We start from the raw sequence: 55854 nt of genomic DNA on the forward strand, positions 1-55854 counted from the left end.
CCGGCGCTTGAGGACGAGGCCGTCCAGGCCGACAAGCGGGGGTCTGGGGGCGGCAGCCCCCAGGGATGGGACGGGTAGGGGCGGCGGGGGCGAGGAAAACCCCGCATCGCGTCCTCCCGCTGGCCGCACGCGCCCTCCGCAAGGAGACTGAACCCGTGCGCCCAGTCACCGCGACGGCCGCTGCCGTCACCGCAGCCCTGGCGGCCGGCGCCGTGAGCGTCGCCGCCGGCCGTTACGCCAGCGACGCCGCGCTCAAGGCGCCGCCGGGCAGACCCCTGCCCACCGAACCCCGCCTCACCGTGCACTCCACCGCGGCCGGCCGAGTCACCCTCACCCGAGCCCTCGCCTCCCAGCGCCCCGGCACCTACGGCCTCGCAGGCGACGGCTCCCACGCGGTCGTCGGCCCCGTCCTCGACCACGCGAACCACTCCGCGGACACCGTCGTACGCCGCCTCGAACGCGTCACCCACGGCACCCTGGAACCCCGCGACAAGGTCTGGCTCACCCCGAACCTGCACGTGGGCGACCCCGGCACCGCCCTCGGCCTCGACCACCTCGACATCGGTATCCCCGGCGAACTGGGCGCCCTGCCCGCGTGGTTCGTACCCGGCGCGCAGCACCTGGGTGATCACCGTGCACGGCCTCGGCACGACCCGCGAGCACCCGCTGAACGTCCTGCCGTTCCTGCACCGCCACCGCTTCCCGGTCCTCGACCTCGCCTACCGGGGCGACCCGGGCGCTCCCCGCCCTCAGGACGGCCTCGGCCACCTCGGCGAGACCGAGTGGCGCGACCTGGACGCCGCGCTCCGGCACGCCGTACGCCACGGCGCCGAACGCGTCGTCCTGTACGGCTGGTCCACCGGCGCCACCATGGCCCTGCGGGCCGCCGCCCACTCCACCCTGCGCGACCGGATCTCCGGGCTGGTCCTGGACTCGCCGGTGCTCAGCTGGGAGACCACCCTGCGCGCCCTCGCGACCGCCCGCCGCACCCCGGGCGCCCTGCTGCCCCTGGCGGTGCGCGCCGCCCAGGGCCGTACGGGCCTGCACGGCGACCGCATCGACGCCGCCGCCGACCCGGCCGGGCTCAGCATCCCCGTCCTGATCCTGCACGGCCCCGCCGACACGATCGCCCCCTGGGCCCCCGCCCGCCGCCTGGCGGCCCGCAGGCCCGACCTGATCACCCTGCACCAGGTCGCGGACGCCCCGCACGGCGCGATGTGGAACGCGGACCCGGCGACATACGAGGAAGCCCTGCGCCGCTTCCTGACCCCGCTGATGTAGGAGCACCCGGCCGTCCGCACCGGGGCGGCACCGAAGAAGTGACCGGTGCCAGGTGTCCGGTTCCTGGCGCCCGGCCCCGTGCGCTCGTCGCCGCGCCGCGACCGGTCTGCCGTAGCGGATTCCCTGCGGTACTTCCCGCGCCCGCCCCGCCGACGCGGACGCCCCCTTGCCTACCTACCCACCCACCCCCGCCTGCGCGCCCGCAGGCGCCCACACCGATGCGCCACCCCGCGAAACACCTGGTCCACCCCCCTCACCTCCCCGGCCACCACACCGCGAACCCCCTTCCGTTTAAAGCCGGACCACTGGCTTGAACACCCCCTGGACCCCCGCCCGAACCCCTACCGGAACCCCCGCCCGAACCTCCTCCCTTGGCCACCCCTGTGGCCCGCCGTGACATTCCGTTTGGGTTTTCGGACCGTCAACCGGAAGACTGCACCCGTGACGTCCCGTATCCCGCGCGACTCCAGGCTTCGACTCGTCCGCCCGCGACCCCTGGCCGCCGCCCCACGAGCGATGAACCAGCGGCGCTCGCGCCGCCCCGCACCTCGTCCGCCCGAGGGCACCCCGGCACCGTCGGAACTGGCCCGAATGGCTCGCTCCGGACTGGCCGGCGCGGCCCGTGTCGCCCGCTGGGCCGACCCCGCCCTGCGCCCCGGCCACGACGGCGGACCCTCCGACGGCAGGGGCACCCTCTCCGACGCCACCGCGGAACGGGCCGCCGCCGAACTGGGGCTGACCCCGGACCAGGTCCGCCACGACTGGGACACCGCCCGGCTCGCCGGCCTGGTCGAGGTGCACGGCGACACCGCCCGCCCCGGCTGGCGCCTGCGCGCCTGGAACCGCGACGACAGCGCCGTACTGCGCGGCTGGGTCGCCCTCTTCGACGCCTGGTCGATCGCCCACCCGGAGGCAGCGGACCACGAACCCGCCGCCGTCGCCGAGGTCGTCTCCGCGATGCCCCAGGTGCTCTCCTTCCTCCAGCTGTCCGCGGGGCCCGTCCCCATGGAGCAGCTCCTGGACCTCCTGGAGCAGCGCGTCACGGAACTGCGCACCGAACGCTGCGAGATCCCGTACGGCCCCCAGCCCGAGCCGCGGCAGCAGGAGGCGACCCCCGTCGCCGACACCCCGCTCGCCCCCCTCCTCGACTGGGCCCTGCACGCCCTGGCCTCCGTCGGCGCACTCACCTACGGCGACGGCCAGGCCACGCTCACCCCGCTCGGCAGCTGGGCGGTGTGGGTCAAGCTGGAGCAGATCTGCGTCGCCGCGCAGAGCCCCGCCGGGAACATCGAGCAGAACGCCGAGGACATGCTGCGCGGCTGCTCCCAGCTGCGCCCCAACGCGGCCCGCGCCGAGTACCGCGCCTGGCTCGCCGCCCGCCCGGTCGGCAGCGCCGTCGCCGAACTCCTCGACGCCGCCCGGGGCGAGGACGCCCTGCTGCGCGGCCTCGCCTTCGAGGCGCTCCGCGTGGTCGGCGGCCCCGCCGAGCCCGACGTGCGCGCCGTGTCGGAGAAGAACCCGCTGCGGCCGTACGCCCTGCTGTGGCTGGCCGAGCACGACGGGATCGACCCCGAGGACGCCCACGAGGTGCTCACCCGCGAGGAGGCCACCTGGATGTGGGTCGACACCGCCGCGGCGGTCGCCGACCACGGCGAGGCCCCGCTCCTCGTACGCCACCTGGAGTCCGCGGTACAGCCCACGATCCCCGCCCTCCTCGACGAGGTACGCGCGGTCGGCCACCCCCGCACGGTCCAGGTCCTGGTGGCCCTGGCCGCAGCCCACCCCGACCCGGCCCTGGCCAAGGCAGTCCGCCGAGCCGCCTTCCAGGTACACACCGGAGGCAACTGACCCCCCCCGCCACCCCCGAGCCGCCCCCACCGGGCTCGCCCCGGTACCCCCCCCCGGGCGAGCCCGGTGGGTGACGACCCGCCCGACTGCCTCCCCGACGGAGCCACGCCCCCAGCCCGCACAACCCCCCTCAGACCTGCATCTCAGGCGAGTAAGTCCCAAAGCTCCAGATGTTGCCCTCGACGTCTCGCGCCATGTAGTCCCGCGAGCCGTAGTCCTGGTCCGTCGGGGGCATCAGGATCTCCGCGCCGTGGTCCACCGCCTGCTGGTGATGTGCGTCTACGTCGTCCACGACGACGTAGACCCCGCACGGTCCCGCACCCGCATCCCCCGCACCCCCCATCGCCTTGTCGAAGACGCTGCCGGTGCCCCTCGAACCGAGCATCACCGCGCCGTTGCCCTGCACCAGCTCGGCGTGCAGCACCGAGCCGTCCTCTCCCTCGTACACCGACGCCTCGGTGAAGCCGAAGGCCTCCGTGAGCTGCTTGATCGCCGCCTTCGCGTCCGCGTACACCAGCGTCGGATAGATGCTCGGACGCCCGCCGCTCGTCCCTGCCATGTCCATCACTCCCCGGGTCCCGTTGTCGGAAAAATGGCCCGCGCCCAGTCTGGCACCGACCACTGACAACGCCCTGGTGAGCAGCCCGCGGGCCGCCCGCTGCCCCTCGCGTCCGGCCATCCGGGCCCACACATGTGTCGTTCCGAACACCTGATCGCAGGAAAAGTGCTTGCACGACCCCGTTAGACTTGCCCCATGGCCTGTCTCCTCGCGCATTAGACGGCGGGAACGCCCTCAGCCGTCCACCCCCGCCAAACAACCCTGCCCTGGAGTCTGTCCGTGATCTCCGCCTCCGGTATCGAGCTGCGTGCCGGTGCCCGAATCCTCATCGAGTCCGCGACCTTCCGTATCGCCAAGGGCGACCGCATCGGCCTGGTCGGCCGCAACGGCGCCGGCAAGACGACCCTCACCAAGGTCCTCGCGGGCGAGGGCCAGCCCGCCGCCGGCCAGGTCGCCCGCTCCGGCGAGGTCGGTTACCTCCCCCAGGACCCCCGCACCGGCGACCTGGACGTGCTCGCCAGCGACCGCATCCTCTCCGCGCGCGGGCTGGACGTACTGATCCGCAAGATGCGCGAGAACGAACAGCGCATCGCCAACGGCTCGGGCGCCACCCGCGAGAAGGCCATGCGGCAGTACGAGCGCCAGGAGACGGAGTTCCTCACCAAGGGCGGTTACTCCGCCGAGGCCGAGGCCGCCACCATCGCCGCCGCGCTCAACCTGCCCGACCGCGTCCTCGGCCAGCCCCTGCACACGCTCTCCGGCGGTCAGCGCCGCCGGATCGAGCTGGCCCGCATCCTGTTCTCGGACGCGGACACCCTGCTCCTCGACGAGCCCACGAACCACCTCGACGCGGACTCGATCGTCTGGCTGCGCGACTACCTGAAGACCTACCGCGGTGGCTTCATCGTGATCTCCCACGACGTCGACCTGGTCGAGACGGTCGTCAACAAGGTGTTCTACCTGGACGCCAACCGCGCCCAGATCGACGTCTACAACATGGGCTGGAAGCTCTACCAGCAGCAGCGCGAGGCCGACGAGAAGCGCCGCAAGCGCGAGCGCCAGAACGCCGAGAAGAAGGCCGCCGCGCTGAACGCGCAGGCCGACAAGATGCGCGCCAAGGCCACCAAGACGGTCGCCGCGCAGAACATGGCCAAGCGCGCCGACCGCCTGCTCGCCGGGCTCGACGCGATCCGGGTCTCCGACAAGGTCGCCAAGCTGCGCTTCCCGGAGCCCGCGCTCTGCGGCAAGACCCCGCTCATGGCGGAGGGCCTGTCGAAGTCGTACGGCTCCCTGGAGATCTTCACCGACGTCGACCTGGCCATCGACAAGGGGTCCCGGGTCGTCATCCTCGGCCTCAACGGCGCCGGGAAGACCACCCTCCTGCGGCTCCTCGGCGGCGCCGAGAAGCCCGACACCGGCGAGGTCATCGAGGGCCACGGCCTCAAGCTCGGCTACTACGCCCAGGAGCACGAGACCCTCGACCCCGAGCGCACGGTCCTGGAGAACATGCGCTCCGCCAACCCCGACCTCGACCTGGTCGAGGTCCGCAAGACGCTAGGCAGCTTCCTGTTCTCCGGCGACGACGTCGACAAGCCTGCCGCAGTCCTCTCCGGCGGCGAGAAGACCCGTCTCGCCCTCGCGACCCTCGTGGTCTCCTCGGCGAACGTCCTCCTGCTCGACGAGCCGACGAACAACCTCGACCCGGCCAGCCGCGAGGAGATCCTCGGCGCGCTGCGCACGTACAAGGGCGCCGTCGTCCTCGTCACCCACGACGAGGGAGCCGTCGAGGCGCTCCAGCCGGAGCGGATCATCCTGCTCCCGGACGGCGTCGAGGACCTCTGGGGAGCCGACTACGCGGACCTGGTGTCCCTCGCCTGAGCATGATCCGGCTGCCGTACGGCGGCCACGATCACGTGATCGAATCGCTGATCCACTCCCTATGGATCATTCGGCCGATCCGTGATCCATCATCTGTGTGAGATCTCCTCATACCGAGGTGTGTCCTACATCCATTTCATGGCCGGGCCCTTCATGGACAAGGGCCCGGCCGTCGCACGTTCCTGACCAGGCAATTCGCGAAACAACTCGTTCGGCCGTACGGACAACCCGCTACGGAATTGCAGATTCCGCTTGTGGGGATGCACTCCTGTCGTCAAATCCATGTCTCACGGACCTTGCCGAATGGGTGGCCATGAGCGGCTTGAGGGGTGATCATGAGAGGACCAGAGCGCACTTCCCACGAGGAGGCACGGGTGGCCGAGACTCTGAAGAAGGGCAGCCGGGTAACCGGCGCCGCGCGCGACAAGCTCGCGGCAGACCTGAAGAAGAAGTACGACTCCGGTGCGAGCATTCGAGCGCTGGCCGAAGAAACCGGTCGCTCGTATGGCTTCGTACACCGGATGCTCAGCGAGTCGGGCGTCACGCTCCGTGGCCGGGGCGGGGCGACACGGGGCAAGAAGGCCGCTTCGGCCTGACCCCCGACGACTCGTCGGCTTCGATGGTGGCCACCCGGTCGGTCGGCTGACCGGCCGGGTGGTTACTGTGCAGTCACTTAGCTTGTAGTTCGCTTTGCTGACCGCACTCATCGGAGGCGCCCCATGGCTTCGCCCGAAAAGGACCCCCTCGGTCCTGTACTCGACAAGGACGGCGTCCGGCTCACCGTCGACGACTCGATCGCCACGGTGACGCTGACCAATCCGGCCAAGCGCAACGCCCAAAGTCCTGCTCTGTGGCGGGCGTTGGCAGAGGCCGGACGGTCACTGCCGGGCACCGTGCGGGTCGTCGTGCTGCGCGCCGAGGGCAAGTCGTTCTCGGCCGGACTCGACCGACAGGCGTTCACGCCCGAGGGGTTCGACGGCGAGCCGTCGTTCATCGACCTCGCGCGCAGCGACGACGCCACGCTCGACGGCACCATCGCCGAGTACCAGGAGGGCTTCACCTGGTGGCGGCGGAGCGACCTCGTGTCCATCGCCGTCGTCCAGGGGCATGCCGTCGGCGCGGGCTTCCAGCTCGCGCTCGCCTGTGACCTGCGCGTTGTCGCCGACGACGTGCAGTTCGCCATGCGCGAGACCAGCCTGGGCCTGGTCCCCGACCTGACGGGCACGCATCCGCTCGTCGGCCTCGTCGGCTACGCCCGCGCGCTGGAGATCTGCGCGACCGGCCGCTTCGTCGCGGCCGAGGAGGCCGTCAACACCGGCCTCGCCAACCTCGCCGTACCGGCCGAGCGCCTCGACGACGCCGTACGCGACCTGTCGGCGGCGCTCCTCGCCGCGCCCCGCGACGCCCTCGTCGAGACGAAGGCGCTGCTGCGCGGCGTCCAGGGCCGCACCTACGACGAACAGCGCACCGCCGAGCGGGCCGCCCAGGCCCGTCGGCTGCGGGACCTCGCGGGCGTCGGCGACTGACCCGCCCGCGCTCGAACGGCAGTGCGGTACGCGCGGTGGGCGTACCGCACTACCGTCGGCACCGTGACGGTCGCCCAGAACCCCGCCCTCCGCTCCCTCGTCTGCCTCCGCTGCGGCACCCACCACCCCGTGGCGGACCTCCCGAGCGGCTGCCCCGCCTGCCTCGCGAACGGCACGCCCGCGAACGTGGCCTGCGCGTACGACACCGACGGCACCTCCGGCGGCGTACGACTGCCGTACACCGTGCCCTTCACGCTCGGTGAGGGCCGTACGCCCCTGCTGCGCGCCGACCTCGACCTGGACGTCGATCTGCGGCTCAAGTGGGAGGGCGCCAACCCGACCGGCTCGCACAAGGACCGCTTCAGCGCGCTCGTCGTCGCCCGCGCCCTGCACGCCGGCTACCGCGCGGTCGCGGCGGCCTCCTCCGGGAACGCGGGCGTGTCCCTCGCCGCCTACTGCGGACGTGCCGGCCTCGGCTGCGAGATCGCCGTCACGGACGGCATCCCGGACCGCGTCGCCACGCTGATGCGCGACCTCGGCGCCCATGTCGTCACCTTCCCCGACCCGGCGGCACGCTGGCGCCACCTCGCCGCGCACACCAGGTCGCCGACCGTGCTGCCGGTCACCAACTTCCGGCTGCCGCCGGTCGGCAGCAGCGCGTTCGGCATCGAGGGCTACAAGTCGCTCGCCACCGAGATCCTCACCGATCTGGCGGGGGAGCGGCCGGACTGGGTCGTCGTCCCGGCCTCGCGCGGCGATCTGGCCTGGGGCATGTATCTGGGCTTCCGGGAGGTGTGCGGGGCGGGCGCGGTGCCCCGGCTGTGCCTGGTGGAGCCGTACCCCCGGGTGTCCGCCGTCCTCGAAGGCGCCGATCCGCACGGCGACTTCCCCGGCACCACCGCCGTGATGCCCTCCCTCGGCGGCAACTCCGTGGCACTGCAGGCGGTGGCGGCGGTACGCCGGTCCGGCGGCCGGGCGCAGGTGGTGGACGACGACACGGTCACCGCCGAGACCCACCGCCTGTGGCGCACCGGCCTGCCCGTCGAACCGAGCAGCGCGGCGGCCCTGGTCGCGGTCGCCGACGCCCGGGTCTCCGGGGCGATCGAACCCGGCTCACTGGTCGTGGCGCTGGCGACGGCCCACGGCATGAAGGGAATGTGAAGACAGCGGCCCGCTTCGCCTGCCTGCCGCATCCCCGGCGCGGGTCCGTCCGACCCCCCTTACTGTGGGTCGTGGACGACGACCGAAAGGGATGTACGGCGATGACCGACATGACCCAGCGGAACCGGCCGGAGCGCCCCGAGGGCGAGGGCGACGACGACCCGACACCCACCCAGCTCCGGAAGTCGAACGTCAAGCCGAACGTCACCAGGCGCGGCGGCGGCGACCCCGCCGAGCGCGGACGCACCACGATCGCCGACGGCGTCGTGGAGAAGATCGCCGGGCTCGCCGCCCGTGACGTCCTCGGTGTGCACGCCATGGGCAGCGGCTTCTCCCGGACCTTCGGAGCGGTCCGCGACCGGGTGCCCGGCGGCGCCGCGAAGTCCGTCACCCGGGGGGTGAAGGCCGAGGTCGGCGAGGTGCAGACGGCGCTCGACCTGGAGATCGTCGTCGAGTACGGCGTCTCGATCGCCGACGTCGCCCGGGCGGTACGCGAGAACGTCATCGCGGCCGTCGAGCGGATGACCGGCCTGGAGGTCGTCGAGGTCAACATCGCGGTGACGGACGTCAAGCTGCCCGAGGAAGAGGAAGAAGAGCCCGAGCCCCGACTGCAGTGACGTTTCCGGGGCATCGGCACAAGGAATCCGGGCAGGGACCGGGAAGGCAGGCAGCATGAGCAACGCCGTGATCGGCATGATCGCCGGAATGGCGCTGGGATTCGCCGGGTACTTCGGCGGATTCGGCGCGTTTCTGCTGGTGGCGGCCCTGGGCGCCCTCGGCTTCGTCATCGGGCGGTTCCTGGAGGGCGACCTCGACCTGGGCGACTTCTTCCGCACCCGCGGCGACAGGCGGCGGTGAGACCCGGTGACAGAGGAACGGCCGGGTGAGGAGGAGCGGCCCGGGAAGCCCCGTACACCCGGCACGGCCACGACCACGGCGGCCGTGCCGCCGGGCGAGCGCGGCGCGACCCGGATCGCCGACCGTGTCGTCGCGAAGATCGCCGCTCAGGCGGCCCGCGAGGCGCTGACCGGACTGCCCCCGGACGCGGTGCCGCCGCACGCCACGGTCGTCGTCCACCACGACAGGGCCCGGGTCCGGGTGAGCCTCGAACTGCCGTACCCCTCCGATATCGGTGGCCAGTGTGCGACGGTGCGTAGTCGGGTCACTTCGCGGGTACACGCACTGGCGGGAATGGAGGTGCCGGAGGTCGCCGTCGAGATCGAACGGCTGCATCTGGCACCGCCGCACGGCGCGACACCGGGGAAGGCACAGGGGAGGACGCGATGAGCGAGCCCCAGGGCTCCAACGGCTCCGAGAGCACCCAGCGGCTGCCGGTACTGGACAGAACGGCCACGGAACCGGCGGTCCACGACCCCCTCCCCATCCTGGAGAAGGGGCAGGAGAGGAACGGCCGCTTCTGGTCGGCACGCAGGGTCCCGGCGGCGGTACTCGCGCTGCTGCTCCTCGTCGGCGCGGGTGCGTTCCTGTACGACATCACGGCCGTACGGGCCCACCGCCCCGCCATGAGCTGGCGGAAGTCCCTGGCCGCGCAGCTCGCGGAACGCCCCCTCGACGACACCTGGGTGCTGGTCGGCGCCGGGATCGCCGTCGCCCTCGGCGGCTGGCTGCTGGTCCTCGCCGTCACGCCCGGCCTGCGCGGTGTCCTGCCGATGCGGCGGACCCACGTCGACGTGCGGGCGGGCCTGCACCGGGCCGCCGCCGCGATGGTGCTGCGCGACCGGGCCGTGGAGGTGTCCGGCGTCCAGTCGGTCCGGGTCCGGCTGACCCGCACCAGGGCCGACGTCCACGCGCTGGCCCACTTCCGCGAACTCGACGACGTACGGGCCGACCTGGACGACGTGCTCGCCCACGCGATCAGGGGCCTGGGCCTGACCCGGCCGCCCGCGCTGGCGCTGCGTGTCGCCCGCCCCGGCCGGAAGAAGGGATGAGGACGGATGCGACGCATCGTCAACCGGGTACTGCTGGGGCTGACGGGCCTGGCCCTGATGATCACCGGCGGCTCGGTCCTCGCCATCGGCCTGGGCGGCGGCTGGCCGACCTGGTGGATCCACGACAGCAGTGACGACGTACTCCTGAGCGACGCGGAACGCACCCACTTCCGGGACGCCGACTGGTGGTGGCCGACGGTCCTCGCGGTCCTGGCCGCCCTGGTCCTGCTCTCCCTGTGGTGGCTGGCCGCGATCCTGCGCCGACGCCGTCTGACCGAGGTCCTGGTCGACACCGGCGACGCCGAGGGCGCCCTCCTGCGGGGCCGGGCCATGGAGAGCGCGGTGGCAGGGGAGGCGGCCCGCCTGGACGGAGTCGCCCGAGCCCAGGTGACCCTGACCGGCCACCGAACGGCCCCCGAGGCCCGGGTCCAACTCCTCCTGGACCCGCACGCGGCCCCGGAGGAGGCGATAATCCGCCTGACGGCAGAGGCCTTGGCCAACGCCCGCGACTCGGCGGGCCTCAAGTCCCTGCCGACAGAGGTCAGCCTGAGGGCCGTGAAGCATGGAGCGGAAAGGGTGAGCTGAGGCTTTTAGGGGCGCGAGGCTGTGCTGAATCTGCGGCTACCGCCGCGTGGGCGCGACCAGCCCCCACGCACCCTAAAACCCATGCCGCATCCCCCCGTCAACAGGAACCATGACCCCGGTCAGATAGCTGGCCGCAGGCGACAACAAAAACGCCGCCGTACGCCCGAACTCCTCCGGCCTCCCGTACCGCCGCAACGGAATCCGCGACTCATTGGCGACCCGAGTGGCCTCGGGGTCCGCCGACAACCCGTCCAGCTCGCGCACGCGATCCGTGTCGATCCGCGCGGGCAGCAGCCCCACCACCCGAATCCCCCGGGGCCCCACCTCGTCCGCGAGCGACTTCGCGAACCCCGCGAGCCCGGGCCGCAGCCCGTTGGAGATGGTCAGCCCGGGAATGGGCTCGTGCACCGACCCGGACAGTACGAACCCGACGACCCCGCCCGACTCCAGTTCCGCCACCGCCGCGCGAGCGAGCCGTACCGCTCCCAGGAACACGGACTGGAACGCGGCCGTCCACTGCTCGTCCGTGTTGTCGGCGACGAACCCGGGCGCGGGCCCGCCCACGCTGACGAGGATGCCGTCGAACTGCCTGAAGTGCTCACGGGCCGCCGCCACGAGCCGCTCCGCGACCTCCGGGTCGGAGTTGTCGGCGGCGACGCCCACCACCTCCGGGCCCAGCGCGGCAGCCGCCTCCGCGACCGTCTTCTCGTCCCGCCCCGTGATGACCACCTTCGCGCCGTCGGCGACGAGTTCGCGCGCGGCGGCGTTGCCCAGTCCACGGGTGGCTCCGGTGACGACGTACACCCGGTCCTTCAGTCCAAGATCCATGGTCCCTATCCTGCCCGCTCGTCCCCGTAGAGGGCGAGGGCGGTGTTGACGAGGCCGATGTGGCTGAACGCCTGGGGGAAGTTGCCGAGCTGGCGGCCGGCGACCGGGTCGTACTCCTCGGCCAGCAGCCCGACGTCATTGGTGAGGCCGATCAGCCGTTCGAACAACGCACGCGCCTCCTCCGTACGGCCGATCATGTGCAGTGCGTCCGCCAGCCAGAAGGAGCAGGCCAGGAAGACGCCCTCGTCGCCGGGCAGGCCGTCGACCATGGGACCGTCGGTGCTGTAGCGGCGGACGTAGCCGCTGTGCCCCAGCTCGTCCCGGACCGCCTCGACGGTGCCGATGATCCGGGGGTCGTCCGGGGGCAGGAAGCCGACGCGGGGCAGGAGCAGGACGGCGGCGTCGAGTTCGCGGGAGCCGTAGGACTGGGTGAACGTGTTGCGCTTCGGGTCGAACCCGCGTTCGCACACCTCCTGGTGGACCTCGGCGCGCATCGCCCGCCAGCCCTCCAGGTCGCCGTCCCTGAGCTGCGGGTTGAGTTCGAGCTGACGTACCGCCCGGTCGGCGGCGACCCAGGCCATCACCTTGGAGTGCACGAAGTGCCGGCGCGGGCCGCGCACCTCCCACAGCCCCTCGTCCGGCTGCTGCCAGGTCTTCTTCAGGAACTCCATCAGCGCGCACTGCACCCGCCACATGTGCGGCTTGGACGGCAGCCCCGAACGCCGGGCCAGCGCCAGCGAGTCGATGACCTCGCCGTACACGTCGAGCTGCAGCTGCCGTACGGCCGCGTTGCCGATCCGTACCGGCGCCGAGCCGCCGAAGCCGGGCAGCCAGTCCAGCTCGAACTCGGGCAGCCGGCGCTCACCGGCGAGCCCGTACATGATCTGCAGGTCCGCCGGATCGCCCGCGACCGCGCGAAGGAGCCAGTCGCGCCAGCTCTCGGCCTCCTCGTGATAGCCCGCCGACAGCAGGGCGTTGAGGGTGAGCGTGGAGTCGCGCAGCCAGCAGTAGCGGTAGTCCCAGTTGCGGACGCCGCCCAGTTCCTCGGGGAGAGAAGTGGTGGGGGCGGCGACGATGCCGCCGGTCGGGGCGTACGTCAGCGCCTTCAGGGTGATCAGCGAGCGCACGACGGCGTCCCGGTGCGGCCCGTCGTAGGTGCAGCGCGCCGACCAGGCCTCCCAGTCAGAGACGGCCGTGTCCAGCGCCTCGTAGGGGTCGACGAACGGCGGATGCGGCTCGTGCGAGGGGTGCCAGGTCAGCACGAACGCGACCCGCTCGCCCTCCTTGACCGTGAACTCCGAGTACGTGGTGAAGTCCCGCCCCCAGGTGCGCACCCCCTCGTCGGTGCGCAGCCACACGGCGTCCGGCCCGGCGACGGCCACCCGGTGCCCGTTCGCCCGCCGCATCCACGGCACGACCGCCCCGTAGTCGAAGCGCAGCCGGAGTGTGGAACGGACGGTCACCTCGCCGCGTACGCCCTCGACGATCCGTACGAGATCGGGGGCCACGTCGCGCTGGGGCATCAGGTCGGTGACGCGGACCGCGCCCTCCGCCGTCTCCCACTCGGTGTCGAGGACGAGGGTGCCGGGCCGGTAGCCGCGCCGGACGCACCGGTCGGCGCCCTCGGGGGCGATCCGCCAGTGCCCGTTGCGCTCGTCGCCGAGCAGCGCGGCGAAGCAGGCGGCGGAGTCGAAGCGGGGCAGACAGAGCCAGTCGACGCTGCCGTCCGTGCCGATGAGCGCGGCGGTCTGGTGGTCGCCGACGAGGGCGTAGTCCTCGATACGGGGGACGTCGGGGATGCGGTCGTTCCGGTGAGGGTGCACGACGGGCGGGTTCCCTGTACACGGCCCGCGCATTCGGGCGCGACGGCCCCGTCCCTCGCCGAGAGACCCGGATTACGCCGATTACACCGATTGCTCCTACATCGACTGCGCCGACTACGTCATACGGCGGCGGGCTCGCCGTCCGGTGACTCCTGCGCCTCGCGCGCCGCCGATGCGGCCTCGGCCGCCGCCTCCGCGCGGTCCCGGCGTTCACGGCGCACCAGGATCACCCAGCCCAGGGGGACGGCGGCGGAGAACAGCCACCACTGGATGGCGTAGGCGTAGTTCAGCGCGGCGTTCTCGTTTCCGGGCTTTCCGAGCAGCTCGGGCGTGTCGCCCTTGGGTTCGGGCGTCGTCAGCACGATGTAGCCGCCGAGCACCTCGGCACCGAGCCGCCGGGCCTCCTGCGCGCTGTTGATCAGCATGATCTGGCGGTCCGGCAGGCCCTTGAGGTCCTTGATGCCGCTCGCCGCGGTCGTCTCGCTGGGCATCAGCCGCCCGGTGACGGTGACCTCGCCCTTGGGGGGCGCCGGGATGCTGGGGAACGCGGTCTGGCTCGGGCCGTCCGCCGGGATCCAGCCCCGGTTGACCAGCAGGACCTTGCCGTCGTCGAGGACGAAGGGGGTCAGGACGTGGTACCCGACCTCGTCGTCGGAGTTCGTACGCCGCCGCACGACGACCTCGTCGGAGGTGTCGAACCGCCCCTTCGCGCTGACCGTGTGGTACCGCTCGCCGGTGGTGACGGTGTGTCCGGCCGAGGTCAACCGCTCCACGGGCACCGGGTCGGCGGACAGCGCGGCGGCGACCAGATCGTTGCGGGCGGTGCGCTCTTCGTAGCGGTGCATCTGCCAGATGCCCAGCCTGATCATCGTGGGGATGAGGACGAGGGCGACCAGCGTGAGGATCACCCACTGCCGGGACAAGAGGAAGCGGTACACCCCACTGACGGTACAACTCGGCCGCGGGGTGCGATCAGGAGGGGTACGGGCCCGCCGCCGTGACCGGCGGAGTGCTGTCGGCTTGCGAGGGCCTGTCCCTCCCCTGACGATGTGCCCTATGGCACGTTGCGAAGTGTGTGGGAACGACTACGAACTGGCGTTCACCGTCGAGACGCGGGACGGGGCACGCCACGTCTTCGATTCGTTCGCCTGCGCGATCCACCGGATGGCTCCGATCTGCGAGCACTGCCGGGTGCAGATCATCGGCCAGGGCGTGGAGGCGGAGGGCCACTGGTACTGCGGCGCCCACTGCGCGCGCGCCGAGGGCCGGGTCGGGATCGTGGACAAGGTCGGCTCCGCCGTATAGCCGTATGGCCGTATGGCCGTATGGCCGTATAGCCGGACGGCCGTCCGGACGACGGGTGTCGGCTAGTTCTTCTGCAGGGTGCGGGTGACTCCCGCGACGACGGAGGTCGTCAGCACCCAGCCGAGGACGATCAGCAGGTACGCCAGCCACTGGATGCCGTCGTCCGGCCAGTACCACGCCGTGCGCTGCCCCAGACCCCCGATGGGGATCAGGAGGTCGAGCGTGTACACGAGCGGCTGGAACGCGGCGCCCTCGCCCCGCTGGGCCGGGGCGGGGTCGTGCGTGCTGAAGGACAGCGTGCCCAGCAGGGTCAGCGCGAGCAGCCAGACGCCGGCCAGCCAGGGGCGGTAGCCGTAGCCGACGGTCACGTCGAGCAGGCGTCCCCAGCCTCGGGCGGCCGGGGGCAGGGTGCGGCGCCGGTGGCGCTGTTTCGCCAGGAGGACGCGGCGGGCGTCGTCGTCGTGACCGGCCTTGCGGTACCAGCTCGCCAACTGCTCGTAGGGCTGGGGGCTGTAGCCCGGGCTGCGGCGGATCCACGCCACGCGGTGGGCCACCGAGTCCCGCTGCCCCACCGCCTCCCGCCGCTCACCCGCCTCGTCCACCTTGACGGAGCCGTAGACGAAGCCGTCCAGCTCCACGACGTCCGGCCAGCTGTGCGCGCCGTCGTGGAGGTACGACACCTGCGCGCCCCGCAGGTCCACGGCGCCGGACGGCGGCCGGGCGAGGACGAGGTCGAAGTCGACGGCCTGCATCAGCATGGCGACCAGCGCCGGGCCCCGGCCGTCGGGCGGCCCGTTCAGGACGGCACCCTCGAAGGTCAGGCGGTCGGAGATCCGGGCACCGCGCAGCCGTACGGTCCCGTCGGCGGTGAACCCGTCCGAGAGGTCGAGCGTCGAGGCCACGGCGTTGTCCAGGGCGAGCGCCACCCCGCGCTGCCCGGGGCGGTCCAGCAGCGCGCCCCGCATGTGCAGCCCGCCGGGCAACTGCGCCCCCATGAGGCGGACCTCCCCGTGCGCGACGAAGCCGTCCACGCAGTAGACACCGCCCTCCGCGACCAGTCCGCCGGCGGACACCGCCCATTCCCCGGGCGCCGAGATCTCGGCACCGCCGAGGTTCACGGCGCCGCTCACACGGGCGTTGATGAGCGACAGGGCGGTGACCCTGCGATGGAAGGGCGAGGCGGGGCCGCTTCCCACGCGGGAGCGGCGCAGATCGAGGCGTCCCTCGACACGGACCAGGCCGGCTTCCACGCCCGGCACCCGGCTGCCCACGATCGCGATCGACTGGGTCGTCGCCCCGGAGAGGTCCACGCCCTCCTCGAACCAGCAGTCCTCGAACCAGAAGGCGTACGCGAGCTGCGCACCGGCCAGACAGAGCGGCCCGGAAACGCGCGCCCCGGCGAGCCGCAGGCCCGGAACCGCGCCCGACCGGGCGGAGTTCGCCCCCTGGAGGAGCGCCACGACCACGGCGGCCCGAACCGTCCGCCCGGGACCCCACTGCCCGCCCTCGGCGACGCGGTCGTCCTCCGGCACACCGGTACGCAGATCCACGAGGCGGCCCTCGGGGAACGCGTCCCACAACTCACGCTCTGGGTCGGTCAATTCGTCGTATGAGAACACTCGTGCAGGGTAGTGATCTTCCTCGGTTTCGATTCACGTGTTTGTCCGGAGTCGTCGGTCAGCCCTCCGCCGCGGGCTCCACGTCCCGCAGCAGCTGCCCGAAGGCCGCCTCGTCGACGACCGGTGTGCCGTACTGCCGGGCCTTGACGACCTTCGAGGTCATGGAGTCGGGGTCGTTGGTGACGAGCAGGCTGGTCAGCCGGGACAGGCTCGTCGCGACATGCAGGCCCGCCTCGACGGCCCGGTCCTCCAGCAGGTCGCGCTCGACCGAGGTGTCCCCGGAGAACGCCACCCGCATGCCCTGCTTCAGCGGCCTGCCGTCCTCGTACCGCCCCGGATTGGGGTACGGACACGCGGGCCGCTTCCGGGACGGCCGCCAACTGGTCGGCTGGTAGCCGCCGTAGCCCCCGGAGGCCTGCCGCCCGATCTGGGGCCGCGCGGCACCGGCGGTGGACGCCGACCACTCCGTGAGCGGCCGGCACTCCAGCAGCGGCAGCCGTACGCCGCTGCCGGCAGCCGCGTGCAGACTGGGCCGGAACGCCTCGGCGAGCACACGCGCGTCGTCCAGCGCGTGGTGGGCGCGCTGCTGCACGACCCCGTAGTGCGCGGCCAGCGTCTCCAGCTTGTGGTTGGGCAGCGGCAGCCCCAACTCCTTGGACAGCGCGATGGTGCACAGCCGCTGCCGCACCGGCGCCTCGCGCTCCGCGCGCGCGTACTCCCGCGCGATCATCGACCAGTCGAAGACCGCGTTGTGCGCGACGAGCACCCGGTCGGCGAGCCGGGCCGCGAACTCCTCGGCGATCTCGACGAAGAGCGGGGCGCCCTCCAGTACGTCACTCGTCAGCCCGTGGATCCAGGTGGGCCCGGGATCCCGCTCCGGATTGACGGTCGTGTACCAGTGATCCTCGACCTCACCGCGCGCGTCGAGCCGGTAGACGGCCGCGGAGATTATCCGGTCGTCCCGGGACAGACCCGTGGTCTCGACGTCAACGACCGCGTATCCCTGGGGATATGCGGTCGGCCACGGGGTGGGGGGCTGCGTGGGCGTCAGGTCTTCGAGCATGGTGTCAGAGAATACGGGCCGCGACTGACACTCCGTCGGCCACCCGGTTGGTGGAGACCACCAACAAGCAAGCGCGTACTGCCTTGAATACTTGTCAGTAACAACGTCTATGCGCCACCCGCGAGCCGTCCTAACGTGCAGACATGCCCAACCTCCCCGACGTCGTGGCCTGGTCCATACCCGCCTTCGTGCTGCTCACGGTCATCGAGATGATCAGTGTCCGAATCCACCCTGACGAGGACGCCGCCGGGTACGACACCAAGGACGCCGTGACCAGTGTCGGGATGGGGCTGGGGAGTCTTCTCTTCGACTTCCTCTGGAAGATCCCGATCCTCGCCGTCTACACGGCGGTCCACGAACTCACCCCGCTCCGCGTGCCGGTGCTGTGGTGGACCGTCCCGCTGATGCTCCTCGCGCAGGACTTCTTCTACTACTGGTCCCACCGCGGACACCACGTCATCCGCATCCTGTGGGCCTGCCACGTGGTCCACCACTCCAGCCGGAAGTTCAACCTCACCACCGCCCTGCGCCAGCCCTGGACCACGCTCACCGTCTGGCCGTTCTACGTCCCTCTCGTCGCCCTCGGCGTGCACCCGGCGGCGCTCGCCTTCTGCTCCTCCGCGAACCTCGTCTACCAGTTCTGGATCCACACCGAGCGGATCGACCGCATGCCCCGCTGGTTCGAGTACGTCTTCAACACGCCCTCCCACCACCGCGTCCACCACGCCTCCCAAGGCGGCTATCTGGACCGCAACTTCGGCGGAATCCTGATCGTCTGGGACCGGCTCTTCGGCTCGTTCGTCGCGGAGACCGAGCGACCCGTCTATGGGTTGACGAAGAACATCAATACGTTCAACCCGGTCAAGGTCGCCACTCATGAGTACGTCGCGATCGTCAAGGACATCAAGGCGGCGGGCAGTTGGCGCGAGCGCGCCGGGCGGGTGTTCCGGGGGCCCGGCTGGCAGCCCGCGCCGGTACGGCAGGAGCAGCAGTCCACGGCCGAAGAGACAGTCGTCGCGTGAGCCGACCGTCCCGCGTTCTCCTGGCCGCCTTCGCCCTCGCCGCAGCCGCAGACCTGACCTCCCTCGCGGTCGGCTCCGACACCGGCCACGCCCTCGCCAAGCCCCTCCTGATGCCCCTCCTCGCCGCCCACGCCCACCTGCGCGGCGCCCCCCGACTCCTCACCGCCGCCCTCCTCCTCGGCTGGGCGGGCGACGTCCTGCTCCTCTCCGACGCCGACCCGGCGTTCCTGACGGGCATGGCCTCCTTCGCGGCGGGCCACGTCTGCTACCTCGCCCTCTTCAGGACGTACGGCCCCGAGTCCCGCACACCGAACGGCACCCCACGCGCGCGTGCCGCCCGCCACAGCCTCGCCGCCGCCTACGCCCTGGCCCTGCTCGTCACCCTTGCCGTCCTCTGGCCGGGCCTGCCCGCCGAACTCCGCGCCCCCGTCGCCGGCTACAGCCTCCTGCTGACCGGGATGGCGTACCGGGCCACCACCCTCGGCCTCCTCGCCGGTACCGGCGGCGCACTCTTCCTGCTCTCCGACACCCTCATCGCGACCGGCGTCGCGAACCTGCCCCAGCTCCCCAACCCCGACCTCTGGATCATGCTCACCTACATCGCGGCCCAGTCGCTCCTGACGGCCGGAGTACTCGCGGCGGCGCCGAGAACCGCGACACACCCACCGGTCACGTCCAGCGGATCGGCACCGGCAGCGCGGTGAGCGGCCCGGACACCGCGACCGCCGGGCCGAGGGCGACGGCTTCCGCGCGCGGGAGACGGGGCCGTCAGTGGGTCGGCCGCGCGGCGCGGGCGGCAGTCGCGTTCCCGGTGTGAGTGGCGCCCCGCCCCGTCACGTCCAGCGGATCGGCACCGGCAGCGCGGTGAGCAGCCCGGACACCGCGACCACCAGGCCCAGCGCGGCGACCTCCGCGCGCGCGGGGGACCACGCCGCCAGTGGGTCGGCCGCCCGGCGCAGCCGCAGCCGTGCCCACAGGGCGAGTACGGCGACGGCTGCCACGACGATCACCTTGGCGAGCAGCGTGCGGCCGTACGCCGTCGACGTCAGCTGCTCCAGGACCGTGTCCGCGGGCATCCGGCGCAGGGTGCTCCAGATGCCCGTCGCGGTGATCAGGGCGAGCAGAACGGCCGCCACGCGCGCGTAGAGGCCCAGCAAGGCCACGCGTGCCTCGCTCGCCGTCCCCCAGAGGGGCAACGTCCGCAGCACGTACAGCAGTCCGCCCACCCACAGCGCCGCGCACACGAGGTGCACGAACGTCAGCGCCGAGCCGGTCAGCGGAGTCAGCTCCGGCGCCGGATGGGCCCGCAGCGCCTCCGCCACGGCCACCGCCGCCAACGGCCAGATCTGCAGGGCCGGGCGGGCCGACAGGGCGCACAGGCCCGCCACCGCGAACCCGTTGACCTCCAGCAGCGCGAGCTTGCCGTCCCGGGACTCGTACAGCCCGCCCACGTCGATCGCGGCCAGGCTGTGCGGCACGAGGTTGCCGGTCGACACGACCGAGGCGAGCCCCAGCGCGGCGACGAAACCGACCCCGGCCGCGTACGCCGCCCAGCTCCGCGCCCGCTCCTGCGGCACCCCGGGCAGCCGTGCGGCCAGCAGGCGCACGAACAGCTCGCCCACGGGGACGCACAGCGCGGCGAACAGCACCGTCCGCAGCAGCGCGATCCCGCCGACGCCGGGCGCGGCGGCCTCCCCGGTGCCGTCCAGCACGGCGGACGGGCCGAGCAGCGGTATCAGCGCGGCCAGGGCCACCAGCACGAGCACGGCGACGGCCCGTCCGGTACCCGGGCGCCCGCTGCCGGGAGTTCTCGCGGACCCGTCCTCGTCGGACGTCCCGTCAGTCGGTCGTATCAAGCCCACCCCAAGATCCTCACCAGCCGTCGGTACGTCTCCGGTCGCCCGGCGACCCACCCCGGCACCCCTCCCCAAGGGCACGCGGTGATTATCTCAATACATCCAGCGCGCCCGATCCGTTCCCCAGATCCCGGGAGGCCGCGCCCAGTCGACCGGCCCACCCGCGAAGGAGACCGGCGACAGCGCGTACCGCAGCCGCCCCAGCGGACTGTCCCGCTCGGCCAGCCACGCCTCCGGCCCGTCGTACCCGTCGAGCCCGGCAATCCCGTCGTATGACCCGTACCCGTCGTCCACGGGGTGGTCCACCGGCGCCCCCTGCCCCTTCCCCCGCCTCTGTCCTTGCCCCCGCTCCGCCCCGCTCAGCAGCCACCCCGCAGTCCGAGCCAGCGCCAGCCGTACGAACCGGCTGCCGCCCTCCCGCGCCTGCTCGCTCAGCGCCCGCAGCACCCCCGCCGCCAGCAGATACCCGGTGCCGTGATCCAGCGCCTGCGCGGGCAGCGCGCCCGGCTCCGCCACCGACCCCTCGATCGCCGCGATGCCCGTGGCGACCTGCACCAGGCTGTCGAAGCCCCGCCGCACGCCCCAGGGCCCGTACGCGCCCCACGCCGACAACTGCGCCACGACCACCCCTGGCCTGCGCTCGGCCAGCGCCTCGGGGGAGAGGCCGAAGCGGTCCAGGGCGCCGGGCCGGTACCCGGTGACGACCACGTCCGCTTCGGCCAGCAGCTCCTCGAAGGCACGCCGGTCGGCCGCCAGGTCCAGCAGCGCCGACCGCTTCCCGAAGCCCGTGTCGGCGTGCTGGTCCGGGAGTTCGGGCAGCTGCGGCGCGTCCACGCGCAGGACGTCCGCGCCGAGCAGGGCGAGGGTGCGGGTGGCTACCGGTCCCGCGATGACCCGGGTCAGGTCCAGGACCCGGATCCCGGCGGCGGGCAGCAGGGGAGCGGTGCCGGTCGGCGCGAGCACGCGCGCGGGTGCCGAGTCCAGGCGCCCGCGCTCCACCAGGGGGCGGGCCGCCACCGCGGCCCCCTGCTCGTGCGCGGCCCACTCCTTCGCCGTACGCAGTGCCACGGCGAGGCCCCCTGCCGCGTACACGCTCTCCTCGGCCTCCGCGGAGGTGCGTTCGGCGAGGGCGGCGGCTACGGACGCCGGGTCCTCGGACACGCCAAGGGCCGCGAGCAGACGGGCCCGGTGGTGCGGGTAGTTGGCGTGCGTGCGCACCCAGCCGTCCGCCGTCCGCCAGAAGCGCGACAAGGGCGCGAACGTGACCGGAGCCCGCCCGTCGACCAGCAGATGCCGTTCGCTGACGAGAGCGGTGGCGACCGCGCCGTCGTCCAGGTGAACCTCGGGCACCTCCGGCAGCCCGGCCCGCAGTGCGCCCAGTTCGGCGGCGGCCAGCGCGCAGGAGCCGACGCAGGCCCGCGCCAGCTCCCGTACCGGGAGACGGGACGCGAGCACTCCGGTGCGTACGACGGGGGAGACCCGGGCGGCGAGCGAGGGGTCACCGCCCAGCGCGGACCAGATGTATTCCGTGCTCAACACAGTCATACGGTCACTATGCCGTGTGTACTGAATCAATATATTGATCGAATCAACGCATTCAATGCGTTCAACGCAGCGGGCCGGACGGATCAATACCGTCCGGCCCACCATTGAAAAGGATCTACTGGATCTACTTCGTCACGGCGTCCAGTGCGTCCGCTACACCATGTCCATAGAACCCGTTGTAGTTCTTCGGACCCTCGCACACCGCGTCGACCTTGCCGTCACCGTTGATGTCGTACGGGTCCGTGCACGCCGTGGCGTCCGCCTCGGCGTACAGCAGCGCCTTCACCAGGCGGGCCGAGGCGTGCGGGTGCGTCGACTTGATCAACGCGGCCACGCCCGCGACATGCGGGCTCGCCATCGACGTACCGGCCATGTAGCCCCAGGTGCCGCCGGGCAGCGGGCCGAGGATCAGACCGCTGGTGGCCGGCGGGGCCGGGGTCTGGTAGCGGGTCGAGTCGCCGCCGGGGGCGGCTATGTCGATCACGCCCAGGCCGTGGTTGGAGAACGAGGACTTGATGCCCTTGGCGCCGGTCGAGGCGACCGTCACCACGCCGGGGAGCTGGGTCGGGATGTCGTAGCACTCGGACGGGTCGATGACCCGGTCCGACGGCGTCGCGTCGTTCGGGGAGACCGGGTCGGTGATCTCGTCGGCCGCGAGGTCGTAGTTCTCGTTGCCGGCCGCCGCGACATTGACGACGCCCTTGCGCTCCGCGTACTGCGACGCGCGCGTGATGGCATCGACCAGGGCCTTCTGGTCCGGGTCGTTCTTGCAGTTGAAGTACCAGGGGTCCGTGTAATAGCTGTTGTTCGTGACGTCCACGCCGTGCTCGGCCGCCCACACGAAGCCGCAGACGACGGCCTCCGTGTAGAAGTAGCCGGCCGTGGTCGACACCTTGATGCCGGACACCTTGACGCCCGGCGCGACGCCCGTGACGCCGATGCCGTTCTTCGCGGCGGCGATCTCACCGGCGACGTGCGTGCCGTGCGGGCTCTCGCCCGTGGTCGGCCGCCAGGCACCGTCCGTGGTGTCGGGCTTGCCCGTCACACAGTTGACGGAGGCCTTGCGGTCGAAGTTCGGCGCGATGTCGGGGTGCGTGTCGTCGACGCCGGTGTCGATCACGGCGACGGTCACCTTGGAGCTGCCCAGCGACTTCTCGTGCGCCTTGTCCGCCTTGATGGCGGGCAGGTCCCACTGCAGGGGCTCCAGCGGGTCCTGGGTCGCGGTGGCGTCCGCGGTGGCGCTCGCGACCTCGGCGGCGGAGAGCACCTTCGGGGTGCCCACGTCGGTGGTCGACTGCGCGGGCAGCGGCGCGTTGCGCGTGTTGCCGGCCGACTGCACGCCGTGCACCTTGCGGATGACCTTGGCGAAGTCGGGGTTCGCCGAGTGGACGACGACCACGCCGATCCGGTCGTACGACGTCACGATCGTGCCGCCGGCCCCGGCGATGGCCTTCTTCAGGTACCGGGAGGAGCCGAGCCCGGGAAACGTGTTGACCACATAGCTGAGCGAGGGCCCGTCGGCCGTGACGGCGGCGGGCGCGGCGTCGGCCGCCACGGCGTCGATGTTCGGCAGGAAGGCGAACGCCGTCGCGAGGGCCATACCGAGCGGGACTACCACGGCACGCCGGGAGCGCGGGTGAGGCGCTGTCATAAAGGTCTCCAGTTCCTTCGTTCGTGGGACGTACGGAACGTGCGGGATGTGCGGGACGTACGGGAGGACTCGGAAAAACGCGTGGGCTACTTGACCGCGCGCAGCGCGTCGACGATTCCGAACCCGAAGAATCCGTTGACCCGTTCGCCGCCCTGGCACACCGCGTCCTGCGTGCCGTCACCGTCCTGGTCGTACGACTCGGGGCAGCCCGGGTTGTTCGCCTGGGCCTTGAGCAGCCGCTGCAGCTGGGCCGGGGTCGCCCACGGGTGCTTCGACTTCAGCAGCGCGGCGACACCCGCGGCGTGCGGCGAGGCCATCGAGGTGCCCTGGAGGAAGGCGTACGCGCTGTTCGGCATGGTGGACAGGATGCGACCGTCCTTCGACGGCGTGTCCGGTATCTGGTAGCGACGGTCGCCGCCCGGCGCCGCGATGTCGATGACGCCGTTGCCGTAGGTGGAGTAGTACGACTTGACGCTGTTGACGCCCGTGGCGCTCACTGTGACGACACCCGGGAGCTGGGTCGGCACGTCGAAGCACTCGTGCGGGTCGATCGTGCGGGTGACCGGCGTCGAGTCGTCGGGGCTGGAGTCGTCGACGATCGCGTCCGAGGCCAGGTCGTGCGAGGAGTTGCCCGCCGACGCGAGGTTGAGCGTGCCCTTCTTCGTCGCGTACAGCTGTGCCCTGTTGACCGCGTCAACAATGGCCCGCTGATCGGGGTCGTCCACACAGTTGTACAGCCATGGATCAACGTAGTAGCTGTTGTTCGTGATCTCGACGCCGTGGTCGGCGGCGAACACGAAGGCGCACACCACGCTCTCCGGGTAGAAGAGCCCGTTGTCCGGGTCGCTCACCTTGATCCCGGAGACCTTCACACCGGGCGCGACCCCGGCCACCCCGACGCCGTTGCGGGCGGCGGCGATCTCACCGGCGACATGGGTGCCGTGGTAGTCGGCGGCGGTGTACGGGCGCCAGGCACCCGCGCTGGTGTCCGCGACGCCGCCGACGCAGTTCGCCGACTGGGCCGCGGAGAAGTTCGGGGCGAGGTCGGGGTGGGTGTCGTCGACGCCGGTGTCGATCACAGCGACGGTGACCTTGCGGCTGCCCGGGTTGATCTTGGCGGCCTTGTCGGCGCCGATCGCCCGCAGGTCCCACTGGTCGGCTTCGAGGGGCTCGCTCTCGGGGGTCTTCGCCGACGCGGCCTCGACCTTGGCCGCCTCCGCGGCCGTCAGATAGTCCGCCGCACCCTCGTCGGTCGTCCCGGCGGCCACCAGCGGCGTGGTCCGCGTGGCACCCGCGGACCGCACCCCGCGCGCGGCGCGGATCTCCGCCCCGAAGGAGGGGTTCGCGGAGTGGACGACGATCACACCGATCTTGGCGTACGTGATCACGACGGTCCCGCCGGCCGCGGAGATCGCCTTTGTCACGGTCCCGATCGTGTGACGGTCGGTGCTCTTGGTGTTGACGACGTACGCGAGGTTCGGACCGTCCGCGGCAGCCACCGCGGAGGCGGCCGGCTCGGCCGCCGACGCGGTCATGGGCAGGAAGCCGAGGGAGGCGGTGAGGGACAGCACGACAGGCACCGCGAGGGCGAGCCGACGTCTGGAGCGCAGATGAGCCATGGGTTCTCCACATCATCCGGAAACGAGGCCGGCCCGGACAAGGATGGTTGCCGGGCAAGCGCACAGCAGGGACGGACAACAGTTGCGTACGCGCGAAAAAGCGGGCACGGGCGTGTGGCCCGCACCGCTGGTTTTGCAGGTACATGACGGGTGGTACAGGGCGAAGCTATCCCGCATCGCCGCTGGCCAGCAATGACTTCCGGAGACCAGTTCGGAAAGAAGCGCGAGGAGTTGAACCGGGCCTCGCGTGGCGCCGTGACCTTGGACAGGGAGCGCGAGCACCATCGAGCCCCCTGTCGGATCACGCGTGGGGGCCCTACCATCGCGAGCCGACCCCCTGTGATCCAGATCACCGTGAGGTCAGAGAAGAACCATGTCCGTACCCAGCCCCGCATCGCCCCCGAACGACCACGCACCGCCGTCCACCGTCGTAACCGCACCCGCAACGCGAGGAGACTCCGTGGCCACCGACGCACCGCCCCCCTCGAAGACAGAACCCCACCTCCCCTCCACGGAGGAGTTCGTCGAGGTGCAGCAGAGCGCCGAGTTCGGCGAACTGCGCCGCGCCCACCGCTCCTTCGCCTTCCCGCTGACCATCGGCTTCATCACCTGGTACCTGCTGTACGTCCTGCTGTCGAACTACGCGGGCGGCTTCATGGGCACCAAGCTCGTCGGCCACATCAACGTCGCCTTCGTCCTCGGCATCGCCCAGTTCGTCACCACGTTCCTCATCGCCTGGTGGTACGCGCGGTACTCCGCCGCGAACCTCGACCCCAAGGGTGAGGCGATCAAGTCCCGGATGGAGGGCGGCGCATGAGCCCCGTACAGCAGAGTGTTCTCGCCGCAGGTGAGGCCAGTGAGCACCGGCCGCTGATCATCTCCCTGTTCGCGGTGTTCGTCGTCGCGACCCTCATCATCACCGTCTGGGCGGGCCGCCAGACCAAGAGCGCCTCCGACTTCTACGCCGGCGGACGCCAGTTCAGCGCCTTCCAGAACGGCCTCGCGGTCTCCGGCGACTACATGTCCGCCGCGTCCTTCCTCGGCATCGCGGGCGCCATCGCCCTCTTCGGGTACGACGGCTTCCTGTACTCCATCGGCTTCCTCGTCGCCTGGCTGGTCGCCCTGCTCCTGGTCGCCGAACCGCTGCGCAACTCCGGCCGCTACACCATGGGTGACGTCCTCGCGTACCGCATGCGCCAGCGCCCGGTCCGTACGGCCGCAGGCACCTCGACGATCGTCGTCTCGATCTTCTACCTGCTGGCCCAGATGGCGGGCGCGGGCGTACTCGTCTCGCTCCTCCTCGGCATCACCTCGGACGCGGGCAAGGTCGCCATCGTCGCCCTCGTCGGCGTCCTGATGATCGTGTACGTCTCCATCGGCGGCATGAAGGGCACCACCTGGGTCCAGATGGTGAAGGCCGTGCTGCTCATCAGCGGCACCATCCTCATTACGTTCCTGGTGCTGCTGAAGTTCAACTTCAACATCTCCGATCTGCTCGGCACCGCCGCCGAACGCAGCGGCAAGGGCGACGCGTTCCTGGAGCCCGGCCTCCAGTACGGCGCCACCGGCACCTCCAAGCTGGACTTCATCTCCCTGGGCATCGCCCTGGTCCTCGGTACCGCCGGTCTGCCGCACATCCTGATCCGCTTCTACACGGTGCCCACGGCCCAGGCCGCCCGTAAGTCCGTGATCTGGGCGATCGGCATCATCGGCGGCTTCTACCTGATGACGATCGCGCTCGGCTTCGGCGCCGCCGCGCTGATCGACCAGAAAGAGATCACCGACTCCAACCCCTCGGGCAACACGGCAGCGCCACTGCTCGCCCTGCACCTCGGCGGCGTCGACTCGGCCTGGGGCGCGGTCCTGCTCGCGACGATCTCCGCGGTCGCCTTCGCGACGATCCTCGCGGTCGTCGCCGGTCTCACGCTGGCCTCGTCGTCGTCCTTCGCGCACGACATCTACGCCAACGTCATCCGCAAGGGGAAGGCCACCGAGAAGGAGGAGATGAAGGCGGTCCGCTGGGCCACCGTCCTCATCGGTGTCGTCTCCATCGGCCTGGGCGCCCTCGCCCGCGACCTCAACGTGGCCGGCCTGGTCGCCCTGGCGTTCGCGGTGGCCGCGTCCGCCAACCTCCCGACGATCCTCTACAGCCTGTTCTGGAAGAGGTTCACCACCCAGGGCGCCCTCTGGTCGATCTACGGCGGCCTGATCGTGGCGGTCGGCCTGGTGCTGTTCTCGCCGGTCGTCTCGGGCGACCCGAAGGCGATGTTCCCGGACGTCGACTTCCACTGGTTCCCGCTGAAGAACCCCGGCATCATCTCCATCCCGTTCGGCTTCCTCATGGGCTGGCTCGGCACGGTCCTCTCCAAGGAGGAGCCCGACGCCGGCAAGTACGCCGAGCTGGAGGTCCGGTCCCTCACGGGCACTGGCGCGCACTAGACGTTCCACCGCGCACACGGAGCGGGGCCGTCGTAGGGACCTACGACGGCCCCGCTCCACGTTCTGTGGCATCGGGGCGGCTTCGTTGTCAGTGGGGTCACGTAGGCTCGCAGGTGTCGGAGAAAAACTGCTCCGCCACGCGATCCGCACGAGATCCGCTACGAGGGAGGGGGCCCACGTGCTCATCGACACGTACAACCGAGTGGCCACCGACCTGCGCGTCTCGCTGACCGACCGCTGCAACCTGCGCTGCACGTACTGCATGCCCGAGGAGGGCCTGCAGTGGCTGGCCAAGCCCGACCTCCTCACGGACGACGAGATCGTCCGCCTCATCGACATAGCCGTCCGCCTGCTGGGCATCGAGGAGGTCCGCTTCACCGGCGGCGAACCCCTGCTGCGCCCCGGCCTGGTCGGCATCGTGGAGCGGGTCGCCGCGCTGGCTCCCCGCCCGCAGATGTCCCTGACGACGAACGGCATCGGCCTGGTCCGTACGGCGGCTGCCCTGAAGGCGGCGGGCCTGGACCGCGTCAACGTCTCCCTCGACACCCTGCGCCCGGACGTCTTCAAGACGCTCACCCGCCGCGACCGCCACAAGGACGTCATCGCGGGCCTGGAAGCGGCCCGTGCGGCGGGCCTGACCCCGGTGAAGGTCAACGCGGTCCTGATGCCGGGCCTGAACGCCGACGAGGCCCCCGACCTCCTCGCCTGGGCGGTCGAGCACGACTACGAACTGCGCTTCATCGAGCAGATGCCCCTGGACGCCCAGCACGGCTGGAAGCGCGAGGGCATGGTCACGGCGGGCGACATCCTGACCTCCCTGCGCACCCGCTTCGAGCTGACGGAGGAGGGCTCCGACAAGCGGGGCTCGGCCCCCGCGGAGCGCTGGCTGGTGGACGGCGGCCCGCATGTCGTGGGTGTCATCGCCTCGGTCACCCGCCCCTTCTGCGCGGCCTGCGACCGCACCCGCCTGACGGCCGACGGCCAGATCCGCACCTGCCTCTTCGCCCGCGAGGAGACCGACCTCCGCGCGACCCTGCGCTCCGACGCCCCCGACGAGGAGATAGCCCGCATCTGGCGCGAGGCGATGTGGGGCAAGAAGGCGGGAGCGGGCCTGGACGACCCGGAGTTCGTCCAGCCGGACCGCCCGATGTCGGCGATCGGGGGCTGAGAGGCTCAGTCCTCCCGCTTCTCCGCCGCTTCCCATTCCCTGAGCGTTACGACGTCCTTCAGGAACCCTCGCACTCCGAGGAACTGGGACAAGTGCTCGCGATGTTCCTCGCAAGCCAGCCAGGTCTTCCGCCGCTCCGGCGTGTGCAGCTTCGGGTTGTTCCAGGCGAGGACCCACACCGCGTCCGCCCGGCAGGCCTTGGCGGAACAGATGGGGGAGTCAGGGTCAGGACCGAACATCCACTGACCCTAACCCGGCCGAAAACCCGGCCGGAACAACGCTCAAAAGGCGACGCCGAGCAGCCACGGGGGGAGCTGCCCGGCGTCGGTCTGTCGCTCCGACGGGGGATGCGGAGCGCGTACGAAGTATGTCATGGGTAAGCGTCCGACCGGCACTGGAACAACATGATTGATCTGAGCTTTTCTTGAGCTTGGCGAAGCCGCCCGCACCGGCTTCCGGTCAGGCCCGCTCGCGCGGTTCGCCCCGCATGTCGCCCGCCTGATCGCCCCCGACACCTTCCGCTGCCGATTCCGCGAACCCGTCCTCCGGCCGGGGCGGCGCGATCATCGGCCGCACCGGAGCCGTCACGAACGTCGACGGAAGACCCGGCGCGTTCTCCCGGCCGGCGTTGGCGATCACCACGGAGATGTACGGAAGGATCATGCCGAGCACCAACGCCACGAACGCGACGTGCCGTTCGACGTTCCAGAGCACCGCCGCGAGGATCACGGCCACCGTGCGCACGGACATGGAGATGATGTACCGGCGCTGTCTGCCGCGGACGTCGTCCGCCAGCCCCTGCCGGGCTCCGGTGATCCGGAAGACCTGGGCGCCGCCACTGCTGCTCTGCTTCCGCATCACATTCCACCGTCCACCCGAATCGGACACGCCCCGGCCCGTACCCGTGCCGAACCGGGTCGGGGAACCAGGGTCCGGACAGCTTCCACGTTACGCCGCGCCTGCGTCGCCTACGAGACCGGGGCACCTTCCACCGGGGTGACCCCCCTGCGCCGTACCGCGTACCGAGGTCCCCGACATGCGCCGTAGCGCGAACGGGCCGACACTGGCCGTAATGCTCACCAGAGCCGTACGAGGAGGCAGCCATGGGCTGGTTGTGGGCGATCATCGTGGGATTCGTGCTGGGTCTGCTGGCCAAGGCGATCATTCCGGGCAAGCAGCACAGCCCGCTCTGGCTGACGACCGTCTTCGGCATCATCGGCGCCATCGTCGGCAACGCGATCGCACGAGGTATCGGCATCGACGAGACGAGCGGCATCGACTGGGGCCGGCACGCGCTCCAGCTCGCGGCGGCCGTCGTGATCGTGTTCCTGGGAGACATGGCGTACTCGATGATGCGCGGCAAGAGACAGCAGGCCTAGCGGTACGTGTGAAGGGGGGCGGCCCGATCGAGGGCCGCCCCCCTTCACACGTACGTACGACGAACTGGAGGTCACCGGTCAGCCGGTGACCTCCACCGCCGCCAGGTTCTTCTTCCCCCGGCGCAGGACCAGCCAGCGTCCGTGCAGCAGGTCCTCCTTCGCGGGGACGGCGTCCTCGGCGGCGACCTTCGCGTTGTTCACGTAGGCACCGCCCTCCTTCACCGTGCGCCGCGCGGCCGACTTGCTGGCCACCAGGCCGACCTCGGCGAACAGGTCGACGACCGGTCCCGCCTCGGCGACCCGGATGTGCGGCACCTCGGAGAGGGCCGCCGTCAGCGTCCGCTCGTCCAGCTCACCCAGCTCGCCCTGGCCGAAGAGGGCCTTGGACGCGGCGATCACGGCGGCCGTCTGCTCGGCGCCGTGCACCAGCGTCGTCAGCTCCTCGGCGAGGGCGCGCTGCGCGGCCCGCGCCTGCGGACGCTCCGCGGTCTGCGCCTCCAGCGCCTCCAACTCCTCGCGGGACTGGAAGGACAGGATGCGCATGTACGTCGAGATGTCCCGGTCGTCCACGTTCAGCCAGAACTGGTAGAACGCGTACGGCGTCGTCATCTCCGGGTCGAGCCAGATGGCGCCGCCCTCGGTCTTGCCGAACTTGGTGCCGTCCGCCTTGACCATCAGCGGCGTCGCCAGACAGTGCGCCTGCGCCTCGGGCTCCAGCCGGTGGATGAGGTCCAGGCCGGCCGTCAGATTGCCCCACTGGTCGCTGCCGCCCTGCTGGAGCGTGCAGCCGTACCGGCGGTACAGCTCCAGGAAGTCCATGCCCTGGAGGAGCTGGTAGCTGAACTCCGTGTAGCTGATGCCCTCCTGGGACTCCAGCCGCCGGGCGACCGAGTCCTTCGTCAGCATCTTGTTGACGCGGAAGTGCTTGCCGATGTCCCGCAGGAACTCGATGGCCGACAGACCGGCCGTCCAGTCCAGGTTGTTCACCATCACCGCGGGGTTCTCGCCCTCGAAGGACAGGAACGGCTCGATCTGCGCGCGGAGCCGGTTCACCCAGTTCGCGACCGTCTCCGGGTCGTTCAGCGTGCGCTCCGCCGTGGGCCGGGGGTCACCGATCTGACCGGTGGCCCCGCCGACCAGGGCCAGCGGACGCAGCCCCGCCCGCTGGAGGCGGCGCATGGTGAGCACCTGCACCAGATGACCGACGTGCAGACTGGCCGCCGTCGGGTCGAAGCCGCAATAGAACGTGACGGGACCGTCCGCGAGAGCCTTGCGCAAGGCGTCCTCGTCGGTGGACAGGGCCCACAGGCCACGCCACTTCAGCTCGTCGACGATGTCCGTCACGGTTCTCGTATCTCCTTGAGTGGTCTTCACGCAGTTCTACGGCAGCCGAACGGCCACCGGCAACGAGGTTATACGCCCTGACTGACAGAGCTCATATTGAAGTCCGGCACCCGCAGCGCCGGCATCGCGGCCCTGGTGAACCAGTCGCTCCACTCCCTCGGCAGCGTCTTCTCCGTACGCCCCGCCTCGACGGCCCGCCCCAGCAGGTTCACCGGCGACTCGTTGAACCGGAAGTTGTTGACCTCGCCACTCACCTCGCCGTTCTCGACGAGATACACCCCGTCACGGGTCAGGCCGGTCAGCAGCAGGGTGGCCGGGTCGACCTCGCGGATGTACCAGAGGCAGGTCAGCAGCAGCCCGCGCTCGGTGTTCGCGACCATGTCCTCCAGGGACTTGTCCTCGCCCCCGTCCAGGACGACGTTCCCGATCGCGGGGGACACCGGCAGGCCGGTCAGCCCGGCGGTGTGCCGGGAGGTGATCAGGCGGTTCAGCTCGCCCTCGCGGATCCACTCCGTGGCGCTCAGCGGCAGCCCGTTGTCGAACACCGACTGGTCGTCGCCGGAGGAGTGGGCGAGCAGGAAGGGGGAGGCCTCCAGACCGGGCTCGTTCGGGTCGCTGCGCAGCGTCAGCGGCAGCTCGGTGAGCTTCTCGCCGAGCCGCGTCCCGCCGCCCGGCTTGGAGAACACCGTGCGCCCCTCGGCGGCGTCCCGCGCGGACGCCGACCACATCTGGTAGATCAGCAGGTCGGCGACTGCGGTCGGCGGCAGCAGCGTCTCGTACCGCCCGGCGGGCAGCTCGATCCGCCGCTCCGCCCAGCCCAGCCGTACGGCGAGTTCGGCGTCCAGGGCGGCCGGGTCGACGTCCTTGAAGTCCCGGGTCGACCGCCCGGCCCACGCGGACCGCGTACGGTCCGGGGACTTGGCGTTCAGCTCCAGCGTCCCGTTCGGCTGGTCATGACGCAGGCGCAGCCCCGTGGACGTACCGACATAGCTCGACACCAGCTCGTGGTTGGCGAAGCCGTACAGCTCCCGGCCACCGGCACGCGCGCGTGCGAAGGCCTCGCCGAGGGCCGGCGCGAAGTCGGCGAACACCGCGGAGGAGGTCTCCGCGGGCGCGTCCGTGAAGTCGGGGGACTGCGGCACACCCGACACCAGCGGCTGGGCGTCCTCCGCGGGGCTCGCCCCGCGCGCGGCGGCCTCCGCGGCCCGTACGAGGGGTTCCAGCTCGTCGGCGGTGACGGCGGCGCGGGAGACGACCCCCGAGGCCGTGCCCTGCTTGCCGCCGACGGTCGCGACGACGGTGAGCGTGCGCCCGCGCGTGACCCCGTTGGTGGTGAGGGCGTTGCCCGCCCAGCGCAGATTGGCGGTCGACCCCTCGTCGGCGATGACGACACACCCGTCGGCCCGCGACAGCTCCAGGGCCCGCTCGACGATCTCGTGCGGCTTGTTGATACGGGCGCTCATCGACCGGCCTCCTGCGTGGTGTTGAGGATGTTGACGCCCCGGAAGAGGGCCGACGGGCAGCCGTGGGACACGGCCGCGACCTGGCCCGGCTGGGCCTTGCCGCAGTTGAAGGCGCCGCCCAGGACGTACGTCTGCGGGCCGCCGACGGCCGCCATGGAGCCCCAGAAGTCGGTGGTCGTCGCCTGGTAGGCCACGTCCCGGAGCTGCCCGGTGATCCGGCCGTTCTCGATCTTGAAGAATCGCTGCCCGGTGAACTGGAAGTTGTACCGCTGCATGTCGATGGACCAGGACCGGTCCCCGACGACGTAGATCCCGCGGTCGACCCCGCCGATGAGATCCTCGGTCGCCAGCCCGCCCGGGTCCGGCTGCAGCGACACGTTGGCCATGCGCTGGACGGGCACATGCCCGGGCGAGTCCGCGTACGCGCACCCGTTGGACCGGTCGAACCCGGTCAGCTTCGCGATCCGGCGGTCCAGCTGGTAGCCCACCAGGGTCCCGTCCTTCACCAGGTCCCACGACTGACCGGCGACGCCCTCGTCGTCGTATCCGATGGTCGCCAGACCGTGTTCGGCGGTGCGGTCGCCGGTGACGTTCATCAGCTCGGAGCCGTACCGCAGCTTGCCGAGCTGGTCGAAGGTGGCGAAAGAGGTCCCCGCGTAGGCGGCCTCGTAGCCCAGCGCGCGGTCCAGCTCGGTGGCGTGGCCGATCGACTCGTGGATGGTCAGCCACAGGTTGGACGGGTCGACGACCAGGTCGTACAGCCCCGCCTCGACGCTCGGCGCGCGCATCTTCTCGGCGAGCAGCTCGGGGATCTGCTCCAGCTCGGACTCCCAGTCCCAGCCCCGGCCCGTGAGGTACTCCCAGCCGCGCCCGACCGGTGGTGCGATCGTCCGCATCGAGTCGAACTCGCCGCTCGACTCGTCGACGGAGACGGCCGTGAACTGCGGGTGCAGGCGGACCCGTTGCTGGGTGGTGACGGTCCCCGCGGTGTCGGCGTAGAACTTGTTCTCGTGCACCGTGAGCAGCGAGGCGTCGACGTGGTTGACGCCGTTCGCCGCCAGCAGCCGCGCGCTCCACTCGGCCAGCAGCCCGGCCTTCTCCTCGTCCGGCACGGTGAACGGGTCGATCTCGTACGACGAGATCCAGGTCCGGTCCGCGTGCACGGGCTCGTCGGCCAGTTCCACGCGCTCGTCGGACCCCGCCGCCTTGATCACCTGCGCGGACAGCTTCGCCATGGCCACCGCCTGCGAGGCGACCTTCGCGGCGGCGTCCATGCTCAGGTCCACGCCCGACGCGAACCCCCAGGTCCCGCCGTGCACCACCCGCACCGCGTACCCCAGGTCCGTGGTGTCCGACGACCCGGACGGCTTGGCGTCCCGAAGCCGCCAGGACGCGCTGCGCACCCGCTCGAACCGGAAGTCCGCGTGGTCGGCACCGAGCGCACGCGCGCGTGCGAGGGCGGCGTCGGCCAGGGCACGTAGGGGCAGCGCCAGGAATGACTGATCGACCTCATGGGCCATGAGCGGCCTCTCCTTGTCACGGTGAGTGTGATGCGTCTGTCTCGCAGTGAATCATGCACGCCGACTGTAGGGACCCGACAGCGGCAGGGGTGAGCCACTGTCGGTGCCCGAATGTCCCCGGGCGTCGGCAGACCGATAGGTTTTTGGAGAAGCAGCCTGTCAACCCTGCTGTTCGGACAGGTGTTGAACCGCTAACGAAAGGGTGATCCGTTGAGCCGCTCGGTTCTCGTCACCGGAGGCAACCGGGGCATCGGCCTCGCCATCGCCCGCGCGTTCGCCGAGGCCGGCGACAAGGTCGCCATCACATACCGTTCCGGTGAGCCGCCGGCCGCCCTGACCGAATTGGGCTGCCTCGCCGTCAAGTGCGACATCACCGACACCGAGCAGGTGGAGCAGGCCTACAAGGAGGTCGAGGCCGAGCACGGCACGGTCGAGGTCCTCGTCGCCAACGCCGGTGTCACCAAGGACCAGCTCCTGATGCGGATGTCCGAGGAGGACTTCACGTCCGTCCTCGACACCAACCTGACCGGCGCCTTCCGCGTCGTCAAGCGCGCCAACCGCGGCATGCTGCGCGCCAAGAAGGGCCGCGTCGTCCTCATCTCCTCGGTCGTCGGTCTGTACGGCGGTCCCGGCCAGGCCAACTACGCCGCCTCCAAGGCGGGTCTGGTCGGCTTCGCGCGGTCCCTCGCCCGTGAGCTGGGCTCGCGCAACATCACCTTCAACGTCGTCGCGCCCGGCTTCGTCGACACCGACATGACCAAGGTCCTCACCGACGAGCAGCGCGAGTCCATCGTGAAGCAGGTACCGCTGGGCCGGTACGCGCAGCCGGAGGAGATCGCCGCGACGGTGCGGTTCCTCGCCTCGGACGACGCCTCGTACATCACTGGAGCCGTCATCCCCGTTGACGGCGGACTGGGAATGGGTCACTGATCACCATGAGCGGAATTCTCGAGGGCAAGCGGGTCCTGATCACCGGTGTGCTGATGGAGTCGTCCATCGCCTTCCACACCGCCAAGCTGGCCCAGGAACAGGGCGCCGAGATCATCCTGACCGCGTTCCCGCGGCCCACGCTGACCGAGCGCATCGCCAGGAAGCTCCCCAAGCCCACCAAGGTGCTTGAGCTGGACGTCACCAACGAGGAGCACCTGGCCCGGCTGGCCGACCTCGTCGGCGAGGAGCTGGGCGGCCTCGACGGCGTCGTCCACTCCATCGGCTTCGCCCCGCAGGACGCCCTCGGCGGCAACTTCCTCAACACCCCGTTCGAGTCCGTGGCCACCGCCATGCATGTCTCGGCGTTCTCCCTGAAGTCGCTCACCATGGCCTGCCTGCCGCTCATGCAGAACGGCGGCTCGGTCGTCGGCCTCACCTTCGACGCCAAGTTCGCCTGGCCGCAGTACGACTGGATGGGCCCCGCCAAGGCGGCCCTGGAGGCCACCAGCCGCTACGTCGCCCGTGACCTGGGCAAGCAGAACATCCGCTGCAACCTCGTCTCCGCCGGCCCGCTGGCCTCGATGGCCGCGAAGTCCATCCCGGGCTTCTCCGACCTGGCCGCCGTGTGGGACAACCGCTCCCCGCTGGAGTGGGACCTCAAGGACCCCGAGCCGGCTGGCCGCGGTGTCGTCGCCCTGCTCAGCGACTGGTTCCCGAAGACCACCGGCGAGATCATCCACGTGGACGGCGGCCTGCACGCGATCGGCGCCTGAGCGCTCCAACCGCATCCGTTACGAGGACGACGCCCCGTTTCCCGCCCTGTGCGGGGAGCGGGGCGTCCCCCGTTCGGCCCCCTTGACCGGGCGGCGGGTACCGCGCGGCGCGCACTCTGGACGTACCGCACCGCCCGCCCCGCAGCCGCTCGGCCGAGGAGGTTCCCTTGTGCGCCTGTCCCGCAGCTTCGCCCCGCTGCTCGTCGCCGTAGCCCTCCTCACCACCCTTCCGTACGAGGCCGTTCCGCACGCGCGCGTGCAGGCACGGCAACAGGTCGAGGTACGGCAGCCGGAACGGCCCGAGCCCTTCGGCGCCACGTGCCACACCCGGATCGCCGGCTCCCAGGTGACCGCGTACTGCCACAACCCCTACGTGGCCACCGACCGTGTACGGCTGCACATCGAGTGCGACCGCTGGTGGGACCTCGACAGCGACGGAGTCCAGGTCGAGGCGGGGCCCGCGCAGACCGTACGGCTCACCGGCCGCTGCTGGAAGGAGGTCCGCTCGGTGTGGGTCAGCCACCTGAGGCGGACGCCCTGAGCCGGCAGGAGAACGGATAACCGGCCGCTTCCTTGGCCGCCGCCGTCGCGTCGCCCGCGCGGATCGCCTCCACGAGCGGGGCGTGGTCCACCAGGGAGTCGGGGGTCAGCTCCGCGCCCACGTCGTCGCGCAGCCAGTCCCGCAGCACCTCGCCCAGGTCCGCGTACATCGCCGTCATCACGTCGTTGTGGGAAGCGGCCACCACCGCCATGTGCAGGCTCGCGTCGGCCGTCACGAACGCCTCCGCGTCGCCGGACGCCCACGCCTCGTCCCGGCGCACCAGAAGCGCGTCCAGCTGCTGGAGGTCGCGTTCGGTGCGCCGCAGGGCCGCCAGTTCGGCCGCGCCCGACTCCAGCGTGGAGCGCAGCTCGGCGATGTGCCGGGGGTCCGCGTCGGCGAACCGGCGGTGCATCACACCGGCCAGCTCACTGGTCGCCACGACGTAGGTGCCCGAGCCCTGGCGGATGTCCAGCAGGCCGTTGTGGGCGAGCGCCCGGACCGCCTCGCGGACCGTGTTCCGGGCCACTCCGAGCTGCTCGACCAGCTCCGGCTCGGTCGGGATGCGGGAGCCCACGGGCCACTCGCCCGAGGTGATCTGGCTCCGCAGCGCGGCGATGACCTGCTCGGACAGGGCGGATCGACGGGGGTGGCTCAGCGGTGGCATGGCACATCCTCGCACGGGGGACTACAACCAATCATCCCATGATTCTATGATGGTGCCATGGTGAGTCAGAAGACCCGGACGACGACGTCCACGCCCATGCCCATATCCATAGGTGGAGACGGAGAAGAAGACGGAGACACGGCCACGCGCGCGTGGCTCACGCGGCTGGTCGTCGTCGCCGTGGTGCTGTCCGCCCTCAACCTCCGCCCCGCCATCATCAGCGTCGGCGCCCTCCTCGAAGAGGTGCGCGACGGAGTCGGCATGAGCGGCACCACGGCCGGAGTGCTCACCTCCGTACCCGCCGTCTGTTTCGCCCTCTTCGGGGCCCTGGCACCGCGCCTGGCCCGCCGCTTCGGCGTCGGCGCGGTCGTGTGCGGGGGGATGGCCGCCATCGCGGCGGGCCTGGCGATCCGGCCCTACACGGGCACCACCGCGGGCTTCCTGGCCGCCAGCGCGCTCGCCCTCATGGGCATAGCGGTCGGCAACGTCCTGATGCCGGTCGTCGTCAAGCGCTGGTTCCCGGACCGGGTCGGCCCCATGACCGGCCTGTACTCGATGGCCCTCGCCCTCGGGACCGGCACCGCGGCGGCGGTCACCGTACCCATGACCGAGGCGCTGGGCGGGAGTTGGCGGGCGGGACTGACGGTCTGGGCGGTGCTCGCGGCGGTCGCCGTACTGCCCTGGATTCCGCTGCTGCGGGACCGCGGAGCGCACGACGCCCGCGACCCGGAACGGGGGGCACCTCCCGCGCGCGGGACGTCCGCACCGGAACCGGGGGCCGGCGCACTGCGCGTCACCCGCAGCCGTACCGCCTGGGCGCTCGCCGTGTTCTTCGGGCTCCAGGCCACCGCCGCCTACATCACCATGGGCTGGATGGCACAGATCTTCCGGGACGCGGGAGTCCCGGCCGGCACCGCCGGACTGCTGCTCGCCGTGACCATGGCGATGGGCGTGCCGCTCGCCTTCGTCATCCCGCGCTTCGCCACCCGCCTGCCCCACCAGGGCCCGATCGTGGTCGCCCTCGGCCTCTGCGGACTCATCGGGTACGCGGGCCTGTACCTTGCGCCGGCCGGCGGCGCCTGGGCCTGGGCGGTCCTGCTAGGCATCGCCAACTGCGCCTTCCCGCTGGCCCTGACGATGGTCGGGATGCGGGCCAGGACCGGCGCGGGCGTCGCTCAACTGTCGGCCTTCGCGCAGAGCACCGGCTATCTGATCTCCGTCCCCGGCCCGCTCCTCGTCGGCGTCCTCTACCAGCACAGCGGCGGCTGGGGGCTCCCGCTCGCGCTGATGGCGGGCCTGATGGTGCCGCAGATGGTGGCGGGCGTACTGGCCGGACGGGCCCGCACGGTGGAGGACGAGGCGGCGGCGACCCGCTGACGCGGGACGGTCCGGCGGGTGCGAGACTGGCCGTATGCCAGTGCTCGATCCGAATCCCCAGAACGGCCAGAAGAAGATGCTGCTCGTCTTCGGCTCCTTCTTCGCCATCTTCGTGATCATCGCCGTCATCGCGACGATCGCCTCACCGTGAGGACCGTTGGTGGGGGTAGCCCCACCATCCCCTAGGGGGCGAGTCTCAGGGTCAAGTGGGTGGATCACCGGATGGGTTGAGGGCCGGAGGTTCCGTAACTTCGAGGTGTGGCCGCGAGCGGCGGACCACGGACGGCTCGAAGACCCACGGAGGCATCATGTCGGCCCGCACGCACTCCCGGCCCCTTCCGGCGACCACGCGTGGAGTCGACATACGGCTGCCATGGTGGGCCCTCGCGCTGCCGACGATCGCGTTCGTCGCGCTGCTCGCGCTGATGCTCAACCCGACCGACGCACAGGCGGCGACGGGCGATCCGTTGATAGCCCACTTCCTTGAGCGCGTCCGGGAGCTGGTGACCCGCTGAGCCCCGCGAATGCCCCATTCCCACCTGCGGAGCCGCCCGTCAACTCCCTGCGCCACATGGCGTGTTTCATGCGAAGCTGGATGCCATGAGCGTCGCAGAACCCCGCAAGATCGTCCTCTTCCGGCATGCGAAAGCCGACTGGCCCCAGGTGACCGATCACGAGCGCCCGCTCGCTGACCGGGGACGCAAGGACGCCGCAGTCGCCGGGCGCAGGCTGGCCGACACCGGCATCCCCTTCGACCTGGCCCTGTGCTCCACCGCCGCCCGGACCCGCGAGACCTGGAAACTCGCCGTCCACGAACTCCCACAACGGCCGAAGACCGTCTATGAGGAGCGGATCTACGAGGCGTCACCCGGCGAGCTCATCACCCTGCTCAACGAAACCCCGGACGACACCGGAAACGTGGTCCTGATCGGCCACAACCCCGGAGTACAGGCCCTCACGGACATCCTGGCCGGCGAGTCCGAGGACGACAGCCGGACAAAGGTGACAAGGGGCTTCCCGGCGGCGGCCTTCGCGGTGCTGTCCTTCACGGGCTCCTGGAAGGGCCTGGAACCGGGGACGGCGACGTTGTCGGACTACTGGGCGCCGACGGAGTAGGTCAGCGACAGGCAAGCAGGCAGGCAAGCAAGCGGCACAGGCTGTGGGCAGGCGTTCCGCGAGAGCGGACCGGGTGGACACAGCCTGTGCCCGCACCCGGCGATGACACGACAACCCCCGCCGAAGAGCAGCCGCCCCGAAGGACGCCTCACTCCTCGTCGTGGGTATCCGCAGCCTCAACTTCCTCCCGGGTAACCCCCAGCAGATACAGCACGGTGTCCAGGAACGGGAAGTTCACCGCGGTGTGCGCGGCCTCCCGCACCACCGGTTTGGCGTTGAAGGCGACGCCGAGCCCCGCCGCGTTCAGCATGTCCAGGTCGTTCGCCCCGTCACCGATCGCCACCGTCTGATCCAGCGGAACCCCCGCCTCCGCAGCGAACCGCCGCAGCAGCCGGGCCTTGCCGGCCCGGTCCACGATCTCCCCGACGACCTTGCCCGTCAGCTTCCCGTCGACGATCTCCAGCGTGTTGGCCTGGGCGAAGTCCAGCCCGAGCCGCTCCTTCAGATCATCGGTGACCTGGGTGAACCCGCCCGAGACGACCCCGACCTCGAAACCGAGCCGCTTCAGCGTCCGGATCAGCGTGCGCGCACCCGGCGTGAGCCGGACCTCGCTGCGCACCTTGTCCACCACCGACGCGTCGAGCCCCTTGAGCAGCGCCACGCGCGCGTGCAGCGACTGCTCGAAGTCCAGTTCCCCGCGCATCGCGGCGGCGGTCACCTGGGCGACCTCGTCCTCGCAGCCCGCGTGCGCGGCGAACAGCTCGATGACCTCGTCCTGGATGAGCGTGGAGTCCACATCCATGACGACCAGCCGCTGTGCCCGCCGGTGCAGCCCCGCCGCGACGACCGCGACATCGACACCGAGTGCCGCCGCGTCGGTGACCAGCGCGGTGCGCAGTGGCTCGGTCGCGACCCCGGAGACGGCGAACTCGACCGCCGTCACGGGGTACTTGGCGAGCCGGAAGATACGGTCGATGTTGCCGCCGGTCCTGGTGATCCGCGCCGCGATGGCGGCGGTCGACTCGGCGGTCAGCGGATGCCCGAGCACGGTGACGACCGAACGCCCGTGCCCGCGCGGCCGGTTGTCACCGAGGCCGGAGATGATCTCCGCCTGCATCTTCATGGACTCCGCCCAGCTGTGGACGGTGGCGCGAAGGTCGCCTTCGAGCCCGGCAGGCGGCTGTGTCACGAGCGCGCACAGCACCATGCGGCCACGCGTGACGACCTGCTCGATGTCGACCACGTCCACGGAGTAGGCGGCAAGGGTGTCGAACAGACCGGCGGTGATGCCCGGCCTGTCCTTCCCGAAGATTTTGACGAGGAGAGTGGGTACGTCAACGGTCTGCGTAGCGTTCATGGTGTTTCCACCGTATCCGGCACTCAGTGCCCACCGCGCACGCGGTCCGCCTGACGGACGGGGAACAGTACGTTTCGCGTCGGTGGCGAAGACCTTACGAGCAGGTCAGCGCCCTCCCTTGGGAGCACGTGGTGGCGGCGGAGGGGGCGGTGGCGGCGGGGGAGGGGTCCGCTTCTCCGGCGCGGACTCCGGTGTGCCGCCCTTGCGCCATCCGGGCCGTCGCGGCGGCGGCGACACCGGCTTGGCCATGGTGGGGAGCCCGTACAGGTTTTCGGGCGCCTGCTCGTCCTCATCCGGGCCGCGCCCGCCGGAGTCATCACCGTCGCCCGGCCCCTGCGCTCCGCCGGGACGACCACCCCCGGCCGCGCCGCCCCTGCCGGTCGCCGGACCTCCCGTACGCGGGGCATCGGGCACCGGCCCACCTCGGTACGGCTGCGGCCTGCCCGGAACCGGACCGCCCTCGGCCGGTCGACCACTTCCGTCCCCGGCCCGCTGCTCGCCGCCGTAGGACCGCCAGGGTTCGACAGGCCGCGCGTCCTCGGGCTCCAGACGCCCGTCCGGCAGCCGCAGATAGGGATTGGTGTCCCGGTTGGGCGGCCGATACGACGAACCGGGCGTGTACGGCCCGGTGTACGGACCTGGGCCACCGCCCTGCCCCGGGTGCCCGGTGTATGGCCCCGACCCTCCGGCCTGCTCTGGTTGACCGGCGTACGGCCCCTGCTCTCCGCCTTGTTCCGAGTGCCCGGCGTACGGACCCGGGCCACCGCCTTGCTCCGGGTAACCCGCGTTCGGCCCCGCCCCCGCGCCCTGCTCCGAGTGCCCGGCGTAAGGCTCTGGGCCCCTGCCTTGCTCCGGACGACCCGTGTACGCACCCGCCCCCGCGCCCTGCTCCGAGTGACTGCCATATGGCCCTGGACCCCCGGCCTGTTCCGGATGCCCCGTGTACATACCCGGCCCTCCGCCCTGGCCCGGGTGCCCGGTGTATGGCCCCGGCCCTCCGGCCTGCTCTGGTTGACCGGCGTACGGCCCCGGCTCTCCGCCTTGTTCCGAGTGCCCGGCGTACGGACCCGGCCCCCCGCCTTGCCCCGGATGACCCGCGTACGGCCCCGCCCCTACACCCTGCTCCAGGCCCCCGCCGTACCGCCCCGGCCCCCCAGCCTGCCCCGGACGACCGCCGTACGGCCCAGGCACCTCAGCCACCCCACCACCCGCCCCGCCAGCCCCAGTCGCCCCGCCCACCCCAGCCGACCCAGACCCCATGCCCCCGCCGCCCAAACTCCCCGAGCCCCCCGCACCCTCCAGCGCTGCCCCCATCGCCAACGGCACCGCTCGCCACCCCGCCGCCCCGCTCGCGTACGCCAGCAGTGCGCCCGCCGCCCCCGCGAGCGCACCCCACACCGCGCCCAGCAGTACAGCCGCGATCAGCTGGCCGTGCAGTTGGATACCGGCGCCGAACGCGTCGAAGCCCAGGACCGAGATCGAGGCGTCCACCGACACCTCCGCCAGCCAGGCGAGCAGGGGCAGCGCCACCGCCGTCACCGCCGCCAGCCGCAGGGCGCAGTGGGCGGCGAAGCGCAGGGCGCCCGGGTCCCGTACGGCGACGGGCACGCGCGCGTGGGCGTCGGTCGGGGCGACGCCGCGGGCCAGTGGGGTTCGGGCCGCCGCCAGGACGCCCGCGAGGAGCATCATCAGTACCGCCGCGACGCCCAGCAGCCACACCCTGCTGTCCAGTTCGGCCAGTTTGGCGAGGCTCACCGACTGGTCGGTCTGCGAACTGCTGAGGAGCCGGTCCAGGGGGTCCGGGAGGACGTTCACCAGGATTCCGGAGGCGCTGCCGTCGAAGGGGACGAACAGGCCGATCGGGACGCCCAGCCAGACCCCGTTGGGGGCGCCGAGCAGGGCCGCGCCCGCGATGCGCTTGGGATGGTCGTCGCCGATCGCCGCGTACGCCGCCGCCGCGAGGCCCGCCGCCACCGCCACCAGCAGCACTGTGACCAGGGCCGAGGCAGCCGGACGTACGACCCGGTGGACCGCGTCCCAGCCGGGCGGCAGGGGAGTGCGGCGGGAGGCGAGGAGGGCGACCGTCAGGACGCCCGTCGCCCAGACCAGGCCGCCGAGCAGAGTGGGGAGGGTGTCCACGGTGAAGCCGACCGCCGCCTTCGCGTCAATCAGGTCGCCGACCCGGTCGGGCAGCAGACCGCTGATGTCACCGAGCCCGGGGATGTCGAGGCCCCCGCCGCCTCCGCCGCCGCCCGTGCCCGGCAGGTCGTCGAGGCCGAGGGCGCCGCCGTCGATCGTGATGACGTCGTGCCCCGCCCAGGCCAGCCCGCCCAGGGTGGCCACGAAGAGGGCGATCACCGCACCCGCGCGCGTGAGGAGTTCCGACAGGGAGATCACAACCCCCGCTCCGCGCAGGGATCGTAGGAAGAACCACGACAGCAGCACCGCGCCCACCAGGCCGACGCCCAGTGGCGTGATCTCGATGGCGGTCGCCGCCTCCGCTCCTTTCAGGCCGAAGGCCGACACATCACCGGTGGGAGTGACCGAACCACCCGCCCCAAGTGCCACAACCGCCGCGGTCATCGGCCCCAGCGAGGCCGTGGAGTCCGCCTCCAGCAGATGCAGACCGAGCGCCGCCGTGCCCGCCATTCCGATCAACGCCCAGCTCACGGCAGCGATCGCGGAGAGCAGCACGTCTCCCCATGGCAGCTTCCTGCCCTGCTGGGCTGTCCCGGTGCTCATCGTCGGCCCCCCGATCCGCGCGGCGGCGTCCACCGCACGTGTCCCCCTCGCGTGGGATTACCACTCTCCGGGCCGGTTTCCACCCCGTCAACGGCGCGTCGCTGTCCGCTTCCACGCCCCGTCCGCAAGGCCCGACTTTCGGTCAGGGGGCTGAGCCTGAAATAGTTCCCCACGATGTTCGACATCCCTAGACTCCCCGTGTTGGGGCAAATTTCGGGGGACAACTCAGTGGGGCATGGAGTGCCGGAACTCGTACTGGAATTGAACGGACGGACCTGGACGCTCGATTCGTCCAGGCCCTACACCCTCGGACGCGATCCGCAGGGCGACGTCGTGCTCGATGACGCCAGGGTCTCCTGGCGGCACGCCACGATCAGCTGGGGAGGCCGGAGCTGGGCCATCGAGGACCACGGCAGCACCAACGGCACCTTCGTGCAGGGGCAGCGCATCCATCAGATGGAGATCGGGCCCGGCTCGTCCGTCCATCTCGGCAACGCCACCGACGGCCCGCGTCTCAACCTCTCCAGCAGTGCCGCCTCGGTCGCGACACCGCAGGTGGCGCAGACGGCGCAGCCCCAGCAGCAGCCCTTCGCGGCCCAGGGCGCGAGCCCCGGCTGGGCTCAGCAGCCGTCGCCGCAACAGCAGACACCGGAGCAGAGCTGGCCCCGGTCCGAGCCGCAGCAGCAGCCCGCCGCGATCCCGCAGCAGCAGGGTCCCGGGCCGGGCGCGGGGGCGCCGCCGGTGTACGGCGACCGCAGCCCGACCACCTTCCACCAGCTGCTCCTCGGCCGCGTCATGCGCATCGGCCGCGCCCTGGAGAACGACCTGGTCGTCTCCGACCTCCAGGTCTCCCGCAACCACGCCGAGTTCCACGCGACGCCCGACGGCCGCTTCGAGATCCGTGACCTGGGCTCGCACAACGGCACGTACGTCAACGGCATGCCGATCGCCAAGGGCGGCACCGCCCTGCTCGGCGCGAACGACATCGTCGGCGTCGGCCACTCCACGTTCCGCCTGGTCGGCGACCGCCTTGAGGAGTTCGTCGACACCGGCGAGATCTCCTTCTCGGCCCGCCACCTGACGGTCACGGTGGACGGCGGCAAGCAGATCCTCAAGGACGTCTCCTTCGGCGTACCCGAGAAGTCCCTGATCGCGGTCATCGGCCCGTCCGGCTCCGGCAAGTCGACGCTCCTGAAGGCGCTCACCGGCTACCGGCCCGCCAACGAGGGCGACGTCCTCTACGACAACCGGAACCTCTACAAGCAGTTCGCCGAGCTGCGCCAGCGCATCGGTCTGGTCCCGCAGGACGACATCCTGCACAAGGAACTGACCGTCAAGAAGGCCCTCAAGTACGCGGCCAAGCTGCGCTTCCCCGCCGACACCACGACGCAGGAGCGCGAGCACCGCATAGACGAGGTGCTGCGCGAGCTGAAGCTCGACATCCACAAGGAGAAGAAGGTCACCTCCCTCTCCGGCGGCCAGCGCAAGCGCGTCTCGGTGGCCCTGGAGCTGCTCACCAAGCCGTCGCTGATCTTCCTGGACGAGCCGACCTCCGGCCTCGACCCGGGCATGGACCGCGACGTCATGCAGCTGCTGCGCGGCCTCGCCGACGACGGCCGTACGGTCCTGGTCGTCACGCACTCGGTCGCCGAACTGGCGCTGTGCGACAAGCTGCTGGTCATGGCGCCGGGCGGCGCGGTCGCGTACTTCGGCCCGCCCGAGGAGGCCCTGAACTTCTTCGGCTACGACACCTGGGCCGATGTCTTCTCCGCCTTCGAGAACTACCGCGACTACGACTGGGCGGGCCGCTGGAAGGGCTCGCAGCACTACCAGATGTACGCCGCGGACATCGACGCCGTCGCCCCGCAGTCGGTGACCATGCCGTCCGCGCAGGCCATGCGCCCGCCCAAGCCGCAGGGCTGGGGCTCCCAGTTGATGACCCTGATCAGGCGGTACACGTCGGTCATCGCCTCCGACAAGGGCTTCCTGGCGCTCACGGTGATCCTGCCCGCGGTGCTCGGCGCGGTGAGCCTGCTCATCGACCCGGACAAGACCCTGCTGCCCGGCAAACTGGCCAGAAACGGCCTGAACGTCCCGAACGGCACGGCCACCACCGTCCTGCTCATCCTCGCGGTGGGCGCCTGCTTCGCCGGCGCCGCGAACTCCGTCCGCGAACTGATCAAGGAACGGGTCATCTACGAACGGGAGCGCGCGACCGGTCTCTCGCGCTCCGCCTATCTGATGTCCAAGGTGATCGTCCTCGGCGTCATCACGATCCTCCAGGGTCTGATGGTCGGCGCGATCGGCTTCGCCAGCCGCACGATCCCCGAAGAGGGCCTGATCTTCGGCAAGTTCGTCCTGCTCGAACTCTCCATCCCGATCATGGCGCTCGGCTTCACCTCGATGATGTTCGGCCTGGTCATCTCCTCGCTGGTGAAGACCTCCGAGAAGACGATGCCGCTGCTGGTCATGTTCGCGATCGTCCAGGTCGTGTTCACGGGCTGCCTGTTCATCCTGAACGGCAACATCGGCGTCAACGAGTTCTCGTACCTGATGCCGTCCCGCTGGGCGGTCGCCGCCGCCGGTGCCACGCTCGACTTCAACAAGATCAGCCCGAACGTCGACGACCCCGGCAACACGGACCCCCTCTGGGACCACACGGCCGCCGCCTGGGGCATGGACATGGCCGCCCTGATCGCCCTCGGCGTGATCTGCGGCTTCTTCGTGGCCCGCTTCCTGCGCCGCCACGAGCCCGAGGTCATGCGCAAGTGATCACGGACGTACGACGGTGAAGGGCGGCACCCCGGTGGGGGTGCCGCCCTTCGGCGTACGAGAGGTCCGCGCCGACCTCAGTACGCGCCGTTGACGTTGTCGATCGAGCCGTACTTGTCGGCCGCGTAGTTGGCGGCGGCGGTGATGTTGGCGACCGGGTCGTACTGGCTGTGGACGGTGCCCGAGACGTGGTAGGCGTCGAAGGTCGGCTTGATGATCTGCAGCAGACCGATCGACGGGGTGCCGTTGATCGCGTTGACGTCCCAGTTGTTGATCGCGTTCGGGTTGCCCGAGGACTCCCGGATGATGTTGCGGTACAGACCGTTGTACGTACCCGGTATGCCCTTGGACTTCATGATGTCCAGGGACTCCTTGATCCAGCCGTCCAGGTTGTTGCTGTACGACTTCACGGCGGCCTTCTTGAGCGCGGCGCGCTTGGCGGCCCGGCTCGCGGCCTCCTTCGCGGCGCGCTCCTTCGCCGCCTTCGCCGCGGCCTTCCTAGCGGCGGCCTTCTTGGCAGCCGCCTTCTTCGCGGCAGCCGCGTCGGCCGCCTTCTTCTTCGCCGCGGCGGCCTCGGCCTTCACGCTCGCACCGGCCAGCTGGTCGGTGACGCTCGCCTTCACGTCCTTGAGCTGGGTCTGGCTGAACACCACGGGAGCGGTGGAGACGGCCTCGGAGGTCGTCTGCGCCTCGCCCGCCGGCACCAGGGTGAAGGCGAGGGCGGCGGCGCCGAACGTGGCTGCACCGGCGAGCGCGAGCTTGCGGCTCCTGGCCGACGTACGGCGGCTCGGACTATGACCGGGAGTGGCGGTGTTCTGGGACATGGCGGTGGACCTCTTCGAATAGCGCGGAGGTCGCTCGGAGTCCGGTGGGGACAGTGGTGCTTCCGGCACAAACGCCGCGGGGGGAACCCGCGGCGCTGAGCGACGGCTGCCATTCTTAGCGGTCGCAAAATTGTGTGGCAAAGGTGTGACGTACTACGAGGGGTAGTGGACCCGTGAAGGGCAAAATGGGACAGACCGGAGCGTCTTTCCCGCTCACCGGGGAAGCGTTTGTCTCCTATGGTCGCTAGTAAGTGATGTGCGTCCTATGTGCGGGGTCACACGAGCCGCCCACGCATCTCACCATTGGTTGCGAGAGCAACGCTCAGAGTGAGGCTCCTGCCTCAGGCCTCCGCCGGAAGGAGGAGATGCACGTCCCCGAACTCGTGCCACAGGTACCGCTCGCGCAGTGCCTCCTCATACCCGCGGTCGACCGCCGCACGCCCCGCGACCGCCTCCAGCATCAGCAGATGCGACGCCTGCGGCTCGTGCAGCCCCGTCAGCAGCCCGTCGACGACCCGTACGCCCCGCTCGGGCGTCACCACGAGGTCGGTCCACCCCTCGGCCGCCCGGACCACCCCGTCGGGCCCGGCGGCCGACTCCAGGGCCCGTACGGCCGTCGTCCCGACCGCCACGACCCGCCCGTCCCCGGCCCGCACGGCGTTGACCAGCCGCGCCGAGGCCTCCGGCACCGCGAACCGCTCGGGATACGGCGGCTCGTGCGCCTCCGCCGACGCGACCCCCGTGTGCAGCCGCACGGGCGCGAACTGCACACCCCGGCTCACCAGCTCCGCCACCAGCGGCGCGGTGAAGGGCCGCGCGGCACTCGGCATCTCCGCGCTGCCCGCCCCGTCGCCGGACGGCAGCGCGAACACCGTCTGATAGACGGACAACGGCTGGTCCCGTTCCGTATAGGAGTAACGAATGGGCCGCCCGTGCTCCCGCAGCACGCCGGGCACCCGCCCGTCCGCCCGCGCCCACCACAGCCGCGCACCGCACGCGACGAGCGGCTCCTCCAGGACCAGCCGCACACCGCCGGGCAGCCGTACGACCGTCCCCGCGGGCCCACCCGCACGCGCGCGCGTGGTGCCCGCCCCGTCGGGCTCCCGCAGCTCGACGGCCCACCGCCCGTCGTCCCCGCACGTCGAGAAATGCACCACCACGCGCGCGTGCCCGATCCGCCCGTCCACAGCGGCGGCCACCGTCGGCGACGTGTTGACGACCAGCAGATCCCCGGCCCGCAACAGCCGGGGCAGCTCGCCGAACACGTGATGCGACACCGCGGTCCCCCGAGACACGAGCAGCCGGACGTCGCCCCGCCCGAGCCCCGGCCCGCGCTGCTCGACCGGCACCCGCGCGGACAGCTCCTCCGGCACCTGCACGGCCAGCGTCATCGCACCTCCAGCAGGGACGGCGCCGAGTACCGCCCACTGGCCGGCCGCTCGTCCAGCAACCGCAGGAAGGCGGGCACGACGGAGGCGGGCTCGGGCCGAGGATCGCCGTCGTCCGGTACGGCCGCCGCGTACAGGTCCGTCCCCATGTCACCGGGGTCCACCGCCCAGACCCGCACCCCGGGCTCCTCCGCCCCGAGCACCGCCGCCAGCTGGTCGAGAGCCGCCTTGGACGCCCCGTAGCCACCCCACGTCTCGTACGCCTCGGCCGCCGCGTCCGAACTGACGGCGATCACCGCCCCGGCCGCCGACTCCCGCAACAGCGGCAGCGCCTCCTGGACCAGCCCCAGCGCGGCCACGACATTCACCTCCAGCGCCCGCCGCAGCCCCTCCAGGGGCAGTGCTTCCAGCCGTACGAGCGGCTCGGCGCCCAGCGCGCTCGCGTTGCTCACCACCAGATCGACCCCGCCCAGGTCCCACGCCGCCGAGACCAGCGCGACCCGGTGACCGGCGTCCGTGACATCCCCGGGAAGGGCCTGGACGCCCCCTCCGTACGCGGAGAGCGCCTCCGCGGTGGTGTGCAGGGCCTCCGGGGTCCTGGCGTCCAGTACGAGATCCCAGCCGCGTTGCGCGAGCGCGGACGCCAGCGCCCGTCCCAGCCCCTTGGAAGCCCCCGTGATGATCGCTACCGGCATGACATGCGTCCCCTCGTCCACGGCCGCCGATGATCGGCCGTGTGCCCAACGTAGGAACGGGACCGCCCGGACCGCCTCGTACCGGGGCCGCAACCCGGTGGGGCCCTTCGGCCTAGTCCCCAAGGCCCAGGCAGGGCGGCCACAGGGCGGATACGCACTGTCACACCCCGCCGGTACCGTGAGGGCATGAGTCAAGGACCACGGTCCGGTCTGTCCGCGGTGAGCGCCGCACTGCTGGCCATGAGCAGGCATCTGGAGGTGCGCGACGTCCTCAAGACGATCGTCGCCTCCGCCAGAGAACTGCTCGACGCGCAGTACGCGGCCCTCGGCGTACCGGACGACCACGGCGGCTTCGCCCAGTTCGTGGTCGACGGCGTCAGCGACGCCCAGTGGAAGGCCATCGGCCCCCTCCCGCGCCAGCACGGCATCCTCGCCGCGATGCTCCAGGAGGCCAGGGTCGAGCGACTGGCCGACGTCCGCGAGGACCCGCGCTTCGAGGGCTGGCCCTCCGCCCACCCCGACATGTCCGACTTCCTGGGCCTGCCGATCCGCGACGGCGAAGAGGTGCTCGGCGCCCTCTTCCTCGCCAACAAGAACTGCGACAAACCGTCGGGCTGCTGCGGCTTCACGGAGGACGACGAGGACCTCCTCACGATCCTCGCCCAGCACGCGGCGATCGCCCTGACCAACGCCCGCCTCTACGAACGCAGCCGCGAACTGACCATCGCGGAGGAACGCTCCCGCCTCGCCCACGAACTGCACGACGCGGTCAGCCAGAAGTTGTTCTCCCTGCGCCTGACGGCCCAGGCAGCCGCTGCCCTGGTGGACCGCGACCCCGCCCGCGCCAAGGGCGAGCTGCAACAGGTGGCCGCGCTCGCCGCGGAGGCCGCCGACGAACTGCGCGCCGCGGTCGTGGAGCTGCGCCCCGCCGCCCTGGACGAGGACGGCCTGATCGCCACGCTCCGCACCCACGTCCAGGTCCTCGACCGCGCCCACTCCGCGCGCGTGACCTTCGACAGCCTCGGCGTGCGCGCCCTCCCGGCGGCCCAGGAGGAGGCCCTGCTGCGGGTCGCCCAGGAGGCCCTGCACAACGCGCTGCGGCACTCCGGGGCGGCCCTGGTGGAGGTGACCCTGGCAAAGCGCGGCCAGAGCGGCGCCGCCCTGCGTATCACTGACGACGGCTGCGGCTTCGACCCCACGGCGGTGCGCAGCGCCGGACGCCACCTCGGCCTGGTCTCCATGCGGGACCGGGCGAGCGGGGTCGGCGGCCGGCTGGACGTGCAATCGGCGCCCGGAAAGGGCACCACCGTCGAGATGGAGGTCCCCGGTGGCTGACACGATCAAGGTACTGCTCGTCGACGACCACCAGGTGGTCCGCCGGGGCCTGCGCACCTTCCTCGAAGTACAGGGCGACATCGAGGTCGTGGGCGAGGCGTCGGACGGCGCCGAGGGAGTCGAACGGGCGGAGGAACTGAAACCCGACGTCGTCCTCATGGACGTCAAGATGCCGGGCATGGACGGCGTCGAGGCGCTGCGCAAGCTCCGCGAACTCGACAACCCCGCGCGCGTGCTGATCGTCACGAGCTTCACCGAGCAGCGCACGGTGGTCCCGGCCCTGCGCGCGGGAGCCGCCGGATACGTCTACAAGGACATCGACCCGGACGCCCTCGCCGGCGCCATCCGCTCCGTGCACGCCGGACACATCCTGCTTCAGCCGGAGGTCGCGGGCGCGCTGCTCACCCAGGAGGAGACGCACTCGGGCCAGGGGAGGGGCGGCTCACTCACCGAGCGGGAGCGGGAAGTACTGACCCTGATCGCGGACGGCCGCTCGAACCGCGAGATAGCCCGGGCCCTGGTCCTCTCCGAGAAGACGGTCAAGACCCATGTCTCGAACATCCTGATGAAACTCGACCTGGCGGACCGCACCCAGGCGGCGCTGTGGGCGGTACGTCATGGTGTGACCGGATGAGCGGCAACTCGGAACGTTCCCTTCCGGGCTGAGATTCATACCGTCGTGGGAATGTCACCCGGATGGCGCATCCTTCGTGGATCTCCGGCGTTCTCCAGTGCGTGCCGCGGCGATCTGCCGCGGTGGACGCAATGGGAGGGCACAGAAGTGAAGAACCTGAAGAAGGCCGCCGCCGTCACGATGATCGCGGGTGGCCTGGTCGCCGCCGGCGCCGGTTTCGCCTCCGCCACGGACGGCTCTCACGGGGGCGGCTCGCACGGCAACGGCTCCCACGGGAGCGGCTCGCACGCGAACGGCCACGCCGTCGGTTCGCCGGGCGTCGCCTCGGGCAACCTCGTCCAGGCCCCGGTGCACGTCCCGGTGAACGTGGTGGGCAACAGCGTCAACGTCATCGGCGTGCTGAACCCCGCCTTCGGCAACCTCGGCCTCAACCGCTAGCGGAACCCCCGGGAGGCCGACCGGGTGTCGCGGATTGCCCCAAACGGGCATTTCACCGTGGGGATCCGTATCGCCCGGCACCTCTCCCGCGTTGCGCAGCGTACGACCCGCGGCCGGGTCGCCCACGCAATCGCAGGAGGACGTTTCCCATGAACATCGCCAAGAAGGCCGCCGTGGCCGTCACCATCGCCGGTGCCGCCGCGGGCGCGGGTGCCGGTATCGCTGTCGCCGACTCCGACGCCCACGGTGTGACCGCGAAGTCCCCGGGCGTCGGCTCGGGCAACCTCGGCCAGGTCCCCGTGCACGTCCCGGTCAACGCCGTCGGCAACAGCGTCAACGTCATCGGCCTGCTGAACCCGGCCTTCGGCAACAACGGCGTCAACGACTGACACCGGACGGCAACACCGAGAGCCCCGCGAACGAGAACGGTTCGCGGGGCTCTCGACGTTCACTCCTCAGCCCGTCCGGCGTTTGAGGACGAGGCCGTCCAGGCCGAAGCGGGGGCCTGGGGGCGGCAGCCCCCAGCGACGCCCACACCGACCAACCCTCACCGCAGAGCAACCCTCACCGCACCCCCCGCTCCACCACAACGGAGTTGTACGCCGCGACCTGCGCCCGCCGAGCCGTCCGCTCCACCGGCCGCAACGCCTCCGCCCGCGCCGCTATCTCCGAGGCGCTGACCGCCCCGCCGGGCCCGTTCTCCGACGCCACCGAGATCAGCAGTCCCACCCGCTGCGCCAGCTCCAGCACCCGTACCGCCCGCGGCGGATACCCCGGCGCCAGCACCTCGCGTCCAACCTCCGCCCGCGCCCGGTACGCGTCGATCGCCGCCTCCGCGACCGGCCCCGATCCGGCGAGGTCCAGCCGGGCCAACACCGCCGTCGCGTCCCGCAACGCCTCCGCCAACTCCCGCTCGGCCTCGCCGAGGGACGGCACATCGGCGGGCGGCGCCTCGCGCACCGGGAGGCAGTGCCAGACGACCTCGACATGTACGTCGCCGGCCGGCCCGGCCTCGTACACCTCGGGCACCAGGCCCAGCGCGACGCCCTCGCAGATCACCGCCTCCTCCGCGTCCAGCGCCCGCGCGTTGAACTCGGGGGGACCGCTGAGCCCGAGCGGATGCCCGGGCGCGGGCAGCGCGATGCGTAGCCCGGACGCACCGAGCGTCCGCAGCCGCCCCAGCGCGAGGGTGAGACCGACCGGCGCCGATTCGCCGGGCAGCCCCTCGACCCGGTGCACGGCGTCCTCCCCGACGATGGCCACTACCGCGTCGTCCGGCGAAACAAGTCCGGCCAACAGGGCATTTCCCCATGCGGCCAGTCGTCCTGAGCGTGGTTCCGAGAGCATGCCTCCACCCTAAGGACCGACCGAGGGGCTGGAGCGGCCGACCGGTGGCGTAGATTTCGTGGGGGGCTGCGCCCACAGGCGCACACGAACGCGAGACTGGCCGACACTGCAATGGGAGACAACCCGCTCATGAGCGATGTTCTGGAGCTGGAGGACGTATCCGTGGTCCGCGAGGGCCGGGCTCTGGTGGACCAGGTCTCCTGGTCGGTCAAGGAGGGCGAACGCTGGGTCATCCTCGGCCCGAACGGCGCCGGCAAGACCACCCTCCTGAACCTCGCGTCCAGCTACCTCTACCCCAGCCAGGGCACCGCCACCATCCTCGGCGAGACCCTCGGCAAGGTCGACGTCTTCGAACTGCGCCCGCGTATCGGCATGGCGGGCATCGCCATGGCCGAGAAGCTGCCCAAGCGCCAGACCGTGCTCCAGACGGTGCTGACCGCCGCGTACGGCATGACGGCGGGCTGGCAGGAGGAGTACGAGGACATCGACGAGCAGCGCGCCCGCGCGTTCCTCGACCGGCTCGGCATGAGCGACTACCTCGACCGCCGCTTCGGCACTCTCTCGGAGGGCGAGCGCAAGCGCACCCTCATCGCCCGTGCCCTGATGACCGACCCCGAGCTGCTGCTCCTCGACGAGCCCGCCGCCGGCCTCGACCTCGGCGGTCGCGAGGACCTCGTACGCCGCCTCGGCCGGCTGGCCCGCGACCCGATCGCACCCTCCATGATCATGGTCACGCACCATGTCGAGGAGATCGCCCCGGGCTTCACCCACGTCCTGATGATCCGGCAGGGCAAGGTGCTCGCCGCCGGCCCCCTGGAGCTCGAACTCACCTCCCGCAACCTGTCGATGTGCTTCGGCCTCCCGCTGGTCGTCGAGCAGCGCGGCGAACGCTGGAGCGCGCAGGGCCTGCCAATGGCCTGACGGCACACGGAACTTGGCCCGGCACGCCGGTCACCTCGCGGAACAACTGGAAGAAGCCGGTGCCAAGTTGATCGGCGCCCTGTCGGTGACCAGGCCCGCGGACATACCATGACGACGTGAACGACATCGACGCATGGGTGTGGTGGCTCGTCGGCGCCGTGGCGCTGGGTATCCCGCTCGTGGTGACCGCGATGCCGGAACTCGGCATGCTGGCCGTGGGCGCCCTGGCGGCTGCCGGCGCGGCCGGACTCGGCGGCGGACTCGTCGTCCAGGTGCTCGTGTTCGCCGTCGTGTCCACGGCGCTCATCGCCGTCGTACGGCCCATCGCGACCCGGCACCGCGCCGACCGGCCCCAACTCCTCTCCGGAATCGACGCGTTGAAGGGCAAACAGGCCGTCGTCCTGGAACGCGTCGACGGCTCCGGTGGCCGGATCAAGCTCGCCGGAGAGATCTGGTCGGCCCGCTCCCTCGACGCCCAAGTCGCCTACGAGGTGGGCCAGGAAGTGGACGTCGTCGAGATCGAAGGGGCCACGGCGATCGTCATGTGACCTCGCACGACGCAAGTGAACGGAACGTGCACGAGGCGGTCGACGGTCTGTCACACTCGACCAGCAAGATCTTCAACAAGCAAGATCTTCAACAGGCATACGATCTTTCCGTAAGCGCCAAGGCGGAGAAGGGTACGGGGAGCCACGATGGAACCCATCATCATCGTCCTGATCATTCTGGTGGTGTTGGTCTTCATCGCCCTGATCAAGACCATCCAGGTCATCCAGCAAGCGAGCGCGGCCATCGTGGAACGGTTCGGCCGTTACACGCGAACGCTCAACGCGGGCCTGAACATCGTCGTCCCGTTCATCGACACCATCCGCAACCGCATCGACCTCCGCGAGCAGGTCGTCCCCTTCCCGCCGCAGCCGGTGATCACCCAGGACAACCTGGTCGTCAACATCGACACCGTCATCTACTACCAGGTGACGGACGCGCGGGCGGCGACGTACGAGGTCGCGAGCTACATCCAGGCCATCGAGCAGCTCACCGTCACCACGCTCCGCAACATCATCGGCGGCATGGACCTGGAGCGGACCCTGACCTCCCGCGAGGAGATCAACGCGGCCCTGCGCGGCGTCCTCGACGAGGCGACAGGCAAGTGGGGCATCCGCGTCAACCGCGTCGAGCTGAAGGCGATCGAGCCGCCGACCTCCATCCAGGACTCGATGGAGAAGCAGATGCGCGCCGACCGTGACAAGCGCGCCGCGATCCTTACCGCCGAAGGTATCCGCCAGTCCCAGATCCTCACGGCGGAAGGTGAGAAGCAGTCCGCGATCCTGCGCGCCGAGGGTGAGGCCAAGGCCGCCGCCCTGCGCGCCGAGGGTGAGGCCCAGGCGGTCCGTACGGTCTTCGAGGCCATCCACGCCGGAGACCCGGACCAGAAGCTCCTCTCCTACCAGTACCTCCAGATGCTCCCGAAGATCGCCCAGGGCGACGCCAACAAGCTCTGGATCGTCCCCAGCGAGATCGGCGACGCCCTCAAGGGCCTGTCCGGCGCCATGGGCAACTTCGGGGCCA

The 55854-nt window shown here is 71.2% G+C and carries 53 protein-coding genes and 3 pseudogenes (1 of these 56 only partly in view); 33 read left to right on the top strand and 23 right to left on the bottom strand.

The window, feature by feature from the left end; translation table 11 throughout:
• Window positions 1-165 (bottom strand): annotated as a pseudogene (locus tag CW359_RS47705) (cobyrinate a,c-diamide synthase); the annotation flags it as partial.
• On the opposite strand from CW359_RS47705, the pseudogene CW359_RS38310 reads away from it, so the two are divergent.
• Together CW359_RS38310 and CW359_RS38315 are read left to right on the top strand one after the other, a co-directional pair.
• A pseudogene (locus tag CW359_RS38310) lies at window positions 156-1281 on the top strand (alpha/beta hydrolase family protein). The pseudogenes CW359_RS47705 and CW359_RS38310 overlap by 10 nt on opposite strands.
• Before the next feature lie 441 nt (window positions 1282-1722).
• Window positions 1723-3129, top strand: coding sequence for a hypothetical protein (locus CW359_RS38315; protein ID WP_198655541.1), 1407 nt, complete (start codon window positions 1723-1725; stop codon window positions 3127-3129).
• 130 nt (window positions 3130-3259) lie between these two features.
• On the opposite strand, the gene CW359_RS38320 is transcribed toward CW359_RS38315, so the two are convergent.
• Window positions 3260-3688, bottom strand: coding sequence for a VOC family protein (locus CW359_RS38320; protein WP_198655542.1), 429 nt, complete (start codon window positions 3686-3688; stop codon window positions 3260-3262).
• A 279-nt stretch (window positions 3689-3967) separates the two neighbouring features.
• On the opposite strand from CW359_RS38320, the gene CW359_RS38325 reads away from it, so the two are divergent.
• The 9 genes from CW359_RS38325 to amaP all read left to right on the top strand — a co-directional run bounded on the left by CW359_RS38325 (window position 3968) and on the right by amaP (window position 10787).
• Window positions 3968-5566 (top strand): ABC-F family ATP-binding cassette domain-containing protein, encoded by a 1599-nt coding sequence (locus CW359_RS38325; RefSeq protein WP_105974842.1) that lies wholly within the window; start codon window positions 3968-3970, stop codon window positions 5564-5566.
• 374 nt (window positions 5567-5940) lie between these two features.
• Entirely contained in the window at window positions 5941-6162 is a 222-nt protein-coding gene (locus CW359_RS38330) for a helix-turn-helix domain-containing protein (RefSeq protein WP_006123601.1), read from the top strand.
• A gap of 123 nt (window positions 6163-6285) precedes the next feature.
• On the top strand, window positions 6286-7092 hold the full coding sequence (locus tag CW359_RS38335; RefSeq protein ID WP_105974843.1) for an enoyl-CoA hydratase/isomerase family protein: 807 nt from the start codon (window positions 6286-6288) through the stop codon (window positions 7090-7092).
• 63 nt (window positions 7093-7155) lie between these two features.
• Window positions 7156-8253, top strand: a complete 1098-nt coding sequence (locus tag CW359_RS38340) for a threonine synthase (RefSeq protein WP_157968717.1) — start codon at window positions 7156-7158, stop codon at window positions 8251-8253.
• A 101-nt stretch (window positions 8254-8354) separates the two neighbouring features.
• Complete coding sequence (locus tag CW359_RS38345) at window positions 8355-8870, top strand: Asp23/Gls24 family envelope stress response protein (protein ID WP_105974845.1); 516 nt, start codon at window positions 8355-8357, stop codon at window positions 8868-8870.
• A 55-nt stretch (window positions 8871-8925) separates the two neighbouring features.
• Window positions 8926-9111, top strand: coding sequence for a hypothetical protein (locus CW359_RS38350; RefSeq protein WP_105974846.1), 186 nt, complete (start codon window positions 8926-8928; stop codon window positions 9109-9111).
• A gap of 6 nt (window positions 9112-9117) precedes the next feature.
• Window positions 9118-9540 carry an Asp23/Gls24 family envelope stress response protein gene (locus tag CW359_RS38355; protein WP_408647571.1) on the top strand — a complete coding sequence of 141 codons (423 nt, stop codon included), beginning with the start codon at window positions 9118-9120 and terminating at the stop codon, window positions 9538-9540.
• Window positions 9537-10202 carry a DUF6286 domain-containing protein gene (locus tag CW359_RS38360; protein WP_105974847.1) on the top strand — a complete coding sequence of 222 codons (666 nt, stop codon included), beginning with the start codon at window positions 9537-9539 and terminating at the stop codon, window positions 10200-10202. The genes CW359_RS38355 and CW359_RS38360 overlap by 4 nt, the downstream gene beginning before the upstream one ends.
• A gap of 6 nt (window positions 10203-10208) precedes the next feature.
• Window positions 10209-10787, top strand: a complete 579-nt coding sequence (gene amaP / locus CW359_RS38365; RefSeq protein ID WP_105974848.1) for an alkaline shock response membrane anchor protein AmaP — start codon at window positions 10209-10211, stop codon at window positions 10785-10787.
• Window positions 10788-10859: 72 nt separating this feature from the next.
• On the opposite strand, the gene CW359_RS38370 is transcribed toward amaP, so the two are convergent.
• The 3 genes from CW359_RS38370 to CW359_RS38380 all read right to left on the bottom strand — a co-directional run bounded on the left by CW359_RS38370 (window position 10860) and on the right by CW359_RS38380 (window position 14376).
• On the bottom strand, window positions 10860-11615 hold the full coding sequence (locus CW359_RS38370; RefSeq protein WP_105974849.1) for an SDR family oxidoreductase: 756 nt from the start codon (window positions 11613-11615) through the stop codon (window positions 10860-10862).
• A gap of 5 nt (window positions 11616-11620) precedes the next feature.
• Entirely contained in the window at window positions 11621-13438 is a 1818-nt protein-coding gene (locus CW359_RS38375) for a glycoside hydrolase family 15 protein (protein ID WP_105974850.1), read from the bottom strand.
• A gap of 119 nt (window positions 13439-13557) precedes the next feature.
• Window positions 13558-14376 (bottom strand): SURF1 family cytochrome oxidase biogenesis protein, encoded by an 819-nt coding sequence (locus CW359_RS38380; protein WP_105974851.1) that lies wholly within the window; start codon window positions 14374-14376, stop codon window positions 13558-13560.
• Between the two features lie 118 nt (window positions 14377-14494).
• Between CW359_RS38380 and CW359_RS38385 the strand changes: the two genes are divergently transcribed.
• Window positions 14495-14743, top strand: coding sequence for a hypothetical protein (locus tag CW359_RS38385; protein ID WP_105974852.1), 249 nt, complete (start codon window positions 14495-14497; stop codon window positions 14741-14743).
• A gap of 62 nt (window positions 14744-14805) precedes the next feature.
• On the opposite strand, the gene CW359_RS38390 is transcribed toward CW359_RS38385, so the two are convergent.
• Entirely contained in the window at window positions 14806-16362 is a 1557-nt protein-coding gene (locus tag CW359_RS38390) for an oxidoreductase (protein ID WP_105974853.1), read from the bottom strand.
• Between the two features lie 58 nt (window positions 16363-16420).
• Window positions 16421-17425, bottom strand: a complete 1005-nt coding sequence (locus CW359_RS38395; RefSeq protein WP_105974854.1) for a DEDDh family exonuclease — start codon at window positions 17423-17425, stop codon at window positions 16421-16423.
• Window positions 17426-17568: 143 nt separating this feature from the next.
• Here CW359_RS38395 and CW359_RS38400 point away from each other — a divergent pair, with 143 nt between their 5' ends.
• Together CW359_RS38400 and CW359_RS38405 are read left to right on the top strand one after the other, a co-directional pair.
• A complete protein-coding gene (locus tag CW359_RS38400; protein ID WP_105974855.1) occupies window positions 17569-18447 on the top strand; it encodes a sterol desaturase family protein in 879 nt (292 codons plus the stop codon).
• The gene (locus tag CW359_RS38405; RefSeq protein WP_198655543.1) at window positions 18444-19151 is read left to right on the top strand and encodes a lysoplasmalogenase; all 708 of its coding nucleotides are present in this window, start codon (window positions 18444-18446) and stop codon (window positions 19149-19151) included. The genes CW359_RS38400 and CW359_RS38405 overlap by 4 nt, the downstream gene beginning before the upstream one ends.
• A 129-nt stretch (window positions 19152-19280) precedes the next feature.
• Here CW359_RS38405 and CW359_RS38410 read toward each other — a convergent pair whose 3' ends face one another.
• From CW359_RS38410 to CW359_RS38425, 4 genes are all read right to left on the bottom strand, one after another.
• On the bottom strand, window positions 19281-20309 hold the full coding sequence (locus tag CW359_RS38410; protein ID WP_198655544.1) for a CopD family protein: 1029 nt from the start codon (window positions 20307-20309) through the stop codon (window positions 19281-19283).
• A gap of 87 nt (window positions 20310-20396) precedes the next feature.
• On the bottom strand, window positions 20397-21848 hold the full coding sequence (locus tag CW359_RS38415) for a CoA transferase (protein ID WP_198655545.1): 1452 nt from the start codon (window positions 21846-21848) through the stop codon (window positions 20397-20399).
• A 124-nt stretch (window positions 21849-21972) separates the two neighbouring features.
• Window positions 21973-23499, bottom strand: a complete 1527-nt coding sequence (locus CW359_RS38420) for a S8 family peptidase (RefSeq protein WP_198655546.1) — start codon at window positions 23497-23499, stop codon at window positions 21973-21975.
• A gap of 86 nt (window positions 23500-23585) precedes the next feature.
• Window positions 23586-25118 carry a S8 family peptidase gene (locus tag CW359_RS38425; protein ID WP_105974858.1) on the bottom strand — a complete coding sequence of 511 codons (1533 nt, stop codon included), beginning with the start codon at window positions 25116-25118 and terminating at the stop codon, window positions 23586-23588.
• 460 nt (window positions 25119-25578) lie between these two features.
• Here CW359_RS38425 and CW359_RS38430 point away from each other — a divergent pair, with 460 nt between their 5' ends.
• The 3 genes from CW359_RS38430 to moaA all read left to right on the top strand — a co-directional run bounded on the left by CW359_RS38430 (window position 25579) and on the right by moaA (window position 28725).
• The gene (locus CW359_RS38430) at window positions 25579-25935 is read left to right on the top strand and encodes a DUF485 domain-containing protein (protein WP_105974859.1); all 357 of its coding nucleotides are present in this window, start codon (window positions 25579-25581) and stop codon (window positions 25933-25935) included.
• Entirely contained in the window at window positions 25932-27557 is a 1626-nt protein-coding gene (locus CW359_RS38435; RefSeq protein ID WP_105974860.1) for a solute symporter family protein, read from the top strand. The genes CW359_RS38430 and CW359_RS38435 overlap by 4 nt, the downstream gene beginning before the upstream one ends.
• 178 nt (window positions 27558-27735) lie before the next feature.
• Window positions 27736-28725 (top strand): GTP 3',8-cyclase MoaA, encoded by a 990-nt coding sequence (gene moaA / locus CW359_RS38440; RefSeq protein ID WP_232838790.1) that lies wholly within the window; start codon window positions 27736-27738, stop codon window positions 28723-28725.
• 5 nt (window positions 28726-28730) lie between these two features.
• Here the strand turns inward: moaA and CW359_RS38445 are convergent, their stop codons facing one another.
• Window positions 28731-28964, bottom strand: a complete 234-nt coding sequence (locus CW359_RS38445; RefSeq protein ID WP_105974861.1) for a hypothetical protein — start codon at window positions 28962-28964, stop codon at window positions 28731-28733.
• Window positions 28965-29184: 220 nt separating this feature from the next.
• A complete protein-coding gene (locus CW359_RS38450; protein WP_105974862.1) occupies window positions 29185-29583 on the bottom strand; it encodes a DUF3099 domain-containing protein in 399 nt (132 codons plus the stop codon).
• Between the two features lie 245 nt (window positions 29584-29828).
• Between CW359_RS38450 and CW359_RS38455 the strand changes: the two genes are divergently transcribed.
• Window positions 29829-30104: a GlsB/YeaQ/YmgE family stress response membrane protein gene (locus CW359_RS38455; RefSeq protein ID WP_105974863.1), complete on the top strand. Its 276-nt coding sequence runs from the start codon at window positions 29829-29831 to the stop codon at window positions 30102-30104.
• Window positions 30105-30182: 78 nt separating this feature from the next.
• Here the strand turns inward: CW359_RS38455 and tyrS are convergent, their stop codons facing one another.
• The 3 genes from tyrS to CW359_RS38470 form a co-directional block, all read right to left on the bottom strand.
• Window positions 30183-31448 carry a tyrosine--tRNA ligase gene (gene tyrS, locus CW359_RS38460; protein ID WP_105974864.1) on the bottom strand — a complete coding sequence of 422 codons (1266 nt, stop codon included), beginning with the start codon at window positions 31446-31448 and terminating at the stop codon, window positions 30183-30185.
• Window positions 31449-31516: 68 nt separating this feature from the next.
• Entirely contained in the window at window positions 31517-32911 is a 1395-nt protein-coding gene (locus CW359_RS38465) for a metallopeptidase TldD-related protein (RefSeq protein WP_105974865.1), read from the bottom strand.
• Window positions 32908-34431, bottom strand: coding sequence for a TldD/PmbA family protein (locus CW359_RS38470; RefSeq protein ID WP_105974866.1), 1524 nt, complete (start codon window positions 34429-34431; stop codon window positions 32908-32910). Before CW359_RS38470 ends, CW359_RS38465 begins: the two co-directional genes overlap by 4 nt.
• A gap of 210 nt (window positions 34432-34641) precedes the next feature.
• Here CW359_RS38470 and fabG point away from each other — a divergent pair, with 210 nt between their 5' ends.
• The 3 genes from fabG to CW359_RS38485 all read left to right on the top strand — a co-directional run bounded on the left by fabG (window position 34642) and on the right by CW359_RS38485 (window position 36675).
• Window positions 34642-35361: a 3-oxoacyl-[acyl-carrier-protein] reductase gene (gene fabG / locus CW359_RS38475; RefSeq protein WP_105974867.1), complete on the top strand. Its 720-nt coding sequence runs from the start codon at window positions 34642-34644 to the stop codon at window positions 35359-35361.
• Between the two features lie 5 nt (window positions 35362-35366).
• Window positions 35367-36134, top strand: coding sequence for an enoyl-ACP reductase FabI (fabI, locus tag CW359_RS38480; RefSeq protein ID WP_105974868.1), 768 nt, complete (start codon window positions 35367-35369; stop codon window positions 36132-36134).
• Window positions 36135-36303: 169 nt separating this feature from the next.
• Complete coding sequence (locus CW359_RS38485) at window positions 36304-36675, top strand: hypothetical protein (protein WP_105974869.1); 372 nt, start codon at window positions 36304-36306, stop codon at window positions 36673-36675.
• On the opposite strand, the gene CW359_RS38490 is transcribed toward CW359_RS38485, so the two are convergent.
• Window positions 36650-37339, bottom strand: coding sequence for a FadR/GntR family transcriptional regulator (locus CW359_RS38490; RefSeq protein ID WP_105974870.1), 690 nt, complete (start codon window positions 37337-37339; stop codon window positions 36650-36652). The two genes, CW359_RS38485 and CW359_RS38490, sit on opposite strands and share 26 nt — an antisense overlap.
• Window positions 37340-37396: 57 nt before the next feature.
• Between CW359_RS38490 and CW359_RS38495 the strand changes: the two genes are divergently transcribed.
• From CW359_RS38495 to CW359_RS38510, 4 genes are all read left to right on the top strand, one after another.
• Window positions 37397-38716 (top strand): CynX/NimT family MFS transporter, encoded by a 1320-nt coding sequence (locus CW359_RS38495; RefSeq protein ID WP_105974871.1) that lies wholly within the window; start codon window positions 37397-37399, stop codon window positions 38714-38716.
• A 34-nt stretch (window positions 38717-38750) separates the two neighbouring features.
• Complete coding sequence (locus tag CW359_RS47225; RefSeq protein ID WP_105974872.1) at window positions 38751-38867, top strand: SGM_5486 family transporter-associated protein; 117 nt, start codon at window positions 38751-38753, stop codon at window positions 38865-38867.
• A gap of 157 nt (window positions 38868-39024) precedes the next feature.
• On the top strand, window positions 39025-39231 hold the full coding sequence (locus tag CW359_RS38505; protein ID WP_105974873.1) for a hypothetical protein: 207 nt from the start codon (window positions 39025-39027) through the stop codon (window positions 39229-39231).
• A gap of 85 nt (window positions 39232-39316) precedes the next feature.
• Entirely contained in the window at window positions 39317-39832 is a 516-nt protein-coding gene (locus tag CW359_RS38510; protein WP_105974874.1) for a SixA phosphatase family protein, read from the top strand.
• Between the two features lie 148 nt (window positions 39833-39980).
• Here CW359_RS38510 and serB read toward each other — a convergent pair whose 3' ends face one another.
• A complete protein-coding gene (gene serB, locus CW359_RS38515; protein WP_105974875.1) occupies window positions 39981-41189 on the bottom strand; it encodes a phosphoserine phosphatase SerB in 1209 nt (402 codons plus the stop codon).
• Between the two features lie 1065 nt (window positions 41190-42254).
• Window positions 42255-43931 (bottom strand): annotated as a pseudogene (locus CW359_RS38520) (streptophobe family protein); the annotation flags it as partial.
• Window positions 43932-44171: 240 nt separating this feature from the next.
• On the opposite strand from CW359_RS38520, the gene CW359_RS38525 reads away from it, so the two are divergent.
• Window positions 44172-46703 carry an ABC transporter ATP-binding protein/permease gene (locus CW359_RS38525; RefSeq protein WP_232838791.1) on the top strand — a complete coding sequence of 844 codons (2532 nt, stop codon included), beginning with the start codon at window positions 44172-44174 and terminating at the stop codon, window positions 46701-46703.
• Window positions 46704-46780: 77 nt separating this feature from the next.
• Here CW359_RS38525 and CW359_RS38530 read toward each other — a convergent pair whose 3' ends face one another.
• The 3 genes from CW359_RS38530 to CW359_RS38540 form a co-directional block, all read right to left on the bottom strand.
• Complete coding sequence (locus CW359_RS38530; RefSeq protein WP_105974877.1) at window positions 46781-47527, bottom strand: transglycosylase SLT domain-containing protein; 747 nt, start codon at window positions 47525-47527, stop codon at window positions 46781-46783.
• Window positions 47528-47868: 341 nt separating this feature from the next.
• Window positions 47869-48918 (bottom strand): S-adenosylmethionine:tRNA ribosyltransferase-isomerase, encoded by a 1050-nt coding sequence (locus tag CW359_RS38535; RefSeq protein ID WP_105974878.1) that lies wholly within the window; start codon window positions 48916-48918, stop codon window positions 47869-47871.
• On the bottom strand, window positions 48915-49610 hold the full coding sequence (locus tag CW359_RS38540) for an SDR family NAD(P)-dependent oxidoreductase (protein ID WP_105974879.1): 696 nt from the start codon (window positions 49608-49610) through the stop codon (window positions 48915-48917). Before CW359_RS38540 ends, CW359_RS38535 begins: the two co-directional genes overlap by 4 nt.
• A gap of 186 nt (window positions 49611-49796) precedes the next feature.
• On the opposite strand from CW359_RS38540, the gene CW359_RS38545 reads away from it, so the two are divergent.
• From CW359_RS38545 to CW359_RS38560, 4 genes are all read left to right on the top strand, one after another.
• Window positions 49797-50945 (top strand): GAF domain-containing sensor histidine kinase, encoded by a 1149-nt coding sequence (locus CW359_RS38545; protein ID WP_105974880.1) that lies wholly within the window; start codon window positions 49797-49799, stop codon window positions 50943-50945.
• The gene (locus CW359_RS38550; protein ID WP_105974881.1) at window positions 50938-51579 is read left to right on the top strand and encodes a response regulator; all 642 of its coding nucleotides are present in this window, start codon (window positions 50938-50940) and stop codon (window positions 51577-51579) included. The genes CW359_RS38545 and CW359_RS38550 overlap by 8 nt, the downstream gene beginning before the upstream one ends.
• 147 nt (window positions 51580-51726) lie before the next feature.
• Window positions 51727-52017: a chaplin gene (locus CW359_RS38555; protein ID WP_105974882.1), complete on the top strand. Its 291-nt coding sequence runs from the start codon at window positions 51727-51729 to the stop codon at window positions 52015-52017.
• Window positions 52018-52166: 149 nt separating this feature from the next.
• The gene (locus CW359_RS38560; protein ID WP_105974883.1) at window positions 52167-52406 is read left to right on the top strand and encodes a chaplin; all 240 of its coding nucleotides are present in this window, start codon (window positions 52167-52169) and stop codon (window positions 52404-52406) included.
• A gap of 175 nt (window positions 52407-52581) precedes the next feature.
• Here the strand turns inward: CW359_RS38560 and CW359_RS38565 are convergent, their stop codons facing one another.
• Window positions 52582-53364 carry a hypothetical protein gene (locus tag CW359_RS38565; protein WP_105974884.1) on the bottom strand — a complete coding sequence of 261 codons (783 nt, stop codon included), beginning with the start codon at window positions 53362-53364 and terminating at the stop codon, window positions 52582-52584.
• 129 nt (window positions 53365-53493) lie between these two features.
• Here CW359_RS38565 and CW359_RS38570 point away from each other — a divergent pair, with 129 nt between their 5' ends.
• The 3 genes from CW359_RS38570 to CW359_RS38580 form a co-directional block, all read left to right on the top strand.
• A complete protein-coding gene (locus CW359_RS38570) occupies window positions 53494-54285 on the top strand; it encodes an ABC transporter ATP-binding protein (RefSeq protein WP_105974896.1) in 792 nt (263 codons plus the stop codon).
• A gap of 116 nt (window positions 54286-54401) precedes the next feature.
• Window positions 54402-54833, top strand: a complete 432-nt coding sequence (locus tag CW359_RS38575; RefSeq protein WP_105974885.1) for an NfeD family protein — start codon at window positions 54402-54404, stop codon at window positions 54831-54833.
• Between the two features lie 147 nt (window positions 54834-54980).
• Window positions 54981-55854, top strand: the 5' portion of a protein-coding gene (locus tag CW359_RS38580) for an SPFH domain-containing protein (RefSeq protein WP_105974886.1). Its footprint extends 86 nt past the window's final position; 874 of the gene's 960 nt are visible here — the first part of the coding sequence; its start codon is at window positions 54981-54983; its stop codon lies beyond the right edge, outside the window.

The organism is Streptomyces geranii (assembly GCF_002954775.1).
Taxonomy (GTDB): Bacteria; Actinomycetota; Actinomycetes; order Streptomycetales; family Streptomycetaceae; genus Streptomyces; species Streptomyces geranii.

What these genes read in the sequence shown, in the direction of transcription:
- CW359_RS38435 (WP_105974860.1), top strand. Translation starts at nt 25,932, where the DNA reads ATGAGCCCCGTACAGCAGAGTGTTCTCGCCGCAGGTGAGGCCAGTGAG.
- CW359_RS38425 (WP_105974858.1), bottom strand. Translation starts at nt 25,118, where the DNA reads ATGGCTCATCTGCGCTCCAGACGTCGGCTCGCCCTCGCGGTGCCTGTC.
- CW359_RS38530 (WP_105974877.1), bottom strand. Translation starts at nt 47,527, where the DNA reads ATGTCCCAGAACACCGCCACTCCCGGTCATAGTCCGAGCCGCCGTACG.
- serB (WP_105974875.1), bottom strand. Translation starts at nt 41,189, where the DNA reads ATGAACGCTACGCAGACCGTTGACGTACCCACTCTCCTCGTCAAAATC.
- amaP (WP_105974848.1), top strand. Translation starts at nt 10,209, where the DNA reads ATGCGACGCATCGTCAACCGGGTACTGCTGGGGCTGACGGGCCTGGCC.
- CW359_RS38345 (WP_105974845.1), top strand. Translation starts at nt 8,355, where the DNA reads ATGACCGACATGACCCAGCGGAACCGGCCGGAGCGCCCCGAGGGCGAG.
- CW359_RS38360 (WP_105974847.1), top strand. Translation starts at nt 9,537, where the DNA reads ATGAGCGAGCCCCAGGGCTCCAACGGCTCCGAGAGCACCCAGCGGCTG.
- CW359_RS38545 (WP_105974880.1), top strand. Translation starts at nt 49,797, where the DNA reads ATGAGTCAAGGACCACGGTCCGGTCTGTCCGCGGTGAGCGCCGCACTG.
- fabI (WP_105974868.1), top strand. Translation starts at nt 35,367, where the DNA reads ATGAGCGGAATTCTCGAGGGCAAGCGGGTCCTGATCACCGGTGTGCTG.
- CW359_RS38395 (WP_105974854.1), bottom strand. Translation starts at nt 17,425, where the DNA reads ATGCTCGAAGACCTGACGCCCACGCAGCCCCCCACCCCGTGGCCGACC.
- CW359_RS38535 (WP_105974878.1), bottom strand. Translation starts at nt 48,918, where the DNA reads ATGACGCTGGCCGTGCAGGTGCCGGAGGAGCTGTCCGCGCGGGTGCCG.
- CW359_RS38465 (WP_105974865.1), bottom strand. Translation starts at nt 32,911, where the DNA reads ATGAGCGCCCGTATCAACAAGCCGCACGAGATCGTCGAGCGGGCCCTG.
- CW359_RS38495 (WP_105974871.1), top strand. Translation starts at nt 37,397, where the DNA reads ATGGTGAGTCAGAAGACCCGGACGACGACGTCCACGCCCATGCCCATA.
- CW359_RS38370 (WP_105974849.1), bottom strand. Translation starts at nt 11,615, where the DNA reads ATGGATCTTGGACTGAAGGACCGGGTGTACGTCGTCACCGGAGCCACC.
- CW359_RS38320 (WP_198655542.1), bottom strand. Translation starts at nt 3,688, where the DNA reads ATGGCAGGGACGAGCGGCGGGCGTCCGAGCATCTATCCGACGCTGGTG.
- CW359_RS38455 (WP_105974863.1), top strand. Translation starts at nt 29,829, where the DNA reads ATGGGCTGGTTGTGGGCGATCATCGTGGGATTCGTGCTGGGTCTGCTG.
- CW359_RS38385 (WP_105974852.1), top strand. Translation starts at nt 14,495, where the DNA reads ATGGCACGTTGCGAAGTGTGTGGGAACGACTACGAACTGGCGTTCACC.
- CW359_RS38510 (WP_105974874.1), top strand. Translation starts at nt 39,317, where the DNA reads ATGAGCGTCGCAGAACCCCGCAAGATCGTCCTCTTCCGGCATGCGAAA.
- CW359_RS38540 (WP_105974879.1), bottom strand. Translation starts at nt 49,610, where the DNA reads ATGCCGGTAGCGATCATCACGGGGGCTTCCAAGGGGCTGGGACGGGCG.
- CW359_RS38505 (WP_105974873.1), top strand. Translation starts at nt 39,025, where the DNA reads ATGTCGGCCCGCACGCACTCCCGGCCCCTTCCGGCGACCACGCGTGGA.
- CW359_RS38335 (WP_105974843.1), top strand. Translation starts at nt 6,286, where the DNA reads ATGGCTTCGCCCGAAAAGGACCCCCTCGGTCCTGTACTCGACAAGGAC.
- CW359_RS38415 (WP_198655545.1), bottom strand. Translation starts at nt 21,848, where the DNA reads ATGACTGTGTTGAGCACGGAATACATCTGGTCCGCGCTGGGCGGTGAC.
- CW359_RS38420 (WP_198655546.1), bottom strand. Translation starts at nt 23,499, where the DNA reads ATGACAGCGCCTCACCCGCGCTCCCGGCGTGCCGTGGTAGTCCCGCTC.
- CW359_RS38350 (WP_105974846.1), top strand. Translation starts at nt 8,926, where the DNA reads ATGAGCAACGCCGTGATCGGCATGATCGCCGGAATGGCGCTGGGATTC.
- CW359_RS38400 (WP_105974855.1), top strand. Translation starts at nt 17,569, where the DNA reads ATGCCCAACCTCCCCGACGTCGTGGCCTGGTCCATACCCGCCTTCGTG.
- CW359_RS38565 (WP_105974884.1), bottom strand. Translation starts at nt 53,364, where the DNA reads ATGCTCTCGGAACCACGCTCAGGACGACTGGCCGCATGGGGAAATGCC.
- CW359_RS47225 (WP_105974872.1), top strand. Translation starts at nt 38,751, where the DNA reads ATGCCAGTGCTCGATCCGAATCCCCAGAACGGCCAGAAGAAGATGCTG.
- CW359_RS38470 (WP_105974866.1), bottom strand. Translation starts at nt 34,431, where the DNA reads ATGGCCCATGAGGTCGATCAGTCATTCCTGGCGCTGCCCCTACGTGCC.
- CW359_RS38560 (WP_105974883.1), top strand. Translation starts at nt 52,167, where the DNA reads ATGAACATCGCCAAGAAGGCCGCCGTGGCCGTCACCATCGCCGGTGCC.
- CW359_RS38450 (WP_105974862.1), bottom strand. Translation starts at nt 29,583, where the DNA reads ATGCGGAAGCAGAGCAGCAGTGGCGGCGCCCAGGTCTTCCGGATCACC.
- CW359_RS38445 (WP_105974861.1), bottom strand. Translation starts at nt 28,964, where the DNA reads ATGTTCGGTCCTGACCCTGACTCCCCCATCTGTTCCGCCAAGGCCTGC.
- CW359_RS38490 (WP_105974870.1), bottom strand. Translation starts at nt 37,339, where the DNA reads ATGCCACCGCTGAGCCACCCCCGTCGATCCGCCCTGTCCGAGCAGGTC.
- CW359_RS38570 (WP_105974896.1), top strand. Translation starts at nt 53,494, where the DNA reads ATGAGCGATGTTCTGGAGCTGGAGGACGTATCCGTGGTCCGCGAGGGC.